Annotated in this window: 19 protein-coding genes (2 of these 19 cut by a window edge); 14 read left to right on the forward strand and 5 right to left on the reverse strand. The window is 61.1% G+C overall.

From position 1 onward, the window contains the following. Positions 1-4415, forward strand: partial view of a DNA repair ATPase gene (locus J3U88_RS24455; RefSeq protein WP_207861624.1) — the 3' portion only. 1141 nt of this gene lie to the left of the window's left edge; the window shows 4415 of its 5556 coding nt (coding positions 1142-5556); its start codon lies off the left edge, out of view; its stop codon occupies positions 4413-4415. A 730-nt stretch (positions 4416-5145) separates the two neighbouring features. Here the strand turns inward: J3U88_RS24455 and J3U88_RS24460 are convergent. Further along, positions 5146-5781, reverse strand: coding sequence for a hypothetical protein (locus tag J3U88_RS24460; RefSeq protein ID WP_207861625.1), 636 nt, complete (start codon positions 5779-5781; stop codon positions 5146-5148). A gap of 174 nt (positions 5782-5955) precedes the next feature. On the opposite strand from J3U88_RS24460, the gene J3U88_RS24465 reads away from it, so the two are divergent. The 5 genes from J3U88_RS24465 to J3U88_RS24485 all read left to right on the forward strand — a co-directional run bounded on the left by J3U88_RS24465 (position 5956) and on the right by J3U88_RS24485 (position 31996). After that, complete coding sequence (locus J3U88_RS24465) at positions 5956-18597, forward strand: non-ribosomal peptide synthetase/type I polyketide synthase (protein WP_341535195.1); 12642 nt, start codon at positions 5956-5958, stop codon at positions 18595-18597. A 223-nt stretch (positions 18598-18820) separates the two neighbouring features. Further along, complete coding sequence (locus J3U88_RS24470) at positions 18821-24169, forward strand: RHS repeat-associated core domain-containing protein (RefSeq protein WP_207861627.1); 5349 nt, start codon at positions 18821-18823, stop codon at positions 24167-24169. Beyond that, a complete protein-coding gene (locus J3U88_RS24475) occupies positions 24166-24870 on the forward strand; it encodes a hypothetical protein (RefSeq protein ID WP_207861628.1) in 705 nt (234 codons plus the stop codon). The genes J3U88_RS24470 and J3U88_RS24475 overlap by 4 nt, the downstream gene beginning before the upstream one ends. A gap of 325 nt (positions 24871-25195) precedes the next feature. Continuing rightward, positions 25196-25894 (forward strand): hypothetical protein, encoded by a 699-nt coding sequence (locus tag J3U88_RS24480; protein WP_207861629.1) that lies wholly within the window; start codon positions 25196-25198, stop codon positions 25892-25894. A gap of 327 nt (positions 25895-26221) precedes the next feature. Beyond that, positions 26222-31996, forward strand: coding sequence for an AAA family ATPase (locus J3U88_RS24485; RefSeq protein WP_207861630.1), 5775 nt, complete (start codon positions 26222-26224; stop codon positions 31994-31996). A 134-nt stretch (positions 31997-32130) separates the two neighbouring features. Here J3U88_RS24485 and J3U88_RS24490 read toward each other — a convergent pair whose 3' ends face one another. The 4 genes from J3U88_RS24490 to J3U88_RS24505 all read right to left on the reverse strand — a co-directional run bounded on the left by J3U88_RS24490 (position 32131) and on the right by J3U88_RS24505 (position 49763). Next, positions 32131-44928, reverse strand: coding sequence for a non-ribosomal peptide synthetase (locus tag J3U88_RS24490; protein WP_207861631.1), 12798 nt, complete (start codon positions 44926-44928; stop codon positions 32131-32133). A gap of 392 nt (positions 44929-45320) precedes the next feature. Beyond that, positions 45321-47522 carry a TonB-dependent receptor gene (locus tag J3U88_RS24495; RefSeq protein WP_207861632.1) on the reverse strand — a complete coding sequence of 734 codons (2202 nt, stop codon included), beginning with the start codon at positions 47520-47522 and terminating at the stop codon, positions 45321-45323. An 82-nt stretch (positions 47523-47604) separates the two neighbouring features. Further along, on the reverse strand, positions 47605-48999 hold the full coding sequence (locus tag J3U88_RS24500; protein ID WP_207861633.1) for a trypsin-like serine peptidase: 1395 nt from the start codon (positions 48997-48999) through the stop codon (positions 47605-47607). After that, the gene (locus J3U88_RS24505; RefSeq protein WP_207861634.1) at positions 48996-49763 is read right to left on the reverse strand and encodes a hypothetical protein; all 768 of its coding nucleotides are present in this window, start codon (positions 49761-49763) and stop codon (positions 48996-48998) included. The genes J3U88_RS24500 and J3U88_RS24505 overlap by 4 nt, the downstream gene beginning before the upstream one ends. Before the next feature lie 273 nt (positions 49764-50036). On the opposite strand from J3U88_RS24505, the gene J3U88_RS24510 reads away from it, so the two are divergent. The 8 genes from J3U88_RS24510 to pcl form a co-directional block, all read left to right on the forward strand. After that, on the forward strand, positions 50037-50654 hold the full coding sequence (locus J3U88_RS24510; protein ID WP_207861635.1) for a MotA/TolQ/ExbB proton channel family protein: 618 nt from the start codon (positions 50037-50039) through the stop codon (positions 50652-50654). Continuing rightward, positions 50638-51048, forward strand: a complete 411-nt coding sequence (locus J3U88_RS24515) for an ExbD/TolR family protein (RefSeq protein WP_207861636.1) — start codon at positions 50638-50640, stop codon at positions 51046-51048. The genes J3U88_RS24510 and J3U88_RS24515 overlap by 17 nt, the downstream gene beginning before the upstream one ends. Positions 51049-51218: 170 nt before the next feature. Beyond that, the gene (locus J3U88_RS24520) at positions 51219-53396 is read left to right on the forward strand and encodes a SpoIID/LytB domain-containing protein (protein WP_207861637.1); all 2178 of its coding nucleotides are present in this window, start codon (positions 51219-51221) and stop codon (positions 53394-53396) included. Continuing rightward, entirely contained in the window at positions 53396-54097 is a 702-nt protein-coding gene (locus J3U88_RS24525; protein WP_207861638.1) for a Rossmann-fold NAD(P)-binding domain-containing protein, read from the forward strand. Before J3U88_RS24520 ends, J3U88_RS24525 begins: the two co-directional genes overlap by 1 nt. A 27-nt stretch (positions 54098-54124) precedes the next feature. Further along, positions 54125-54505 (forward strand): DnaJ family domain-containing protein, encoded by a 381-nt coding sequence (locus tag J3U88_RS24530; protein WP_207861639.1) that lies wholly within the window; start codon positions 54125-54127, stop codon positions 54503-54505. 207 nt (positions 54506-54712) lie between these two features. Further along, on the forward strand, positions 54713-56029 hold the full coding sequence (locus J3U88_RS24535) for a hypothetical protein (RefSeq protein ID WP_207861640.1): 1317 nt from the start codon (positions 54713-54715) through the stop codon (positions 56027-56029). 711 nt (positions 56030-56740) lie between these two features. Then, positions 56741-57118 carry a photoactive yellow protein gene (pyp, locus tag J3U88_RS24540; protein ID WP_423842081.1) on the forward strand — a complete coding sequence of 126 codons (378 nt, stop codon included), beginning with the start codon at positions 56741-56743 and terminating at the stop codon, positions 57116-57118. Positions 57119-57209: 91 nt separating this feature from the next. Further along, positions 57210-57671, forward strand: partial view of a 4-coumarate--CoA ligase gene (pcl, locus tag J3U88_RS24545; RefSeq protein WP_207861642.1) — the beginning only. The gene runs 672 nt beyond the window's last position; only the first 462 of its 1134 coding nucleotides appear in the window; its start codon is at positions 57210-57212; its stop codon lies beyond the right edge, outside the window.

Here is a 57671-nt window from a genome sequence, read left to right on the forward strand (position 1 = left end):
TGTTCGACGACGGCACCCTTGCCTACATGCGTACCGAGGACGAGCCCCAAAAACACCACGCCGTACAGTTGTGGCGCACCGCCTTCCTCGGCCCCAATGTGCAGATGGAAGCCAAGGATGACAGCCCGCTGTTTAAGATCGGCAACAAAGACATCGTGCGTTGCATGGCCGAATGCCACGAAATTCTGACGCTCATTAATAAGGAAGAAGCCTACGACACGTTGTACATCGACCTGGTTAAAAAGGTAACCGACACCAGCGATACCTACTTCTGGCTTTCCCAAGACGCCTGTTTCAATCTGGCCGAGGTGCTGCACACCCTGCGCGAGGCCGCCAAGTCGGCGATTGACGAATTTGAGAAGGTCACGCGCATTCAGAAAGCGACCCGTGAGGAAGTTGCGCGGGTGCAGAAAAAAACCGACACCATCTTGAGGGAAATCCGCGTCGCCCAATTGGAAGACGTCAACGAGTTTGTGCGGCTTTTGGCCGAGGCCCGCTTGCTGCGCGGTGAAATCATTTCCACCCGCGAGCGTCGGTACGTCGATCTCGAACTGATGGACCAATTGGAAGAACAGGTGCGCGAGCAGGTCGACGGCTTGTCGAATAAATGCGTCGAATTCCTGCTGCAACCCGAGGCCTTGCAACCCTACGAGGATCGTGTCGCCAAGCAGCAGGCCGCCGTCGAATCCTTGGTCAAGGTGACCGAGGCCAACGAGATCGAGGCCGAAATCGATCAGACCTCCAAGGATTTGGAGATGCTGATTGAAATCGTGAGCAACCTCAAAATCGACGACGCCACCCAAACCACGCGCATTATTGACGGCATCTCCGCCATCTATGGTTTGGTGAACCGCGCCAAAACCGCGTTGCGCAACAAACGCAAGGATTTGGCGCGCGCCGAGGGCGTGGCCGAATTTGCCGCGCAGATGAAGCTGCTGTCGCAGTCGATTACCAACTACCTCGACGTGTGCGATACCCCGGAAAAATGCGAGGGTTACCTCACCAAGATCATGGTGCAACTGGAAGAACTGGAGAGCCGTTTTAGCGAGTTCGACGCGTTCATTGAGCAAATGACCGAAAAACGCGAGCAAGCCTACAACGCCTTCGAGGCCAAGCGCTTGCAACTTGTCGAGAGCCGCAACCGCCGCGCCGCCGCGCTGGCCAAAGCCGCCGACCGCGTTCTGAAAGGCATCGCTAACCGCGTTGCCGGCATTGAGGACATCAACGAAATTAACGGTTACTTCGCCGGCGACATGATGATCGAGAAAGTGCGCGAGATCGTCAGTCAGTTGCAAGAACTGGAAGACACCGTTAAAGCCGACGACATTCAGAGCCGCCTCAAAACCCTTAAAGAAGACACCGTGCGCCAATTGCGCGACAAACGCGACCTTTTCGGCGAGGGTGGCAACACCATCAAAATGGGCAACCACCAGTTTTCGGTGAACCAGCAGGCTTTGGCGCTGACCATCGTCAAACGCGAGGACGACCAATACCTGCACCTGACCGGTACCGACTTCTTCGAAAAGATTGAGGACGAGGAACTGGCCGCGACCCGCCCCGTTTGGGATCAGGAAGTGATTTCCGAGAACCGCCGCGTCTACCGCGCTGAATATTTGGCTTATTTGATGTTACAGCGTTTGCGCGCCGCCGAGGACGACTTTGGCTTAGATCAATACCGCGCCTTAACCGAGGCGGAACGCCAGGATTGGGTGCGGCAATTCGCCGGGCCGCGTTATGCGGAATCCTATGGGAAAGGGGTTCACGATTACGACGCCTTCCGCCTCCTGGACGAGCTTACCGCCATGGCGCAATCACTCGATTTGCTGGTTTATCCGCCCCAGGTGCGCGCCTGTGCCGCCGTTTTCTGGCACAAGTTCTGCGCCAAAAGCGCGCGCGAGAGCCTGCAACGGGTTTACAAAGGGCTGCAGGCGTTGCTTCACGCGTTCCCCGAACAGGCGCGCGCGGAGCAACAGAGCGAGGAGTTGGAACAACTGCTGAACCGGTTTTTGGAAACCACGCGGCTGTTCCCGGCTGCAACCGCCGCCCCCGCCGCCGCCTTTTTGGCAGCCGTATTGTTGCGCGAGGAAGTTTTTCCCATCTCCCAAGACGCCGGCACCCTGTACCGCAAGCTGACCGCGTTCCTCAAAGAAAAAGGCCACGAGCGCACCTTGCGCGACAGCCTGCGCGATTTGGAGCGCGACCCCGCCAAGGGGTACCAGCTTGTCAAACAATGGGTTGCCGCCTACCTGCAGCGCTTTGGCGATAAAATCGAAGCCGACGGGGCCGCCATCGAAGAAACCGCCGCGCTGTTCTATTGTGAGATGTTCGACCGTCAGCGTATCGTCGATGCGCGCATGACCTTGGAACTGGAGGGTTTACGTGGTGATCACGGCAACATCGAACAAGGCCGTTACCTACTCAACTACCACGCCTTCACCGAGCGGCTCGCCGCTTTTGCCGGCGAGGTCGTGCCCATGTTTACCCGTTACACCGAACTCAAGCAGGAACTCGCCGAAAAAGCGCGTGTCGACCTGCGCCTGGACGAGTTCCAGCCGCGCGTGCTTTCTTCCTTCGTGCGCAACAAGCTGATCGACCAGGTGTACCTGCCGTTGATTGGCGACAACCTCGCCAAACAGATCGGCACCGCCGGCGAATCGAAGCGCACCGACCGCATGGGTTTGCTGCTGCTCGTCTCGCCGCCGGGTTATGGGAAAACCACGCTGATGGAGTACATCGCCAACCGGCTCGGCCTAATTTTTATGAAGATCAACGGCCCCGCCATCGGCCACGATGTGACCGCGCTCGATCCCGCCTCCGCCGCCCATGCGAGCGCCAGGGAGGAATTGAAGAAACTGAACCTCGCCTTGGAAATGGGCGACAACATTATGATTTACCTCGACGACATCCAGCACTGTAACCCCGAGTTCCTGCAAAAGTTCATCTCGCTGTGCGACGGTTCGCGTCGCATTGAGGGTGTCTACAAAGGCCGCACCCGCACCTACGACCTGCGCGGCAAAAAGGTGGCCGTGTGCATGGCGGGTAACCCTTACACCGAAAGCGGCGACCGCTTCCAAATCCCCGACATGCTCGCCAACCGCGCCGATACCTACAACCTCGGCGACATCATCGGCGAAACCGCGACCGCCTTCGAACTGAGTTACATTGAGAACGCGTTGACGTCCAACCCGGTCCTCAACAAGCTGGCCACCAAAAGCCAGCAGGACGTGTACAGCCTGGTCAAAATCGCCGAAACCGGTTCGCGCGAGGGCGTTACCTTCGAGGGTTCCTACGGCGCGGAAGAGGTCAACGAATACGTCAACGTCATGAAAAAGCTGTTGCGCGTGCGCGACATCATCCTCAAAGTCAACCTGGCCTACATCGAGTCGGCGGCCCAAGAGGACGCCTACCGCACCGAACCGCCGTTTAAGTTGCAGGGCTCCTACCGCAACATGAACAAAATCGCGGAAAAGGTACTGCCGGTGATGAACGACAGTGAGTTGGAAGGGTTGATCACCACCCACTACGACAACGAGGCGCAAACCCTGACCTCGGGCGCCGAGGCCAACCTGCTCAAATTCGCCATCTTACAAGGGGCGATGGACGACGAACGCAAAGCGCGCTGGGCAGAAATTATCGGCGTGTTCCGCAAGAAACAATCGATGATGGGCGTCGAGGGCGACGACAAAATGGGTCAAGCCCTGTTGCAATTGATGAACTTCAACGAGGGTTTGAGCGGCATCCGCGATGTGTTGGGCGAAGGCATGAGCCAACTGGCGCAACCACCGGAACCGGTGGAGGAACCGCTTCCCGCGGCGGCGGCCCTCGACGACGAAACCCTGGCCAAACTGGCCGAGGTGATCGGCCCGGCCCTAAACAACATTTCGGGCAGCGGCCAAACCCTGGCCCGCGCCTGGCGCGAAGACGTCCAAAAACAATCGGACCAGCAAGCCAAAAAAGCCAAGTTCCTGATCAAAATGTTGCGCCAACAATTCGAGCTGATGCAGCACTGGATCAAACCCAGCTTCGAAAAGATCAGCGATCAAGACCGCAAGATCGACGCTTTGCAAACCGCGGTCAAAGCCTCACTGGGCACCCACGGCCAAATCATCGAGTACCTCAAACACCTTGCGGGCGAACGTCCCAGCCCCCCGGCGCAACCCGCCCGGCCCACGGCGCAACCCGCCGCGCAACCTGCCGCGCGACCGGCGCAATCCGCGCGGCCCGCCGCGGCGGCCCAAGCCGCACCCAAGCCGCCACCGACCCGTCGCACGGCCCCATCGCCCCAGGCGACGCCCCAGACGGCACCCCAGGCGCCTATCCGACCACCGCAACGTCCAGCCGCGGCCACCCAACCGCCGGCACGTCAGGCCGCCCCGCCCAAACCCCCACCCGTCAAACGACCGGATGAATCCTAATCGGGGAGCGGCCCAAGGAGGGAAGCACCGAGATGGTTCTCAAGGCCTTAGCCGCGGCAATGAATCTGTTGCCATGCCGAGGAACCGGTCAACCGCATTCATTGAGCGCCGTTTCTAGGTAGGCCTGTTGTTGGGTAAAGGTAACTATTGAAGGGGTTTGCCTTTGTAGGGGCGGATGTTTGTCACCAAATACGGTGCAAGGTTGCGGTACTCCTTCAGAGTACCGAGCTGGCCTAATCCAAAACCCATGGTTGGGGGCGGGCCGCGATGCGCCCGCCCCCAACCATGGGCTGAAATCCAGCACGGCCCTGCCGTGCCAACGGTTCGCTGACCAGCGTACCCTGGGAACCTTTTTGTAGTGTGATGGGATGATAAGGAACGAAACGCATGCTCGTAATCCTCGCGGGTACCTTCCCGCGATGCGAACGGCTCACAAAAAAACTGAAACGGGACACAAGTTCGTAAACCTCGCGGGTACCATCCCCGCGATGCGAACAGCTCACAAAAAAACTGAAACGGGACACAAGTTCGTAAACCTCGCGGGTACCATCCCCGCGATGCGAAGGCCTCACCAAAAGGCTGAAACGGGACGCAAGTTCGTAAACCGTTGGCAAGGTGAAGCCTTGCCGGATTTCAGCCCATGGTTGGCGACCGGCGCGAAGCAGCCGGTTGCCAACCATGGGTTAGAAGCCATTTCGAGATGGTACTCTGGAGGAGTACCACAACCGCGTCATTCCAAACCCGGATCGACCAACAACGGAACCTCAAGGAATTGGGCCAATTTCTCGGCTATCTCGTGATTGGTTTTGAAGCGCATCGTGTGGCTTAGGGTGAAACGGTCACCGGTTTGGCTCACGATATTGAGTTGAACATTCGCGGACGGTTGTTTCATGGTTTTTCGATACAACAACTGCAACGCGTATACCTCGTTGACCTTTAAGTGAAAGGCGCGTTTTCCCAAAGCGTTCGGTAAAACCTCAAACGCGGCGTCTCGCCAAACCTCGTCCCGATCTTTGTCGAAAACGGCCGGTTTGCCATAGAGGTTCCAAAGGAAAAAGGCGATTGTATAGGCCAAAGGTAAAAATGCAAGCGACCACTGTACCGGCGGGCCGTCGGCATGAGCTAGCGAGAGCAGCGCGGCAACGATAGGGAACAACAGAAAAAAGAGACAAAAAATTTGGAAGGCGATGCCGGCTCGGATTTCTAGGCGGTGGGGTCCCACCTGAACCAATTTGTGCAAATTGAAGTTGGTAACCGCGTAGGGGAGCGGTTCCCAACTCAAATAAGGTTCCTCGTTCCGCCCACCTTTGTCGGCCGGGTCGACCGTTGTGTCATCATCCGTTTCCCAATTGAAATTGGTTGTCATGACCCATTTCTTTCACCATGTGGTGGCTTATTGTTCCATTGACCGGGCTTCTTGCACAGCGATAGTTCCCGGCCAAGGTACCATCCCCAAGGGCGCGCCCCATGGAAGAAGGGGGACAGCGTTTTCGGCAGTGGCCCCGCCCGCCAAACACCGATAAGTTGGGCTGGTTTACCGGTGCCTCGCTGGGGTAGAATTTTGCGAAATTCCTTCGCAAATAATCCAGTTCCAAGGAGCTGCGCCATCGCGACATCCATTGAAACCTTGATCGCGGCCTGGGCCGCGCGTGGGATTCGTCCGGTTTTGGTTGAGGGTAAGCTGCAAATTCGCGGCCCCAAGGACGCGTTAACCCCCGAACTCATCGCTGAAATGAAAGAACGCAAGCCCGATATTTTGGCTTTTCTGGCGGTGTTACAACCGCCCGTCGCCCAGGATGAACCGCCGCCCGCGCGGGATCCCGACGCACCCATCCCGCTGACGCGCGGTCAGAAAAGCCTGTGGTTCTTGGACCGTTTCGGCGATCGCGGCGGCGCCTACCATGTGCCGCTCGGCCTCCACCTGCGCGGCCCGCTGAACGTGGAAGCCTTGCACGGGGCCCTCAATGCTTTGGTGCGGCGGCACGAGAGCCTGCGCACCTGTTTTCCCGCCGGCGCCGACGGCGAGCCACGGCAGCACATCCTAGAACCCGCCGACGTCCTTTTGGTGCAACGCGACCTGTCCGACGACCCTGATCCCGAAACCCTGTTTGAGGGGCATGCCGCCGCCGAGGCCGCTCTACCCTTTGATTTGGAACAGGGTCCCTTGGTGCGGTTTGAACTGTGTCGCCTCGCGCCGGAACACCAGGTTTTACTGCTAACCCTGCATCACATCGTCGCGGATGAGGCCGCGACCCGTGTGTTTTTTGAGGAACTGGTTGCCGATTACGAACAAGGTTGCCACGGCGCGAAAAGCCGCTGCGACGCGCCCGCCTACCAGATCGCGGACTTCGCCCTATGGCAGGCGCAACAACTGCGCAACCAGGCCTGGCAGAACCAACGGGATTATTGGGCGCGCCAATTGGCCGGGGCTTCTTTGTCCTGTGAATGCCCGCGTGATCGCGGCCGGCCTTACGCGACCACCCCGCGGGCAGATATCTTTGACTTCTCGTTTTCCCCCGCGCGTTTGGCGGCCTTGGATCGGCTCGCCCGCGAGTTCGGCACCACGCGTTTCACCGTTGCCTTAACCTTGTACGCCACCCTGATTTACCGGCTCAGCGGCCAAACCGACCTGGTGATCGCCACGCCTTTTGTTAACCGACCCGCGCCGATCTGGCACAAGGTGCTCGGCTTTTTTACCAACACCCTGCTTCTGCGTTACGATTTTGATCGAAACCCGCGCTTCTCTGACCTGCTCACCCGCGCCGCCTCCACGGTCATCGAAGCCATGGAACACGGCGATTTGCCGTTCGACGAGGTGGTTCGCCTACTGGGACCGACGCGAGACGGCGGCGCCGTGACCACCCTTGGCTTTGTCATGCAGGAACAACGGGACCGCCGTTTGCAAGCCGCCGGGCTTACGTTTGAAACCATGGCGCGCGGCAACCGCCACGCCAAGGAAGAACTCTGTCTGTACCTCAGCATCGGCGACGACGGCATCGCGGGTTCTTTTGAATTTCGGGCCGATCTTTTTACCGAGGTTTCCATCAACCGCTGGATCGGGTGGTTGGGCCGTTTACTCGATACCTTCACCGCCGCGCCGAACCAACAGGTGGATGCGGTTGCCTTGATGTCTGATGAAGAACGCGAAACCTTACTTGAGGAGGGACAGGGCAGCGCTCGGGCCGGGCTCGATAACCTGTGTTTGCACGATCTTCTGGCCGAGGTCGCCGCGCGCCACGCTTCGGCAACCGCGCTGATCGACGGCGAACACAAGCTGTCCTATCGCCAACTCCACCAAGCCGCCGACGCTTGGGCGGTGCTCCTGCGCACGCATGGGGCCGGGCCCGAACAGATCGTCGCCCTGAGTGTGCCGCGCGATCACCGCGCCCTGGTTGCCATGCTGGGTATCCTCAAAGCCGGCGCCGCCTTTCTCAACCTCGATCCCGATCATCCCGACGAACGCAATGCGTGGATGCTCGACGATGCCGGCGTCCAAATCCTGATTACCGACCAAAACGGGGCCGAACGTGGCTTTGCCGCCTCACGCACCTGCCTGCGCATCGAAGCGCCGCCCGTGCCGGGCACGCGTCCGTTGCCGCCCGCGAAGCATCATCCCGAGCAAGCCGCATACATTATATATACATCCGGTACCACCGGCCGTCCCAAGGGCGTGGTGGTGCCCCACCGCGCCATCGTCAACTTTGCCGTTAACGCCGTCAACCACTACGGCATGAGCCTGTCGGACCGCGTCCTCCAGGGCGGCTCCTTGTGCTTCGACCTGTGCATGGAGGAGCTGTTTCCCGTGTGGGTTTGCGGCGGCACCTTGATCATGGGGGAGGGCGTGGGCCGTGTCGACAGCGCCACCTTTCTCGAATTCAACCGCCGCCACGGCATCACCAACTGGAGCATGGTTTCCTCGCAATGGCAGCAGTTGATCGCCGACATCGACGCCGGTGTCGCGCCCATGCCACCCAGCCTGAATGTGGCCTTGGTCGGCGGTGAGGCGATTGATCCTGCTTCCTTGGCCGTCTGGAACCGGGTCACCGGCGGTCGCGCTCTCCTGATCAACGGTTATGGACCCACGGAAACCACCGTGGTTTCCGTGTATTGCTTGTTGCGCAGCCAGGATGGGAGCATGCCCGGCCAACCCTTGCCCATCGGCACACCCTTTGACAATGAACGCGTGTACGTCGTGGACCGCGCCGGTCGACTTGCGCCCCACGGTGTCGCCGGTGAGTTGATGATCGGCGGCGCCGGCGTAACCCGCGGTTACCTCGGCAATCCCGCCGCCACCGCCGCTGTTTTTGTGCCCGACCCCTTCAGCGATATACCTGGCGCGCGGTTGTACCGCACCGGGGACCGCGTGCGTTGGCGCAACAGTGGGCGCTTGCAGTACCTCGGTCGTTTGGACCGCCAGGTGAAGATTCGCGGGGTGCGGGTGGAGCTGGGCGAGGTGGAAAGCCGTTTGAATGGGTTGCCGGGGGTCGCCGCCGCCGTGGTGTTGTTGCGGCGGGAGACCGGTCGGGAACCCCTGTTGGTGGGTTATGTGGCCGCCGCCGAGGCCGACCCACCTGAGCCGGCTACCTTGCGCGCCCAACTCGCCGCCTTGTTGCCGGATGCCATGGTGCCGCGGTTTGTAATCGTCCTACCAAAACTCCCCGCAACCCCCACCGGCAAAGTGGATACGCGGGCTTTGTCCGAAATCCCTTTATCGACCGCCCCAGCCAAGGCCGCTTTCCAACCGCCGCGTTCCCAGGTTGAGCAAGAGGTGGCCGCGATTTGGGCCGATTTGTTGGGACGTGAACAGGTCGGCCGCGACGATAACTTTTTCGACCTTGGCGGCCATTCGCTGTTGATGTTGAAGTTACAGGCGCGTTTGCGTGCGCTGGGCGGCGACATCGCCCTGATCGATTTGTTTGCGGCAACCACCGTTTCCGCGCAAGCCGGATTGGTGTCCGGCGTCCCCGCCGCGGTCGCCGAGGCCCAACCCGAAGCCATGGCCGACCCCGCCGCAAGCGAGGACATCGCCGTCATCGGTTTCGCCTTTCGGTTCCCCGGCGCCACCTCGCCGGAACAATTTTGGGCCAACCTGATCGCCGGCGACGTGGCCGTCAGGCGTTTTTCCGATGCCGAACTGTTGGCAGCCGGGGAGGACCCCGCGCTGCTGGAGGACACGAATTATGTCAAAGCACGGGCCGTTTTGGAGGGCGACCCCGGCCACTTCGATGCTGAATTCTTTGGATTTAACCCGCGCGAAGCGGCCCGTTTCGATCCCCAGCAACGGTTGCTGCTCGAAACCGCGTGGCACGCTCTCGAACACGCCGGCCTGAACCCGGCCGCCGCGCCCGGCCGGGTCGGCGTTTACGCCGGCGCAAGCGTCAACACCTACTACCACCATTGTTTGGCCGCGGCCGAAAGCGGTGCCGCCGACCACTTCCGGGACACCCTCGCCAACCTGCCCGATTTTTTGGCGGCCTGGATCGCCTACAAACTCGACCTTCGCGGCCCCGCCGTCAACGTGCAAACCGCTTGCTCCACCTCGCTCGCCGCCGTCCACACCGCATGCAATGCCTTGCGCGTCGGCGATTGCGACACCGCGCTGGCCGGCGGGGTTTCCCTCACCGTGCCCGGCTTGCGCGGCTACCTTTACCAAGAGGGTATGGTCCATTCGCCCGACGGATCCTGTCGCCCCTACGATGCCGAGGCCGCCGGGACTGTCGGCGGCGACGGTGTCGGTTTGGTGGTGCTCAAACCCCTGGCCCGTGCCCTCGCCGACGGGGATACCGTCCACGCCGTGGTCAAGGGGTCCGCGCTCAACAACGACGGCGCCGGCCGGGTCGGTTTCACCGCGCCCGCCGTCGCCGGCCAAGCCGCCGTCATCCGCGCGGCCTTGCGCAAGGCCTGCGTGGAACCCGCCGACATCCACTACCTCGAAGGCCACGGTACCGCCACGCCCCTGGGTGACCGCATCGAACTCGCCGCGATCAAAGAGGTGTTTGGCGACAGCAACGAACGGGTGCTGGGCGCCCTCAAGGCCAACATCGGGCACCTCGACGCCGCCGCCGGCATCGCCGGTTTCATCAAAACCCTGCTGTGTGTCGCCCACGGTCGCATCCCGCCCCATCCCGCCTTTAACGCGCCCACCGATCCCGCATCTTGGGACAACCAAAGCCCACGGATCAACAGCGAACCCATCGCGTGGCCCGACACCCACGACGGCCCGCGCCGCGCCGGTGTCAGCAGTTTCGGCATCGGCGGTAACAATGTTCACGTCGTTTTGGCGCAAGCGCCGCCACAGGCGCAAACCCCTGTCGCCAACGAACCTCATTTGATGCTGCTCTCCGCCAAAAACCCGGCCGCCTTGGCCAGCCTCGCTGATGCCATGGCGGCGTTCCTGGAACGAGACAAGCTACCACCGTTCGCCGACATCGCCCACACCACCCGGGTGGGTCGGGCCGCGCTGTCGTACCGCCGTTTCGCCGTTTGTCGCACCAAGGCCGAGGCGCGCGCGTTTTTCAAAAAAATTGCCGCCGGCGAGGAGGCACCCCAAACCGAGGCGGCGGGAACCTTGGTGTGGTTGTTTTCCGGCGAATTGCCCGAGGTCTTTCCCGATCTGCCCGCCATGGCCAAGGTGTTGCCGCTGCAGCCAGGCACCCTCGCCGCCGTCGAAGCCCAATTGCAACATCACCTGGGTCTTTCGCTGGATGACTACCGCGGCAAAACCCGCGACCGCAATGGGGACAACCTCGCTTGGCTGCGCGACCACGTGGTTTGGGTCGCGATGCAAGTCGTCCTCGCCCGAGGATTTACCGCCTTGGGTCTGCGTCCTCAAACCCTCATCGCACGTGGTTTTGGCGAATGGGTCGCCGGTTGTTTCACCGGCGCGCTCAAACTGGAACACTTTTTGGCGCAAAGCGCGGTTTGGCTGCAAGCCGCGGCGCGGGGTGCACCGCCGCAACAAATGATGGTTTCGATGGTGCGGGACGATCTGCTGGGACTTTTTGCCGAACAGGGATTGGCGCGGCTCCAGATCCGCAATGAAGGGGACGAGGGGCGGCACTTGGTGGTGGGTTCCTCCGAGCAGCTGCAACAATTGCGCGCTTTGTCGGCCGAACGGGGTTTCGCCCCGCCCGAGCCCACGCTCAGTTCTTTACCCGCCTGGGAGGGCGACCTTGCCGCTTTGGATGCCGCCTTCCCGCCCGCCACGCGTTCCGAACCCCGATTGGATGGGGATTGCGAATGGCTTTCAACTCGCTTTCCCCAAAGCCCGGTTACCGCGCCCGATGCCACCTTCTGGCGTGATCTCTGGTCGGCCCGCCACCAGGACGCCGCCTGGTTTGCCGCGCTCGGTGACGGCGATCAGCTTTTATTTACTGATTTTTCACCCACCGGTGGCTTGCTCGAAATTGCCCGGCAGCAATGTCCTCGCGCCGTCGTCGCGACCCTGCTGCCGCCTGCCGGCACGCCTCCCGACGGTGCCTTGCTCGGCCTGCTCGGCCGCATTTGGGCCCAAGGCATCCTTCCGAATTGGTCCGCGCTTCCCGGTCCCCGACGCCGCGTGCCCCTGCCGCTTTATCCCTTTGCCAAAACCCGATGCTGGGTTGATCCCGCGCCGCCCCAACCTGAACGCGCCGCCGTCGGCCTGTACAGCCGCGGCATGGTGGCCGTTGAACCCATCGAAACCGCGCGCGCCGGCGGGCGCTGGTTGGTGTTCCTCGATCAGGGTGACCGGGGTGGTGTGACGCGCTGGTTTGAAACCGACGCGGTTCCGGTTTTGGTTTTCCCCGGCACCCATTTCATCGCCCAGGATCCGGCGCGGTTCACGATTAACCCGGGGGAACCGGAACACTACCACCGTTTGCTCGCCGAGGTCGGCCACCTGCCCCAGCGCGTTCTGTACGCTTGGAACCTTCACAACCCCGACGGGCAAGCCCACCAACTTTTTTCGCTGCTTGCACCGCTGTATCTTGCGCGAGCCTTGTGCCGGGGCAACAAGCCCGCCCACGTCGATTTCCTGCGGCGTGGTTTGGCGCGCGTCGAACCAAACGAGATCATCGTGCCCGGCGCTTCTTTGATGATGGGGCCGCTGTGTGTGCTGCCCTTGGAACAGCCAGACCTCCATCTCCGGTGTATCGACCTCCCGCTCAACCAACCGCTTGCCCAAACATCGCCCTTACCCGCGGCCCCACCGCAAAACGGGGTTACGCCCGCCTTGGTCGCCCTCCGAAACCATACCTGGTTTGGTACGTGCGTCCAGCCCGTACGGCCCCGTGCCGCGCGGCGCGGCTTTAAACGCGGCGGGGTTTACCTGATAACCGGCGGGAGCCGCGGCATTGGCTTTCACCTCGCCACCCATCTCATCAGCCGTTGGGACGCACGGGTCATTCTGCTGAGCCGGGATCCCGAGGGGGTTGATCCCGCGCGCCGCGCGACCCTCGATGAATGGACCCAGACCGGTTTGGCCGAGCTGTTTGCCGCCGATGTCACCGATGCGCGTGCCCTTGCCGCCGCCGTGCGCCAAAGCCGCACCCGCTTTGGTCGTATCGACGGCGTGATCCACGCCGCCGGGCTGCCGGGGGGTTGCGACGCCGGGCAGCTTGATGCCGCCGAAATTCGCGGTGACCTGGCGCCCAAGGTTGCCGGCACCGAAACCTTGTTCCAAGCCTTGCGCGGGCTAAAACTCGACTTCGTGTTGCTCTGCTCCTCGCTCTCCAGTTTCCTCGGCGGTGCGGGCCATTTCAGCTACACGGCCGCCAACGCCTACCTCGACGGGGTTGCCGCGGCGGGGAACCACCCCTGGCCGGTGACGGCGATTAATTGGGATTCCTGGCAACAACTCGGCATGACCGCCGCCGTTGACAACCCAGGCGCGCGCATCCCGCCCGAGGCCGGCGTGCGCGTTTTCGAACAGGCCGCCGCGATGGATGTCCCCCTGCTCGCCGTGTCCGTCGCCGATCTGCTCACCCGCATCGCGCGGCGCGACACCTATCTGGCCGCCGCCGGCGCTTCCCCGGTAGGCCGACCGCATACGACGCGGGACAGCCGTTCCCTGGAAGCCGAACTGCTGCGATTGTGGCGCGATTTCTTCGGCGGACACCCCATCGCGCCATCCGATAACTTTTTCCAAATCGGCGGCGATTCCTTGGCCGCCGTCCAGTTGGTGCAGCGCATGAACAGCCAACTGGCCATGCAACTGCGCGTGGTCGATTTGTTTGATCGACCCACCGTGCGTGATCTGGTCACCGCCCAACCTGACAAGGTCACACCGCCGCCTGTCGCCGCGGCCGTGCCCGCCCCGCAACCCGCGCTTGTCGCCGCGGCTGACACCGACATCGCCGTTGTCGGCATGGCCTGCCGCTTCCCCCATGCGCCCGACACCGACACCTTTTGGCGCCGGCTCAAGGAAGGCGCCTGTTCACTGCAACCCGTTGCCGACCTCCCGCCAGACCTCGCCGACGACCCGTCCTGGGTCGCCGTCGCCTCCGTGCTGGAACAGGCCGACGCCTTCGACCCCGCCTTCTTCGGCATGACCCCCGGCGTCGCCAAAAACATGTCCGTCCAGCGCCGTGTCTTTCTGGAAACCGCGTTCCAAGCCTTGGAACACGCCGGTTACGATCCCGCCCGTCACCCGGGTGCCGTGGGTGTCTATGCCGGCGCAACCCCCAGCCGGGAGGGCGGGGCCGAACCCACCGCCGCCGGCGAGCAGGTCCAACAGGATTTCGTGGCCACCGTTGTGTCCTACCTGCTGAACCTGCGCGGGCCGAGCATGGACCTTTACACCCATTGTTCCACCTCGCTTGTCGCCGTCCACAACGCCTGCCGCGCCTTGCAAAGCGGCGATTGCGACATGGCACTCGCCGGCGGCGTGTGCGTGGAGCAGGGCATGCGTGCCGGGTACCGCACCCAACCCGCGGGCATCGAGGCCCGTGACGGCCGCGTGCGCGCCTTTGACGCCGAGGCGACCGGCACCGTGTTCGGCGAAGGCGCCGGCGCCGTGGTGCTCAAGCGCCTGAGCGACGCCCTTGCCGACGGCGATACCGTCCACGCCGTCATCAAAGCCACCGCGCTCAACAACGACGGTGCCCAAAAAGCAAGCTTCATGGCGCCCGCCGTCGCCGGTCAGGCCGCCGTTATTCAACAGTGTTTGCAGCGTGCCGGCCTTTCGCCCGACCAAGTCGACTACGTGGAAACCCACGGCACCGGCACCCCCATCGGCGATCCCATCGAGTTTGCCGCCTTGCGCCGTGCCTTTGGTGATCAACCGCAACAGCATTGCGCCCTCGGCACCGTCAAAAACAACATCGGCCATACCATCGCCGCCGCCGGGGTGGCCGGGCTGATCAAAACCGTGTTGTGCCTCAAACACCGAACCTTGGTGCCCCACATCGGCTTCACGCGGCCCAATCCGCGCCTGGAACTGGAAGGCGGCGCGTTCACCTTCTGCACCGAATTGCGTGAGGGCGGCGGGCCGACCGTCGCCGCCGTCAGCGCCTTCGGCATGGGCGGCACCAACGCCCACGCCTTGCTGACCACCGCGCCGGGGGAACCTGGAAATTCCGGTAGCCACGAATGCCATGTTCTGCCGCTTTCCGCCCACACCGAATCCGCGTTCGGGCTCGCCGCCGAACGCGTCGCTGAATTCTTAGAACAACCCGCGGCTCCCGCCTTGGCCGACATTGCCTTCACCTTGCAAGTCGGCCGCAAGCCGGGCGCCCACCGCGGTTTTGTGGTGGGTCGGGACCGCCAAAGCTGCGTGGCCGCCTTGCGCGCCGCCGGCTTCCTGCCACGCCGACAGACCACCGCGACCAATAAAGCGACAAGCGCGTCCGAGGCGCCGCCCGTGATCGCCCTGTTTCCGGGGCAGGGCGGCGCCATGGCCGGCCTGGCCGGGGACCTTTACCGCGCCGAGCCACGCTTCCGCGACGTCCTCGACCATTGCCTTGAGCGGGTGCGCCAAGCATTGGACGTCGATTTGCGGCCCGCCCTGATCGGCGAAGATTCCGGCCCCCAGGTCGATACACTCCTGGGCCAAACCTTGTTCGCGCAACCCGCGCTTTTCGCCTTCGCCTACGCGCTGGCCGAACTGTGGCAATCCTGGGGCGTTCGGCCCAATGCCTTTTTCGGCCACAGCCTCGGCGAATGGGTTGCCGCCTGTCGCGCCGGCGTTATGGATCTGGACGACGCCTTGCGTTTGGTGTGCTGCCGCGCCAGCCTGATGGACGAGACGTCGCCCGGCGCCATGGCCGCTGTCGCCCTTTCACCGCCCGCGTTGCAACCCTACTTGGAACCCGATGTCGTGGTTGCCGCCTATAACGCCCCGCAACGCCAGGTGATTTCCGGCCCGCCCGAGGCCGTCAACGCCCTGTGCACGCGGTTGCGCGAGGACGGCGTGGTGGTGCGACCGCTCGCCGTCAACCGCGCTTTCCATTCACCCGCCATGAACGGCGCCGCCGGAAAATTGGCCGAGGCTTTGGCCGACATTCGCTTACGACCACCTGGCGAACGCTTTATCGCCAATCTTACCGGCGATTGGGTGCGCCCCGAGGCCGTGGTTGATCCTGCCTACTGGGCCGACCAGGTGCGCCGGCCCGTGTGGTTCGCGCGCGGTATCGAAACCTTACAACGCGATTTACCCAACGCCGTTTGGCTGGAACTGGGACCCGCGCCCAGTTTGTCGCGCTTGGTTCGGGCGAGCTTGCCGGCTGAGGCGACCTTGTGTGACGCCTTACCTACCCGAGGGGAGAATCTTCGCGAACACCTCGCCGCAACCCTCGGTTGCCTCTGGGTCGCCGGTGTGCCCGTCGACTGGACCGCCTACCACGCGCCCCACCGGCGCCGGCGCGTGCCCGTGCCGGGCAGCGTCATGGAACCCCGTTCCTTGGGGTGGGGAAGTCGCGTGCGCGCGCCACGCCCGATCCCAACCCCCGTCCCCAGCGTTTCCACCCAACAGCTCGCCGCACGCGTCGCGCCGATGGTCGCCCGCCTGCGCGCCGAACACGCGGCAACCCAAAGCGAATACGCGGTGGTGCTCGCGGCTTTGGACCAACATTGCATCGCCTACCTCGGCGCCGCCTTGTCTCGGCTCGGCATGGACCTTGGCCTCGGTCAAAAGCTGGTACCCGCCGCCGTCGCCGCGCAAATCGGCGTAACCGGACAATTGCGCGAATGGTTGATGATGATGCTGGACAGCCTGGTGCGAACCGGTTACCTGCGGCGCGAGGACGATCAGCTTGTGGTCGTGCAAAGCCCGCCGCAAAGCGAACCCACCGCCGCCGAACTAACCGCCGCCGTCGCCGGTCAAGATCAACTCATCCCGTACCGCGATCTCCTGCACGCCGCCGGCCCCGAACTCGACGCGATTCTGACCGGGCGCCGCAACGCCGTCGAACTGTTGTTCCCCGAGGGCAACCTGGCGGGCATGACCGGCATCTACAGCGACGCCGAGGCCGCGGACGGCATCCACGCCTTGCTCGGCGACCTCTTCGCCGCCTTCCTGGCTCAATCCGGCAAAAGGTCGTTGAACATCCTCGAAATCGGCGGCGGGACAGGTTCAGCCGCCGCCGCGTTGCTACCGTTCCTCGCCGAACACCAGGCCGTCGCCCCTTGTCGTTACCGTTTCACCGACGTCTCACCCTACTTCCTGCGCCGCGGTCGCGAACGCTGGCCCGACTACCCGTTCATCGATTACCAAACCCTCGACCTCAACCGCGATTTCGGCGAGCAGGGTTTGCCCGCCCAACACTTCGACCTCATCGTCGCCGCCAACGTCTTGCATGTCGCCGACGACCTGCCCGACGCCTTGCGCCGCGTCGCCGCCTTGCTTACCGAGGACGGCCTGTTGTTGGCCCAGGAAAACACGCACCGCTCGATCTTTTCCGACGTCGTTTTTGGCAGCCTCAAGGGCTGGCACGCCGGCGGGGGAACAGCAGCCGCCCCCGACAACGCCGCCGGCTGGTGCAGCCTGCTCGGTGATCTGGGTTTTCGCGATCTGGTGAGCGTGCCCGCCCCCGACCAGGACGACCTCGGCCAGGCCGTGTTGGTCGCCGTTGCACCCAAGCAACGGGTGCCGGTGCAAGCAGCGACGCAACCAAAACCAACCCAACCCGGCCCGGGTGCGGCCGTTTCGACGCCGCTCGCCGGCACCGCCACTGAAACCGCGCTGCAAGCCATTTGGGAAACCAACTTAGAAGTGACGCTCGGCAGTGTCGCGGACGACTTCTTCGCCTTGGGCGGTGATTCGCTTGTCGCGCTTCAGGTCGCCGCCGACATTGAAAGCGCGCTCGGCGTGCGCCTCCACGGTGGCGATTTCAACGCCGCGCCCACCCTCCAGGCCTTGGCCAAATTAATTGACGACAAACGGGCGCCCGCGGAGCCCTGGATCGCCGCCGATTTGCCATCCGAGTTCATCGCGCTCACCCCGGACGACGGCCGCAAACCCTTGTTGGTTTTGGTCCATCCCTTGTTTGGCTGGGTCGACGTGTTCCAAACATTGGCCGCCGGATTGGCGGCACGCTACGCTGTTTACGGCTACGAGTCGATGGTGTTCAACCACCCGGAAACCCCAGCCGACATCGGTGCCTTATCGACCGCGCTTTGTGTCGGCCTGCGCATGCTCGCCCCAGGGCGCTCCTGGCTGCTGGGTGGTTACTCCTACGGCGCCGCCCCCGCTTTGCACGCCGCCTGCCGCCTCGACCAAGAGGGTGCCGGCCCCAACCGGCTGGTCCTGCTCGACGCACCCCATCCCAGCCAACTGCCCGCCAACTTTGGCAACCCCAACGCCGCCTTTGCCGAATTTTTCGGGATAACAAGTCTGGACGAATCCACCGCCGATGTGTTGGAAACCGCGCCCCAAGCCTGGCCCGCCCAATTGCGCCAACGCGCTGAACTGCTGGGTCATCCCCTAGCGCGACTGAGCGAAGCGCGCATCGCCGCCTGCCTCCAGGTATACCGAACCCATTGCACCGCGCTCAAGGCCTTCCAGCCGCCGCGTTACCGGGGTCGCGCCCTTTTGCTGGACGCCGCCGACCACGAAACCCGCTTCTTCGCCCGCCAATCCGAGGCCTGGGCGCCCCATTTCCTCGGCGTCACCATGCGCCACACCGTGCCCGGCAATCACTTCTCGATGTTGAACCCACCCCAGGTTTCCGCCCTCATCGAATTGTTCCGACAATTGAAGGACTGATCCTGCGACTTTTGGGGTAGGGCCGCCGATTAGGGCGAGCTAATGAGATCCGTTGTTGTCGCTGAAACCTTGCTGGTTCGATTTTAAAAAATATCGGTTGTGCGACAAGGGCTGTCTTAGGGTTTTGGTAGGGTTCTCTTATACGAATCAGCGCTCACCTTGACATGTCCTGTCCGCTTGTCCTCCGTCTTTGGTTTTCTACTATTTTTGAGAGAGACATCCGATGCAACGAAACATCCTGTTTGTTACCTGCTTTTTAACGCTTGCTCTTTTCTCTTTTCTTCCTGTTCATGCATTCCAATCGGGGACCCTTACACGGATTGCGCCCCGTGAGTTGCCCACTCAGCGGGAGGAGATCGAGCCGCTTTCTTCCGATGCCGACCAAATCGGGTTGCGTACCGAGATCCCCTACACCCACATCAACGAATTCACCGGCAAACTCAACATCACCCTGGAAGCGGTCGGCGTTCCCGGCCTGAGCCTGACCCCGATCTACAAAACACCGGAGGAACCTTACTGCCGCAACAGCTCCGACTTTCAGCTTTGCCAACTCTCCGGTACGCCCGACAGCCATAACCTCGGCCTCGGTTGGAGTTTTAATCTGGGGTACATCGTGGCCCGTAACCGTGTGATCAGCAGCGCTTTTGCCGATTGGGAACGGGTTCGTTTTGTCGACTCGGCCGGCAATGCTTCGGTATTTGGTCGCGACGCCTTGTTCCAAAAGGGGCCTTTCGACGGTGGCCCACGGGACGCCTGCGACACTTTTGGCTGTCTACCTGAGCAAGCCGACGTGCATTTCATTGACCGGAGCCTTCGCCGCATCACCCGGCAATGGCATGACGACGGCACTTTGCTCCAGGGTTTTTCCCAAAATAATTATTACCTCAAAGAACCCAACGGTCAGGTCACCGAGTTTTTGGCGCAACGGCGCGTTACCGATGAAGCCAATCGTTCGGCCGTGCGCTTTTACCCGATTCGCATTACCCAACCCAACGGCCGTTTCCTGACCGTGACTTATGTCGGTGGGTTGGATGCCGACGGGACGGTTCCAGAGCCGGCGCGCATCGCCTCGTTGGTCGACCAAGACGGGCGCCGCCTCGTTATTGATTACCACGGACCCGAAAGCGTCCACCAAGGCCTGCCGGAAAAAGTCGAGCTCCGTTACGGTTCGCAAACCAAGCTGATGGCCCGGTTTGGGTATCAAACGGTTGTTGCGGGAACTCGCCGCACCCAAAGCCTGCACACCGTGACCACCGCCGCGGGCCGCACTTTTACCATCACCACCGGGCTCGAGGGACGGGACAAACCCGTTGTGACCGATTTACAACTCCCCGGCGGCGGTGTCATCGCGTTCAACTGGGCCGTGCAATCATTTAAATATGTCCAGGCGGAATACAGCGATTGTCGTCCCAGTCGTGCCGACGATGATTGCATTGAACTTGAGACTCGCGAGCGCGACTACTTGCGGCTTTCCTCCGTGAGTCACGGCCAATCTTGGTTGGCGCTTTCCTACCGCCAGGGTTCGCCCGATGAAGAATGGGAATTCGACGGCCGCGGCTTTATCGAGGTCACCGTTTTTGAAGAGATGATGGAAACCTTCAATGAACGGAAAACGCGGTACATCAACACCCCGATTCACCACACCCTCTACCAAATCTTCGAATTCGATTACCTGGTGGGCCTGCCCGCGACCCAACGCACCCTGTTCGGTTCTGAGGTGGCGCGAGAATCTTGGGACTACACGCCGGTTCTTTCGATTGGCGGCCATGCCGGCGGCGACGCGGTGCGCATTCACGCCGTAAAAAAACACGGCCGTTTGATCGACAACGTTTGGCTGGATCGCCACTATAGCTACGCATGGTACGGCGCCGACACTGGTCTCGACGCATCCCGCATCCACGAAGGCTACCTGGCCCCGCTCAGGATCCGCGAGCAAGCCCGTGACAGCGCGTACTACCGCGAGCAGGTTTTCGAATACGACCACCGTGTCGTTGCGGATTTTGCCGGCACGGACGACACCCGTTTCGATGCCTATGCGCTCAGCTTGCCGACTTTGCTGGAAGAACGCGGGCTGACCCGTGACGGACCCGGTACGCTCAAACGCACCATCCTGAAATACGAAGATCCGCGCTTTCCGCTGCCGACCACCAAGATTTACCACCGCAACGCCACCGAAACCGAGGTGGAGACCCTGAGCTACCATCCCAGCGGAAGGGATCGCGGCTACCTCGCCACGCGCACCTCCGGCGGTGTCAGCACCATCCACACCCAGGATTACCAGTTCGGTGTCCCACGCTATGAAGTTCAGCCGGAAAGCACGCCCATCATCCGTTACTTGAACTTCGACGGAACACTTGAATCGGAAACCAAAAACGGCATCACGACTGAATACCGCTACGACAACGACCGGCGCGTGACACGTATTTTGCGGCCGGGTCGTCCCGACGAGGTCACCCGCTACCGCGACGACCACCTAGGTTCTTCCCGTTTCTGGGAATTCACCGAGGGCGTTGCCAACAGCGATGTGATCCAATTCGATTTTCCCACCCCGGCGGTGGGGGTTGGTTCCGGCACCCCCACCGTTCCCATTGGAACCATCACCCTCGACAGCATGGGCCGGGTCAGCAATCAGTTACAGGGCGTTTGGTCCTATGCAGACTACGAGACCACGACCCATTACGACGCTTTCGGCCGCGTCGCCTACGAAACCGATTCGCGGGCGCGCGGCATTGCCTACCGTTACGATGTGGTCGGGCGTGTCGTGAAAAAGTGGTTGTTTCCCCTTGGCGGCAACGTCGGCCTCGATCAGGCGCCGACCAGCGAATTTGTGTACAGCCGCACGCCGGATGGAAACCTGATCACCGTCGAAACAGCCCGAGCCCATCGCGACGGACCCGCAAAAATCAAACGGGTGGAACACGACATTTTGGGGCGCCTGGTGCGGGCCTCAACCAACGGGCACGAAACGGCTTTCACCCATACCGCCCACGCGCTCGGAACCGAAACCGTCACCACGCCTTATCACAACCCGGCTTATGCGCGGCGTCAGGTCATCAGTTGGTTGGGCCAATTGATGGAGGAACGCCATCCCGAAATGGATGAAACCATGGGTTACGCCTACGATGGTCGCGGCTTGCGGGTGCATCAATTCGCCGGCGATTTGCCACAGCCGGCCTGGGAGATGTGGAACAGCTACGACGGCTTGGGCAGGCTGGTGTTGCAGGAGGGACGCAACCACCTGGAACTCGGTCAGGATATGCGCCGCCCGATAAAGCAGTTTGAATACGACGGTTTGAACCGATTAATCCGGGCCACCGCCTTTAATGACGACGGCTACGCGGCGCCGGTTATCACGCGCTACCGCGACTTCAACGAGCAGCACCAGCCCCGTGTGATCGACATCCACCTGCCCAGGCTCGAGCAGGGTGCTTTGGGGGAAAACGGTCGTTTGACGCGGGATGTTTCGGGTTCACGGACGTACCAGATCCGGCAGGCCTACGATCATTTGGGCCGCGTTCGCGAGGTGCAGCATCCTAACGGCGGCGTGGCCGCGCGCAACCATAGCTTCCACCACAAGGAATTGCAGGTTTTCTACGGACGCGGTCCCGAACATCCCGCCGGCCCCGATTTCCACCAAGTGGTGCGTGCGACGCACTTTTGGACACCTGATGCGGCGCCCTGGTGGCGCAAGCTGGACGGCGGGCGGTGTCAAAGCAGCGATTGCCTGCCGACTTACCCAAGTTTGGTCGGCGGCGATCCTACCCTGCAAGGGTTGATCGAGGATGTGGTGGCGCGGGTCGCGCAAACACCGATTTCACCGGAGGCGACGCGGTCCGGGCACAATGCGACCGATGCCCCGGAGCATCAAGCTTTGGCCGAGTACCTCGCCCAAGAAACGGGGACGCATCGCGCCTTGTCCGCGGCGAAAACGTTCACCCACCTCAATACCTTCGATGCAGCCCATCGCGCTGTCGGTTCCCGAATCAGCGCGGCCGGCGAGCCCCTGGCTTTCGTGGCAATCGACAACATCCGCTACAACGAATTTGGTACCATCACCGGTTACGACCGCCGAGACGCGCTGTTCCCCGACGGCATCCACATCGGCCACGGCTACGACGCCCTCGGCCGTCTGGCCCGTTTCAGCCTCGGCGCCCAAACCAACACCTATGGCTACGACGAAACCGGCAACTTCTTAACCCGATCCGGCCTGGATCTGTTCCTTGGCAAAACGCGTTTCCACTTGCCGGCGTTTGAGACAAGCGTCGCGGGGCGCAACCCCTATCAGGTCGGTAGCGACAATGACTACGACCGCCTGGGTCGCCTGTCGGTAAGCGCCGGAACGCATTACCGCTACCGACGCAACGGCCGGCTCGACGGCGTTTTTGTAGGCTCAAAGCGTTACCCGGGCTTCTTGCATTCCAGCGTGGAAGCCAAACATTTCTACGACGCCTTTGGCCAACGGGTGGTGTCGATCCGCCCCAACGAAAACCGGATCACTTATTCGATTCGCGACCAAAACCACACCGTCATCACCGAGGAGGAGGTGGCCGTCAATGGGCTGAGTGACGGCAACACCATGGTGGCGCGCCGTCAGTTCGTCACCCACCAGGGCCAGGCCGTGTTTGTGGAGACGCAACAGTTCATCGCGGGCGGCCTGGCATCAACGCGGTACCAATACCGCCTGACGGACCGCACCGGCAACCCGATTCTGAGCTGGGAACCGCAAGCGGCACCCAATGCGCGGCAACAGTTCTATTCGCCTTACGGTGTGCAGATGGTGATGGGGAACGCGTTCAAAGGGCCACACGGGTTCACCGGCCATGAAGAAGACCCGGACGGTTTGATTTATATGCGGGCCCGTTACTACAACCCGGGGGCGGGTTGTTTCACGCAACCGGATCCGGGTCGCGACTTTGATGCAACGATTCCGACCAGCTATAATCTGTACGCATACGCGCGATCCAACCCAATGGCGGGTTACGACCCAAGCGGCGAAGTCGTCGAGACCTTGTGGGACGTGGCCAACATCGGCATGGGCGTGGTCTCGGCGGTGGACAACATCAGCCAGGGCAACTGGGGCGCGGCGGCCATCGACGCGGGCGGTGTCGCACTGGACATCGGCGCCACCTTGATTCCGGGCGTGCCGGGCGGCGCGGGAACGGCAATCAAAGCGGCGGGCGGCGCAAGCGAAGCCGGCGCAATGTTGGCAAAACACGGCACCGAAATGCTGACCATGGCCTCAGCGGCAGCCACCCGACTCCAACAAAACGTCCGAAAGGGTTTGGCATTTGAAAAAAAGATCGGTTTGCCTAAGAACACCAAGCGAATCCAGGTTGCGTCATCTAAGGTTCAATTCAGAATTCCAGATTTCTTGAATAGAGAAGGGAGAGCGATTGGAGAGGCGAAAAATGTTAAAAAGGTGAGTTTCTCAGGACAACTAAGAGATTATTATCAGTTCGCAAAAAGTAAAGGGTTCACTTTTACGCTCTACCTTCCCGAAGGTGTGAGAATTAGTAAACCTCTTCAAAAGCTAATAGATTCAGGCGAAATTCTTGTGGAGCGTATTCAATGAACGAAATGGATTTGTACCAAAAACATATGGCTCGTTTGGAAAAAGGTGAAAACCTGTCTACACAAGATAAAAGACTTAAAGCTCACATTGATCGGAGTCGAGCCAAGTATCAAGCAGCGGCGAAAGATCTTTTGAAGGATCTAGAGGACATCGGCTTTTCTGTCACTTCGGTTGCCGCTCTGGGGGACGGTGGCAGGAAATACGCCGATGCGATACCCATATTAATGAAATGGCTGCCACTCGTAAAGTATGATGCGTTGCGAGACGACATTGTTCGTACCATGTCGGTACCCTGGGGTAAACCCGCGGCAGATTTACTTATCAGAGAATTTAAGCGGGCTTCTCCAGGCGAGGGTGTGGATTACAGGTGGGTCATTGGCAATGCGCTAGCGACCATTGCTCAAAAGAGGCACTTTCCTGAGTTGGCTAATATTGTGCGTGACCGAAAAAATGGAAGTGATCGCCAGATGGTGTTTCTTGCTCTAGCAAAAACGAAACACCCTGAAGCCGCTCCAGTTCTTGTAGCGATGATTCCCCATGGTGAAGAGATTGGCCATATTTTTTCTGCTTTAAGACGGCTTAAAGCAAGGGTTCCCCGTGAGCTAGTGGAACCCTATTTAAACCATGAATTCCCTCTTTACCGAAAACAAGCTAAAAAGCTGTTGGCACTTCAAGACAAACTCGACGCTGCTGAATCATAAACCCAATCAACGTCAGGGACCGTGGCGTCCCTGAAGGTGTTTGATTTTGGCAAAAGTGGCCGGTACAAACCTTGGCATCATAAAACGTAAAAACAAGCTGATTCCGAGTGTGTCGCGTGGCCCGGGAACGGCGATCAAAGCTGCGCGGCTGCGCAATTCCCACAAAATACGTCATCGAATTGCTGACCATGGCCACGGCTGGGGCCACCAGGCTTAAAGGACAACTCCAAAAAGAAATGACCTTTTAATACTTGGAGCACACTAAGCTAAGCGCACCATTAAGAGAGCTAATTGATACAGACCGAATTGTTCTGGAGCGAATTAAATGAATGTGAAGGATCCTTATCAACAGCAACTAGAGCGTCTAGAAAGAGGCGTTAATCTTTCTCCTCAGGATAAGAAGTTAAAGGCTCATATAGATCGAAGTATGGCAAAATACCTTGCCGCGGGGAGAGAACTGCTAGTGGAACTCAGAGAGGCAGGCTTTGACATCATAGCTGTTCAAGATTTGAGAGCTAGCGGATCTAAGTATCCCGAGGCCATTCCTATCTTGATGAAATGGCTGCCCAAGATAAAATATGATGCTCTTCGGGACGATATTGTTCGCACAATGTCTGTTCCTTGGGGAAAGCCGGCCGCCGATCTCCTTATTGAAGAATTTAAGCGGGCTTCTCCAGGCGAGGGTGTGGATTACAGGTGGGTCATTGGCAATGCGCTAGCGACCATTGCTCAAAAGAGGCACTTTCCTGAGTTGGCTAATATCGTTCGTAACCGAAAGAATGGAAGTGATCGCCAGATGGTGTTCCTTGCTTTAGCAAAAACGAAACACCCAGAAGCCGCTTCGGTTCTTGTTGAGATGATTCCCCATGGTGAAGAGATAGGCCATCTTTTCTCTGCCTTAAGACGCCTTAAAGCAAGGATTCCCCGAGAGCTGGTGGAACCGTATGTACACCATGAATTCCCCTTTTACCGAAAAGAAGCGAAGAAGTTACTCGAGCTTCAAGGCAAGCTCTCCAAAATTTAGCTGATGCCGGTGCCGTCGTTTTGGCTAAAATCACCGCGAGTTATCGCGCTTCTTAGGTGTGATCCTTGGTCTCGCTTGGCAAAAACAAGCCGCCTCGTGCCCCGCCACCACCCGTTGCCACGTGGGTAATTTGCCATTGCTCTGGAAAAGAGCATGTCCGATAAACGTTAATCTTTTTGGGAAAGCGGCTTTGCTTGCCTACTTACAACTTGTGCAGAGCTACGCGCTTGTGGCGATTGCCTCCAACTTTGTCCGTGACAGAAGGTCTTGGGAAATGGAATAATCGGCCTTAACAAATCAGCCCGTTCTGTTCTGGAGTTGTCCTTCATGCGTGAGGTCCTGAAGCGGTACCAGAAGTCCTCCGAACTTTTGCGATCCAACCATTTTGCGCTGTATCGCGCATGGGAAAAGGTTGGGCGTGAATCCGTCCTGCTCAAAATCCCCCTTTCACCCCGGCCCGGCAGCCACGAAATCGCACTCCTGGAACAAGAATATGAGATGACCCGCAATTTGGACGTCGACGGCGTCCTGCGTGCCCGCGAACTCCTGCGATTTTCGCCCGCCTTCGCCCTGGTCTTTGACGACCCCGGCGGCATGCCCCTCAAAAATGTCATCGCCGACCACCGCTTTGACCTCGCCCGGTTTTTACCGTTCTCCGGTTCACTCGCGCAAACCATCGGGGCATTGCACCAGCGCGGTGTCATCCACAAAAACATTTCACCCGAAACCATTTGGTACGACAGTCGTTCCGGGCGCGGTTACCTGATGGGTTTTCAAATCGCCTCCACCTTCACAACCGAGGCCAAGGAAGGTTGGGCCGCCAACTGGTTTGAAGACAGTTTGCCCTACATTTCGCCCGAACAAACCGGGCGCATGAACCGTCTGCTCGACTACCGCACCGATTTTTATTCGCTTGGGGTTTCTTTTTACGAGGCGCTCTGTGGTCGCCCCCCGTTCCAGCAACGCGACGCCATGGAACTGATCCACAGCCATCTCGCCAAGGTGCCGCCGCCGCTCGAACAACAGAATCAAGAGGTGCCCGGCCCTGTTGCGCAAATTATTCACAAGCTGATGGCCAAAGCCGCCGAGGATCGCTATCAAAGTGGTGCCGGTCTCCTTTTCGACCTCACCGATTGTGCCGCCCGTTTACAGCACCAAAAGGGGCGGCCCACCGATTTTACCCTCGGTCGCAAAGACGTTTCCGAATGGTTGTACCTGCCGCAAAAACTCTACGGGCGTACCCCGGAATTGGATGAACTGCTGCATTGGTTCGACACCATGGACCAGTTCCGCAATCCGCTATTGCTCGTCACCGGCTACGCGGGTATCGGTAAATCCGCTTTGATCCGCGAGTTGTACAAACCCATTACCCTGCGCCAGGGCTTTTTTGCCGCCGGTAAATTCGATCAGCTTAATAAGAACGAACCCTATTCGGCCATTCTCCAAGCCTTGGGACGATTGCTGAAACAGTTCCTCACCCTCGCCGATGCCGAACTGAACCATTGGCGCGACAAAATCAACGCCGCGCTCGGGGGCGAAGGCGGCGTTTTAACCCCGGTCCTCCCCGAGCTGAGCCTGGTGATCGGCGAACAGGCCGAAGTGCCTGAACTGGCGCCGGCCGAGGCCAAGTTCCGGTTTGCGACGGTCTGCGTCAAACTCCTCGGTGCGCTGGCCCAAGCGGCGCACCCGCTGGTCCTGTTCCTCGACGATTTGCAGTGGGCCGATTCTGCCTCACTCGACCTTTTGGCCCATTTCACCACCGCGGAGGAGGTTTCCTGGCTGATGGTGATCGGTGCCTATCGCGACAATGAGGTTCCGCCGGCACACCCACTCAACACCACCCTTGAGCAAATCACCGACGTCAGCGGCCAAGCCCCGCGCCACATTCGCCTGCAGCCGTTAAGCGCGGATAGTGTGAACCAATTGGTGGCCGACACCTTGCGCCGGGACCCTTTTGAAACCCGCGACTTGAGTGCCTTCGTGCGCCAAAAAACCGGCGGTAACCCCTTCTTCGTACGTCAACTTCTGTTGGCTGTCCATCGCCGCCGCTTCCTGCGTCTCGACACCCAGCGCACCTGGGTCTGGGACTTGGAACAGATCCGCCAAATGGCCATCACCGACAACGTGGTGGACTTGATGATCGCCAAGATCACCAACCTGGCGCCGGAGGCGGCGCGTACGCTGCAATTGGCCGCGTTCTTCGGCAACCAATTTAGCCTGGAACTGCTCGCCGATCTGCGTGACAAGGACTTGCGCGCCGTCGCCAAGGATTTGATGTCACCCGTGCGCGACGGTTTGCTGGTGGTGCTTAACGATCAGTACGACACACTTATGAAAAGCCAGTTGCCGCTCTGCGGTGCTACGGTTGAAAACCTCGGCGCCGTCGACTTTCGTTTTGTGCACGACCGCGTGCAGCAAGCCGCCTATTTTTCCATCGACCCGGACGAATCGACCGTACTCCATTACCGCATCGGCCGGTTGTTTTTGGCACGGCACCAACAGGGAACCCACGCCGGCACCCTTTTCGAAATCGTCACCCATCTCAACATCGGCCAGGCTTTTTTGGCCGCTGATCAGAAACGTCGGCTTTTGGACCTTAACGTGGAAGCCGGCGTGAAAGCCAAAGCTTCCGGCGCCTACGATACCGCCCTGGAACTGTTGGAAACCGCCGAGTCCCTGTTGCCGCCCGATGCCTGGGAAACGCGCTTCGCGTTCACCTTCGATCTTTCCTACAACCTTGCCGAAACCCTGTTCCTGCTGTCGCAACTGGAACAGGCGGACGTGCTTCTGAAGAATTTGCTGACCCGTGCCCATGACCCCATCGCGCGTGCCAAAATCTACCAACAACGCAACTTGATCGACCTGGCCGGCGCCAACTTTCAAGGGATTGAAGACCAAACCCTGGCGAGCCTGATCGACCTGGGCATTGATTTTCCGACCGACCGCGCGCTGATCACAACCCGCATCGAGGCGGAGTTTCAGCTGCTCCAGGAGGATTTGACCCGATGGTCCCTGGACGATTGGGTTACCCGTCCCCTTAATGAAGACATGAAGGTTCACTACCAAATCGCCGGTTTCTGCAGCCTTGCCAATGTCGCGGCCTGGATTTTTGTGGACCATGATCGCGCGACCCTGGCTGTTTTGATGGGGTGCCGCCTCGCGGTAAAACACGGACCGGACGAACCTGCCTCGTTGATCATGGCTCTGGCCGTGCTTTGCCTCGGCCCGCGCTTCGGCGATTACGCGCTCGGTCATCGCTTCCTTCAGGCCGCTTACGAGACCACCGCCCACCACGATTTGGCCGGGGCACGCTCCCGTGTCTGCGAACTCTTCGGTGGGTTCGGCCATTTGGGATTGCCGCTGCAGGCCTGCATTCCGATTATGGTCGAGGGGTTCCGCCGCGGCTTGGAAGGCGGCGACATTAACTACACCATCTACAACTGCAAAGGCAAAATGCCGCTGCGTTTTTACCACGGCGATCCGCTGGGCGATATTCAGGAAAAGTGCCGTCACTACCACGAGCATTTCGCCAAGCTGGGTTTCTCCGAACAACTGATGGCCTTTACCGCCTACGCCTACGCGGTTCAATTACTCAGCGAACCGGAAACGGTGGCAACTTGGCTGAGCGAGACGGGTTTGACGGAGGAAGGCATCATCCACGGGTTGGAGATGACCGAAATTGGTTTTAGTGTTCACGCCTGTTTGGTGATGATCGCCTTTGCCCACTTTCTGATGGGCCGCGCCGACCAGGCGCAGGCGGTGCTGGCCCGTTATGGCGAACCCGATGTCTGGGTAAAAGATTCTTTTTACTACGCGGAGCGGCTGATTCTCGAGGCGTTGATCGCCGCGGACCTAGCCGGTCCCGGTTGTGAAGCCACGCTCACCCGGTTGGCCGAAATCTTGGAAACGCTGGATGGGTATGTGGCATTGGCACCCGAAAATTACCGCATCAAACGCGCCTTGATCGCGGGTGAGCGCCACCGACTCGCCGGTGATTTGATCGCGGCCGAGGATGCGTTTCAGGATGCCGTCGCCGAGGCACGTGAGGCCGGCCGACCGTACCTGGTCGCCATGGGCAACGAACTGACCGCCAACCTGTTCCGCCGCCGCGGGCGCGACAAGGTGGCGGCGGTGTTTGCGGGTGACGCCTTGATCGCTTACCGTGCCTGGGGCGCCCACGGAAAAGCCGCCCAACTGGAAGCCGCGCATAACGATGGTTTGGTGCCGGCCGGTTATGGGGCGCGTGAACGGCGCGAGGCGGAACTGGACTGGGAGAGCTTCATCAAAGCCGGCCAAGCCGTTTCCGATGAAATCATGTTGCCCGTGTTGATGGAAAAGTTGATGACGTACGTGATGGAAAACGCCGGTGCCGAACGCTGCTTGCTGCTGCGTTACCGTGACCGCCAACTTCTGCTGGAAGCGGAAGCCTTGGGCGACGCGGGCACGGTCAACCTGCTGTCGGCCGCACCGGTCCGTTACGGTCAGGACGTGCCCGAGTCGGTGGTGCGTTACGTGGCGCGCACGCGCAACAGCGTGGTTATGGCCGACGCGGCGGAGGACGAACAATTCGCCTTCGATCCCTATATTGCCGAACGCCGATCCAAGTCAATGTTGTGCATGCCGCTGCTGCACCAAACCGATTTGGTGGGGATGTTGTTTCTGGAGAACAACCTGTCGCGTGCGGTGTTTACCCGCGAGCGCTTGAAGGTGTTGCGCATTCTGACCGCTCAAGCGGCGATTTCCCTGGAAAACGCCCGTTTGTATTCGGAATTGGAGAACTACAGCAAAACCCTGGAGCAGAAAGTGGCCGCGCGTACCGAGGTTTTGCACCAGCAAAACCTCGATTTGGAGATGTTGGACCGCATTGTCGGCGCCATTAACCGCGAGGTCGAGGTGGGTGCGATGCTCAACGCCCTGCTGCAGCAGGGCATGAACCTGTTCCCCCGCGCGGATTGGGCGGTGGTTTACATGCGCGCATTCGGCCGCGAGGACTTTGTGTTCCAGACCGGCTTTCGCGTCGATGAGGAAACCTTTCGCAAGCATCGTTTTACCTACAGCGATTTGGTGGCCTGTTTCCAAAGCAACGCGACGCGTTTGGATCACGGCGTGTTCCTGACCCGCGCGGGTGTGGCCGGCGCAGAAACCACGACCATCGCCATTTTCATTAACCTCGATGAGGAGCTGCCCGCGGTGGCCCTGTGGCAAAGCGACCAGGGCGCCGATGCGTTCGATGCGGTCGGCGTCGACCGCATCAGTCGTTTCCGCCAGCACGTGATTTCGGCGATCATCCGTTCGATGGACCGCCGCCAGTTAAAACGAAACAACGAAAACATCCTCAGCAGCATGCGGTACGCGCGCCACATCCAATCGTCGATGCTGGTGGCGCGGGAAGAACTTACCCGCTTATTGCCGCGCCACTTCCTGCTGTTCCAACCACGGGAAATGGTGTCGGGTGATTTTTATTGGTTGCACGAAACGCCGCGCTACCTGTTTGTGGTGGTGGCCGACTGTACGGGACACGGGGTTCCCGGCGCGTTGATGACCATGATCGGCGTGACCCAGTTGAACCGCATCATCGTGGAAATGGGTGGGGAGGAACCGGCGCACATTTTGACCGAACTGAGCGAAGGCGTGCGCCGTTCCTTGCGGCAAGATAGCGAATCCTTGGCGGCGGACGACGGCATGGAACTGGGTTTGTGTCGCTTCGAGCCGGCCACCCGCGAATTGGTATTCGCCGGCGCGCGCCGTCCCCTGCTGTGGCAAGCGGCGGGTGGCGGAGAAGCGGGCGGCGCGCTGCAAACCATCCGCGGCGACCGCAAGGGGATCGGCGGCCGACGCCGTCGCAGCGCGGCGGTGTACCACAACCACCGCGTGCAGCTGGCGACGGGGGATCGCGTGTTCATGACCACGGACGGCTTCGTGGACCAAGTCAACGAGGCGGGCAAAAAGTTCGGCAACCCGGCGCTGCGCGAACGACTCGCCAACCTCCCGAACATCGACCAAAACAGCGGCGACAGCCACCTACTCGAACCGCTACGCGCCTTCCAAGGCCGCGCCCCGCAACGCGACGACATGACGATCCTGGGTTTTGAGGTTCCTTAAGCTATTCGACATGGATTGTGTGTTGATCCGATTTGGTAGCTTGTTTTTGGGAACTGAGGTGGCTGAGAGGAATCTTTTTTTTTGCTTGTGTCAACTTTATGTTTTTTGTCGCTTTTGGGCGGATGATCGGTTATTTAGAGATCTATGGAAATTTCATTCAGGGTTTGGGGTTGATGGGATAACCCGCTGCTTGCCCTGTGAATTTGTTGAATGCGTTGCGCCAAGCCAGCGACCGTGGGTTCTTGGAAGATGAGGCGGAGGGGTAGGTTTAGACCGTAGTGGTGGCGGAGTTTGGCCATGAGCTGGGTGGCCAGTAGGGAGTGGCCGCCCAAGTGGAAGAAGTGGTCGGTTGCGTCGACCTCGGCGAGGCCGAGTGTTTCCGCGAACAGGGTTGCGATTTGTTTCTCTTCCGGGGTGCTTGACCTTGCTGTCGGGTTGGTTTTTGCGGATTTGGGTAGCGCGGCTCGGTTGATTTTGCCCGAAGCGGTGCGTGGGATTTCGGTTACTTCGATGATCGGGTTGGGGATCAGGTAGGGCGGGAGTTTTTGGCGTAGGCTTTGGCGGATGGTTTCCGCGTTGATACCCATGGTTTTTGGGCGTAGCCAGGCGGTGAGGCGGGTGTCGTCCGGGCCGTGTTGGACGGTGGCGACGACCGCTTCCTCGATCCCTTGGATTTCATTTAGGTAGCCTTCGATCTGGGCCGGCTCGATGCGGTAACCGCGTAGTTTGAATTGGCGGTCGATTCTGCCCAGGAACAGGAATGGGTCCGGGTTGTCCGTTTTGGTGCGGACGCGGTCGCCGCTTCGGTAGGCGCGAGCGCCCGGCGCTTCTGCTTCTGGGTCAGGGACGAATTGGGTAGCGGTTTGTGCCGGGTTTTGGTGGTAGCCCCGTGCGAGCTGCTTGCCCGCGATCCAAAGTTCGCCCGCGAAACCACGGGGTTGTCGGTAGCCGTGGCGGTCGCGCACGCTGAGCCGGCTGCCCGAGACGGCGCTGCCGATGGGGAGCGGGGCGGTTGGCGTGGTGACGCGGTGGGTGGTGCAGGCGATGGTGGCTTCGCTGGGGCCGTATTGGTTGAAGATGCGGATGTTGGTGGGGTCGAGGCCCGCGAGGTGGCGCGGTTCGAGCGGTTCGCCGCCGCAGACGAGGGTGTCGACGGGGAGATGGGCCCAGGTTTGCGGGGGCAGTTCTTTTTGCAGCAAGGTCAGTAAGGCGGGCGAGGTTTTTAGCATGCTGTAGTGCTTGCTTCGGTCCGGCGGGAAAAGCGCGGCTAGGTCTTGGCCCGAGGGGTGGATCGCGATGGGCGTGCCGGCGAGGAGTGGGGCGATCAGGGTGAGCAGGGTGGCGTCGAAGGCCGGTGAGCCGAAATAGGGGATCGGGTGCTCGCTGGTTAGCGCGTAGGTCGCAATGGCCCATTCCATATAATGCGCCAAGGCGGCTTGGGGGACGGCCACGTTTTTTGGTGTTCCGGTTGAGCCGGAGGTGGCGATGAGGTAGGCGAGCCGGCTGGGTTCCGGGACGACCGGTGGTTGTTGTTCGGTTTGGGTTTGCCACCATGGGTCCGTGGTCTCCGGCAGGTTGATGTGGGGCATATCCGGCGCGGTATGTGTTGCGGTGCTTTGGGTGTTTGGCTCGGTGAGCAAAAGTTGGACGTCGGCGCTTTGGATCAGGGTTTGCTGTCGCGCCGGTGGTTGGTCCGGGTCGAGAAAGAGAAAAGGCACGCCGTGGAGCAGCGCGGCGGTGAGTGCGATGATTTGGGCGGGGCCGCGTTGCATCCAGATGGCGACGACCTGTTCGCCGCGTAACCGTGAGAAGGCCGGGTCGTTTCGCAGACGATTGGCGTGTTGTTCGAGTTCGGCGCGGCTGAGTTGGCTGTCGCCCATTTGGACGGCGATTGCCGTGGGTTGTTCGCGGAGGCGTTTGGCCAGGATGGTTGCGACAGGTGGTGCTTGGCTTGTTGGGATCGGTTTCGGCTGGGGTTGGGGTTGGCCGAGGCGGTGGATGGGTTGGTGCCATGCCTCGGGATCGGCCAAAACCGCCGCGTAGTGATTGGCCAGGAGCAGGGCCGTCTCCGCGTCGTACCAGTCGGCGTTGTAGCCGAGTTGGAGGAGGTAGCGATCATCGTGGTGGAGCACTTCCATGGTCAGTGGGAGCTTGGCGGTGTCGTTGTTGTTGGCCGCCGCGGTGAGCCGGCAATCGCCCAATGTGAGTTGGGTATCCGCGACCTGGTGGTAATTGAACAAGACTTGGAACAAGGGGTGATGGTCGAGGGTGCGTTCCGGTTGGAGGCGGGCGACGACCTGTTCGAAGGGGATGTCCTGGTGGTCGAGCGCGGTGAGCACGGTTTGGTGGACCTGTTCGAGCAGGGTGGCGGCATAACGCGCGGGATGCGGGACGCGGATGTGCAGGGGCAGCGGGTTGAGGAACAGGCCGATGACGGGTTCGAAGGCGGGGTGGTGGCGGAACCCGGTCGGGGTACCGATGACGATGTCGTCCTGGTCACTGAATCGGGAGAGGACCAGCGCCCAGCCGGCGAGAAACAAGGTGAACGGGGTGACGCCGTGTTGTTGGGCGACCTTGCGCCAGGCGGCGGTGTTGGCTTGGGCGAGCGGGACGGTGAGGGTGCCGCCGCGGTAACCCGCGGCGCTTCCGCCGGGACGGTCCGCGGGTGGCGCTGGGACGGCTAAGGCGGGTCGGAGTCGGTCGCACCAGCTTTGCAGGCGCCCGCGGGCGGTGGGAGTGGCGCGTTGGCGGCGCTGCCAGGTGGCGAAATCGCGGTAGGGGTGTTTTGGTTTGGTCGTGGGGGCCGCCGCGGCTTGGGTCAGGCCGTGCAGGAAAAGGTCCAGTGAACGGCCGTCGCAAATGAGGTGGTGCAGGGTGATCAAGAGGGTGGCATGGCGGGGGTCCCGTTGGATGAGGTGACAGCGCCACGGCGGGGTTTGGGCCGGGTCGAAGACGGTGGCGCTTTCTTTGGCGGCCAATGTCTCGATTTTGTTGTTGCGATCAGTTTCTTCGAATGCGCTTAAGTCGGAGAACGCGAGGATGGGCTCGTGGTGGTGAAGCACGTGTTGGCGGGGGCCGTCCTCGGTTTCAATGAATCGCGTGCGCAGGCTTTCCTGTTGATCGCAGAGGCGTTGCAGCGCGGTGCGCAGGAGGCTGATGTCGAGCGGGCCGACGGCTTCCAGGCGGAACGACATGTTCAAGGCGGTGCGAGCGCGGTCATTGTCGGCCAGTTGGTGGTGGAACCAAAAGCGCTGTTGTTCGAACGAAAGCGGCGCGGATTCGGGATCGCTGACGATCTTGGCGAGGCTTGCGGTTTTGTCTTCTTGGCGTTGGTTGTCCAGTGAGGTCGCCAAACGTCGCACGCTCGGGGCGGCGAAGAAGTCGCGTAAAGAGAGGGTGACACGGCCGATGGTACGCAGTCGGGTCACGGCGCGCATCGCGGCGAGGGAATCGCCGCCGGCGGCGAAAAAGTCCAGGTCGATGTCGGTAACGGCTCGGCCCAACACCTCGCTGAACAAATCGGCCAAAAGGCGTTCCCGTGGGGTTTGCGGCGGCCTGCTCGCGTTGTTGTTGGTTTCGGTTGGTGATGCTAAACGCGGCAAGGCAAGGCGGTTGCGTTTGCCGCTGGTTGTTTTGGGAAGCGTCGGCAGGACGGCGAACCGGCGCGGCACCACGGCGGCGGGGACCTGCTCGGCCAGCCTTGCGCGAATGTCGTCCAAGGCGGGATGGGCGAGGTTGGGGGCGGCGTCCACGTCGGCGTCGTCCATGCCGTCGTTGAGGGACACGAAGGCTTCGAGATGGGCACGGTCAGCATTGCGCACGACCCTGACGGCGGATTCGGCGACGCGTGGATCCCTGGCCAGCATCGCTTCGAGGGCGTCGGGCTCCACTCGGAACCCGTTGATTTTGACCTGGCGATCCAAGCGGCCCAGCATTTGGATGTTCCCGTTGGGCAATCGTTTGGCGCGGTCACCGGTGCGGTAGAGACGCGTGCCGGGTGTGGTGCTGAAGGGATTGGGTACAAAACGCGCGGCGGTGGCGGCGGGGTTGCCGGCGTAACCACCACCGGTGGCGGTGACGCAGAGCTCGCCGGCGACGCCGTAAGGCACGGGGCGCAAGCGTTCATCGAGGATGAGGGCCTGAATGCCGTTGATGGGGTGACCGATGGGCGGCATGGCGGGCCATTGGGCCGGCTCGGCGGGGAGGGCGTGGGCGGTGACGACGTGGGTTTCGGAGGGGCCGTAGAAGTTGAACAGGCGTGCCTTGGGTCGCGCGTTGAACCAACGTCGCAGGCGTTCGTTGATGCGCAGCGGTTCGCCGGTGGAAATGATTTCGGCCAAAACGTCGTCCGCGTGGGGTTGCTCCGGCGCGGCCAGGATCAGTTGTTCCAACATGACAAAAGGCAACATCACCCGTGCGACCCGGTGCCGCAGGATGAGGTCGTAAAGCAAGGTGGGGGTTTGGTGTTGGCGTGGGTTGGGAATCACCAGGGCCGCGCCCCCGTGCCAGGCCGTGAACATCTCCTCGAAGGAGACGTCGAAACTCAGCGGGGAGAAGAGGAGCGTGTTTTTGGGGCCGTTGCTTAGGCGCCCATGCCAAGCGATGAGGTTGGCGAGCAGGCGGCGGCTGACGGCGACGCCTTTGGGTTGGCCGGTGGAGCCGGAGGTGAATACCAGGTAGGCGGGCAGGTCGCCGTGGATCAGTGGGGAGCGGCGCGGTGGTGGGGTTGGTTGGGCGGAGCAACGGCCGAGGTGGTCCAGTTCGAGGCTGGGCCCGTCGAAGCCGGGGTCGGTATCGGCGTGGCGAAGTGCAAGCACCACGCGGGCCTCGGCGGCGATCAAACGGCGGCGGGGGAGCGGGTAAACCGGATCGAGGCCGACGTAGGCGGCACCGACCTTGAGGACCGCCAGCACGGCCACGGCGGTGGCGGGTGAGGGTTGCAGACACAAACCAACGACCTGGCCGGCGCGCACGCCTTGGTGGTCGAGGTGGTCGGCCAGGGCTTCCGCGTGTTGTTCTAGGGCGCGGTAGGAAAGACGGTGTTCGTTCCAGATGACGGCGGCTTGTTCCGAGCCGGCGTGGCGCTGGATGGGGACGAGGAGGTCGCCTGGTTCGGCGGGGACGGGTTGGGCGGGTTGTTGGAACAGAAGCGTGTGTTCGCGTTTGGCGGGGCCGATCAGCGCGGCGGGCACGCGTTCCGGCGTGTCGATGATCGCGTTAAGCATGTCGCGCCAGTGGTCGAACAAGCGCACGACGGCATCGTGACCGTAGCGGTCGCGATGGTAGAGGAAACGCGCCTCCAGGCGGCTGTTTTGTTCGGCGACGACCAGGGTCAGCGGGTAATGGGTGGCCTCATGGAGTAGGAGACTGTCGGCTTGGAAACCCAGGTCGTCGAGGTCGTTGGTGACGGGGTAATTTTCAAACACCAGCAGGCTTTCGAACAAGGGTTTACCGGGTGCCACGCCGGCCCAGCTTTTTAGGGTGGCGAGCGGTACGTTGCCGAAGGTTTCGCGTTGATCCTGTTGCGCGGGGAGGCTTTGCAACCACGCAACAAGATCGCCCTCACCGGGAATGTCGAAGCAGGCGGGCACGGATTGGATCAGCGTACCGACGATCCGGTCGATGTCGCGGAGGGGGGCGCGGCGCCCGGAAAGGGTGACGCCGAAGCAGACGCGGTCCCCGGTGTAGGCGGCGTTAACCAGGGCCCAGGCTGCTTGCACCAGGGTGTTCAGCGGGATGTGGGCGCGGCGGGCGAAATCGTGTAACGCGCGGGTTTCGGCGCCGGTGAGCGCGAAGGTGGCGGCTCCATGCCCGGCGCCTTGGCTTTCGAATCCGGCGGTGGGGGCGTCGTGTTCGGCGGCGGGGGCGATGGTGGTTTCGGCCAACCCGGAAAGTTGGTTTTGCCAATACCTTCGCGCGGCTTCGCCGGGGGGTTGGTTGATCCAGGCGACGTAGTCCGACCAGGACGGCGCCGCCGGCAGGTTGGGCGCGCGGTTCTGTTGCAGGGCGCGGTAGCTTTGACCCACCTCGTCGAGCACCTGTTGGCCGGACCAACCGTCGAGCACGAGGTGGTGGCTGCTCCAGACGAACCAACGCCGTGCACCGTGGAGGATGGTGCAGCGCATGAGGGGCGCGGTGTCGAAGGCGAACCCGCTTTGCCGGTCGGCGGCGAGGGCTGCTTCAAGCGCGCCGGGTGTGTTCTCGGGAAGCCGTTGTTCCCGCCAAGGCAGGGCGACCTCGGGTGGGATTACCTGTTGGAAGGTACCGGTTTCATCGGCGACGAAGGCGGCGCGCAGGGCGGGGTGACGGTTGGTGACCTGGGACCAAGCTCGGCGGAACAGGTCGGTGTCGACGGAGTCGTGAAGCGCGAGGCACACCTGTTCGAAGTAGGGTTCCGGGTTTTCGGAACGGCGGGTTTCGAATAAAAGGCCGCGCTGAAGCGGGGTGGTGGGCAGGATTTCGGGTGCTGTCTCGCCGGCAAGTTCCGTGTCGTTGAGCAGCCGGCGCAGTTGGTTTTGGAAGCGGTCGCTAAGGTCGCGGATCGCGGTGTTGTGGTCGGTTCCGCGCGGATAGGTCCAATTCACTTGAAGGTTGCCGGCGACGATGACGGCGTCGATCTCGAGGAGGTGCGCGCGCGGATTGTTCGGCCCGATCAGGTCCAGATCATGGTGGACCTCGAGGGCGATAAAGGGCGCGGGCAGGGCGGCGTCGAGGACGCCGAGAAAGTTAAACAACAGCGGGGTTTTTGGAAGGTCGAGCTTGGGCGCATTGAGGCCGAGGTCACGACCTTGGTTGGGGACGGCGCGGCGGCTTTGTCGGACCGCCGCCAAGGTGTCGCGACGCCGTTGGCGGCCTTCCCCGGCCGCGACGGGCAACAACAGGGGAAAAACGTTGGTGAACCAGCCGGCGGTGGCGGCGACGTCGGGTGCGCTTTCATCACCACGACGCCCGTGGTCCTCATAATCGACAAGCAGGTTAAACGCTGAACCTTGGGGGACTAAGGCCAAGGCCAGCGCGGTGAGCAAGCGGTCGTTGATGCGGGGCGCGTCTTGGAGAAGCACGTGGGTGGTTTCGCCATCGAACCGGCACCGCAACCGTTGCGCGTCGCCGCTGCAACCGGGATGGTGACCGAGCAAACCTTCGACGGGATGGTGTTCCGGCGCGGCTTGCACCAAACGCCGTGCGGTGCTTTGGGCGGGTTCGCCGATGTCCTCGGCGCGAGTGGCGATGTGGTGGGACCAATGGTTAAAGGCATCGCCGGTAGCCTCGAGTTGCGGCGGGCGACCGGCCGCGATGTCGCGGTAGACGGCGGCCCATTCCGCCAACAACAACCGCAAGGTAACGGCGTCGATGATCAGATGATGGGCGACCAGCAACAGGGTGTCGGGACCCTTGTCGTTTGCAAACAAACGGACGCGCAACAGGGGTGGTTGCCCGATGTCCATGGCCGCGGCAAGTTCGCGGGCAACGGTGGCGAGGGTTTCTTTTCCCTGGTGAAGGGCAAAGAGGGTGTCGCCATGGGCCGCGAGATCGAGCGGCACGGATGCCACGGTGGGTGCTTCGGTGAAGCGGTGCTGAAAGACGTCGTGGTTTTGCAGCACGCGGAACAAGGCGCGGCGCAGCATGCCGACATCGCAATCATCGGCGATTTGGACCGCAAGGCCCATGGCGTAATGCTTGGGTTCTGGGAAGTGTTGGGCGAAAAACCAGTTTTGAATGGGCGTGAGTCGCGGCGCGACCTCGGGCAAGGCCGGCCTTTGCGGCTGCACGCTGCCGCAAAGGCCGGCAACGGCGCCCAGCGCCGCCAAGGTTTGGTTGGCGAGCATCTGTGACGGCGTGATGTCGATGCCGCGGCGGGCGGCGAGGGTGGTGACCTGGAGCATCATGATCGAATCGCCCCCGGCCGCGAAGAAGTTGTCGTGGGGGTCGATGCGTTCTTTTTGTAACAGGTCACACCAAATCTCGTGTAGCACGGCAAAACGCGGATCTTGGGAAATCACCGCTGTCTCGTGGTTGCTAGGCGCCTCGGCGGCAAGCAAGGCGAGGAGCGCGCGATGATCGCGTTTGCCGGCGACGGTGGTGGGTAGCGCGTCCAACAACAGAAACCGGTTGGGCACCATAAAGGGTGGTAACGCGGCGGCGAGCGCGGCGCGCAGGGCTTCGCGAAACGGGTCGGGGTCGGCGGGTGTCTGGCGCGGGACCACGAAGGCGATGAGTTGCGGGGGTTCCTCATCGCTTCCGAGAATGACCTCGGCGGTGGCGACGCTCGGGAGGCGACCTAACGCGGCAGCCACGGCCGTACCCTCGATGCGGAAACCGCGCAGCTTGAACTGTTGGTCGTCGCGGCCGAGGAAATCAAGCGTCAACCGCCCGTCGGGTTCAAGCCGGTAGGCGGCGCGGTCGCCGGTTCGGTAAAGCCGGGCGCCGGCTTGGCCGGAGAAGGGATCGGGTCGGAAGGCGTCGGCGGTACGTGCCGGTCGCCGCTGGTAGCCACGTGCCAAGCCATGCCCGCCCAACCAGAGTTCGCCGGGGACGCCGGGCGCACGGGGTTCGCCGGCGGCGTCGAGCACCACGGCAAATCGGCCCGGCAGGGGGCGGCCGATGGGCACGACGGCGCGGGCGGCGTCGCCGGGCACGACGCGGTGCAGGGTGGCGGCGATGGTGGCCTCGGTTGGGCCGTAACCGTTGTACAAAGCGGCATGGGGTGGGGCGTGGCGGAACCAGGCCGCGACCCAGGCGGGGGTCATGGTTTCGCCGCCGACATTCACGGCACGGAAGCGACACGCGCGGTCTTCTTGCGCTGAAGCGTTTTCCAGATAACGCACCAGCTCCTGCCAATAACTGGTGGTCAGGTTGCCGATAATCGTGATCTGTTGGGCGCGGCACACGGCGAAAAAGTCGCTGGGTCGCCACAAATCCTCGCCGCGCAGGACCAGGGTGGCGCCGGCCGTCAGGGCGGGGAAGATTTCTTCCAAAACAGCGTCGTAGGCGAAGGACGCAAAACACAAACAGCGGTCATCGGGTGTCAGCCGGTAGGTTTCAATGGGGTAGGTGCTGTGGTGGGCGAGGGCGGCGTGGTCGGTGACCACATTTTTGGGTTTTCCCCGCGAGCCGGAGGTGCTGATGATGTACGCGGCGGCGGCTGGGTTGGGTGTGGCGGGAAGGTTGTCGCACGAGCTCGAGGACACATCGGCGACATCAAAAACGGGAAAGCCCGCGGGAAGCGATCCGGCGAGGTTTGCGGTGGTCAAAATACAGGCGACCGGCCCGTTGTTAAGGATGTCGGCGCGGTAATCGAGGGGCGCGGCCAAGTCCAGCGATAAAAAGGCGGCACCCGCCTTGTGGACGGCCAAGATCGCGACAATCATCCCTGGGTCGCGTGGCAAGGCCAGGGCGACGACCTGTTCTTGACCGACGCCCCGCGCGTTTAAAGCGTGGGCAAGCCGGTTGGCCGCTTGGTTGAGATGTGCGTAGGTCCAAACCACGGCGTGCTCGGGTCGGCCGCCGTCCGCGACAAAACGCAACGCCTCGGCCTGGGGACGACGGGCGGCCCAGGCCTCAATCCGCCGGTAGGCGGGCGCATCGCTTATGGGCGGTGGGGCGGCCGAGCCGCCAAAGCGGAAACGCGGATCGGCCGCGGGCCACAAGGGCAACGCGGTGACGGCGGTGCGTCCGTCATCGTCGCAGGCGGCGCGCAGCAGTTGGACCAGGCAAGGCGCGGCGGCGCGCGGGAAGGCGTCGTCGAAGCGGGTACGGTCGTATTCCAACCGGCCGTGGTAGCCGTCCCCGTTGCGTTCGAATTCAAGGCTCAACGGGAAGGGGGTGGCCGCGGGCGGATGGTCCTGTTCGCGCACGGCGATACCTGGCAATCGCAAGGCGCTGGGCTCGAATTCGCGCAGGGAAAACATGATTTGGAACAGCGGGTGACGTCCCGGCAGGCGTTCGACAGCGGCGGCTTGCAAGACGGCGTCGAAAGGGATCCTGTTGTGCGCGGTCGCTTCAAGCACGGTGTCGCGCAGACGGGACAGCACGTCGGCAAAACTGGGCCGACCGCTTAAATCACAGCGCAAGACCAGGGTATTCACCACGCAGCCGACCAGATCCGGCGGGGCCGCCGTTGGTGCGGCCGGACTACCGATCAAAATCGTTTGATCATCGCTCAAACGATGAAGCCACAGGGCAAACCCGGTGAGCAACACCATAAAAGGCGTGGCCTTGTTGCGGCGGCCGAGGTCGTGCAGGGCGGCCGATAAATGGGCGTCGAGGTGGATGTCTAGGCGGCCGGGCCGTCCCGAGACGGGCTCGTGGGGTTTGACAGGCAGGTTGTGTTCGGCAGGCGCGTCCGCCAACTGCCGGCGCCAATAGGCCAGGCCCTGTTGATAGGCGGCAGTTTCGCTTTGCTCCAGTTCCCAAGCTGCATAGGCGGCGGCATGGGTTGCGGCGGGTTTGTCGGGAAAAGTGCCCGCGGCGGTGAGGCTTTCGTAGGCCTCGGCCCAATCGTTTAACAACACCCTCACGGCGGTGCCGTCGGCGACGATGTGGTGCATCGCGAGCAGTAGCAGCCGGCGTCGGGTTGCGAGGGTGATCAAATCGAGGCGGATCAGTGGATCGCGGCTCAGATCAAACGGCGTGGACCATCGTTTTTCACGCAAGGCGGCGATGTGGTAGGTGCGCTCCGGCTCACCCAAGGAGCGCAGGTCGTGGCGGTGCAAACGGCAGCGGGATTCCTTGCGCACGACTTGCATGGGCTGACCCGCGATGGTAGGAAAATGGGTGCGTGTGCCCGGGTGCCGTTGACAAACCCAATCCCAGGCACGGGCGAGGGCGTCGCCGTCCAGATCGCCTTCGAGTTCCAAAACGGTGTGGAGGTGGTAGGGCGAGGGATCGCCGCCGTTGTCGCGGGCGAAGGCTTGCTCTTGGAACCACAGCCTTCGTTGGGCGGCGGTAGGCGGCGCGGGCCGGTCTTGGTCCCATGTTCTCATGGGTGGCTTGGGTGCCTGAAGCGGACTTGGTTTTTGGTTTTTTAGAAAAACGGCACATTCGGCGATGGTCGGCGTTTGAAAAAACTGCGCCGGGGAAAGGGTGATGCCAAAGTGTTGGCCGACGGCTTCGCTTAGGGTCGCCGCGCGCAAGGAATCACCACCCAAGTCCAGGAAGTTGTCGTCACGACCGATGGGGGCATGGTCCAACACCTGTTCCCACAAGGCGGCGAGGCCTTGTTCGCCGTTGCCGCGCGGTGCCGCGTAGGGCGCCGGCGGCGGGGTGATCGCGCCCGGGTTTGCAAGGCGGTCGCCGAGCCGGTTTTGCGCAAATTCCCGGCGCAGAAATCCCCGACGCAATTTTCCGCTACTGGTCAGCGGCATGCCGCCCGGTCGCAACAACAGCACGGCGGCCAACGGGATCTCCAGGGTCGTCAGGGTTCGGCTTACCGCCCGCACCGTGGTCGCCCAATCGGCGCGACGGTAGGCGGCCCGTGTCAGTTCGGCGGCGACGACCAAGCGGTCGGCGTCCTTGTGTCGGCTTGCAAAAGCGACGATGCGGTTGGCGACCAGATCGGGTAAGGCGGCGACCCGCTGTTCCACATCCTGGGGATACAGGTTGCGACCGCGCACAATGAGCATGTCCTTGAGGCGCCCGGTCACAAACAGCCGGCCGTCGCGAACAAAACCCAGGTCGCCGCTGTGCAGGGCGCCGGCGATGGGGCCCAAATGGGGTAAACCCCAATAACCCGCGCACAGGGATTCGCCGCGAATTCGGATTTCACCGATGTGGTTGTCCGGCAGCAAGGCACCGGATTCGGGGTCGTGGATGCTCACGGGGCAGGCGGGATCGATGTGACCGCAGGCGACCAGCGCCGCGGATTCCCGACCGGGTTGCGCCGGCAAGGCGCGCCCCTGTTCTAGCGCGGCGGCGTCGAATGAGGGCATGAACGGCTGGGTGTCGGCGTGGGCGGCACTCACTTTCAGCGTGGCCTCGGCTAGGCCGTACCCGGGGCACATGGCCTCGGCGCGGAAGCCATGGGGCGCATAGGTTTCGCAAAAGCGGGTGACGGTTGACGCGCGCACGGGTTCGGCGCCGTTAAAGGTCATCTGCCAGCTGCTCAGGTCGAGGCCGGCGCGGTCTTCGGGGCTGATGCGGTCGACACAGAAGTCGTAGGCGAAGTTGGGCGCGGCCGAGTGGGTGCCGCGGTAGTCGGAAAGCGCCCGCAACCAGCGAAGTGGCTTGGCTAGAAATGCGGCGGGCGCCATTTGGTAGCAGGTCCAGCCGGCGTAAACGGGAAAAAGCACGCCGAAGATCAAACCCATGTCGTGGAAAGTTGGCAGCCAAGAGACGATGCGACTGGATTCTGCCGGCATTTGCCAACCCCGTGCGAGCAGGGCGAAGTTGGCGGCCAGATTGGCATGGCTGACGATCACGCCCTTGGGTGCGGCCGTCGAACCCGAGGTGTATTGGAGCAATGCGGTATCTCCAGGGCGGCATCCGCCAAAACGCGGCCTGGCGCCAAGCGCCCATTCACCATTCACGGCCAAGACACGGGTCGCCAAGCCGGCGGAACGGTTGCGTAGCCGCGGCACCAGATGGTGTTGGGTTAGGACCAGGGTCGCGGCGCAATCGCGCACGATCCCGCTAAAAAAATCGTCGCGGCCGGCACGGCGCGGCGGTTGTACCGGGACGGCGACGAGGCCGGACAAACAACAGGCAAAAAAGGCGACCACAAAATCGAGCGAGGGTTCCAAGGCCAAGAGGGCGCGGTCGCCGGGTTGGGCGTGTGCCTCGAGTTTGGCGGCCAAGGTCGCCGCACGTGCGTGTAACGCCGCGTAGGTGAGGCTGAGTCCGGGTCGTTCGCCGCCCTCGAGAAACTGAAACGCGGTTTGCTCAGGGTGGGCGGTGCAGCGGCTTTCGAGGATATGGTCCAAGGTGGAACGGTTCATGGTTCCCTTTCCTAACATTTATAAATGAACCCCAAGTTTAGCCCGCATTTCTCACAAGGATTCGTCGCGAGAAGCTGAAAGCCTTGTGCGTACGAAGATTACGACCAAGAGACGGCACAGGGGGCCGACCATTCGCGGGGCCGACCATTCGGGGTCCGACCTATCGGGGTCCGACCATTCGGGGTCCGACCATTCGGGGTTCGACCATTCGGGGTCCGACCTATCGGGGTTCGACCATTCGGGGTCCGACCATTCGGGGTCCGACCATTCGGCGTAGCAGCTGAGGCGAAGGCGGCTCGACCGAGTAATGCGGATGGCCGCCCCCTCGTAATCGCATGGTTTTCGGTTTCGTAGCAGAATTCCTTGTGAGAAATGCGGGTTAGGGGCATGACCTAGAAACGGGCGCTGAATTCCGCGCCGTAGGTCAGCGGTTCACCGTAAATGACCTCGTGGAATCCAAAGGCGGACAGGTCGACGATGTCGCGGATGTATAGCTCATCGGTCAGGTTTTTGGCAACCAGGGCGATGCCGAACTTACCGCCGGCCGACGTGTAGGCGACGGCGGCATTCAGGAGCCAATAGTCGTCGGCGGTTAGGCCGCTGCTGTTGGCTGAATCGAAAAAGACGGCGTCCATGAAGACGGCGTCGGCGCGTACGGAAAACAGACCCCGTTGTTGGGTTTGGAACCAGTAAGTGATTTGGCTGTTGAAGGTGGTTTCCGGTGACATGATCAATTGGTTGCCGCTGAAATCTTCACCGGTGCCCAGCACAAAATCGCGGTATTCGGTGTCGAGCAACCCGAGTCCGAAACGCAGGTCCCAGCCGACGGTGGGTCGCATGGCCAGCTCGGCTTCCAGGCCGTAGATGCGCGCGTCGGAGGCGTTGTCGAGTACTTGGGTGGGGATGCTGCCGACGTTGACGGTGTTAAAGACCTGCAAATCTTGGTAGTCGTAAACAAAAGCGGAAGCATTTAAGCCGATGCTGCGCCCGGGGTTTGTGGTTTTGACGCCGATCTCCAAGGCGTTGAGGGTTTCCGGGTTCACGGGTTCCACTTCCTCGGGAAGGAAGGCGGCGCCGCCTTTGAATCCGCCGCCGCGGAACCCGCGACTGAGGGTGAGGTAGGCGTTGGTGCGGGCGTTGGGTTTGAACACCAGCCCGGCCTTGCCGGAGAATTCGTCGTCGGAAATGGCGCGGAACTCGTTGTCGATGAGCGGGATGATCAGGTCGTCTTCGAAAATGAAGGTGTTGGAGAGGAACTCTTTTTCATCGCGGGTCAAACGCAAGCCAAGGGTCCACGACCAGCGTGGGTTGAGGGTGCCGGTCGCTTCGCCGAAAACGGCGTAACTGGTTGAATCTTGGCGAAATACCTGAGCCAGGTTGAAGGGGCCGTTGACGGGGTCGAAGGGGAGGCCTTGCTCGCGCAGGATGCCGAGCAAATCGTTGCGAATGTCGTTGTCGAGTGTTTCGTCGAAGAAATACACCCCCGCGATCCAAGTGGTGCCGCCGTTGCCGTCCGATTGAATGCGAAACTCTTGAGATACCTGGTCGGCCTCGGCATCCCAGGTGGTTTCCAGCAGGCGGTTGGGACTGGCGTCGACGTCTTCCAGCCAAAAGCGCTCGGCATTGCCGAGGGCGGTGATCGACACGAACTGCCAACCGTCGCCGTGGTGGGTGAGTTTGAGGGAGGTGGTCAGGGTGTCGACTTCCTCGCCGGTGGGGAAGTTCCAGGCGCCGGAGAAGGGATCGGGTGATTCCACGTAACCCAGGATGTCGGCACCGTCGATGAGGCCGCGGCTTTCGTAGCGAATCGAATCGGCGCGGTTGCGAAATAGATTCACGCCCAGCAGCACATCCCAGTTTTCACCGGCGTTGATGTCGAGGAAGAGACGGGCGGAAAAATCATCCAGTGCGTTTTCATCCTCGCCGTTAAAGGTGTTTTCGACATAGCCGTCGCTCTGGTTGCCGGCGACGGCCACGCGCAGGGCGGCGCGATCCTCGCCGATGGGGGTTTCGTAGGCGCCCTCAAAACGCAGGTGGTCATAACGACCGAGGCGCAAGCGCGCGTAGCCACCGCGTTGGTAGCTCGGTTTGCGGCTGACAAAATTGATCGCGCCGCCGGTGGTGTTTTTGCCGTAGAGCGTGCCTTGGGGACCGCGCAAGACCTCAACGCGTTCCAGGTCGAACAGCTGAAATCCTTGGGAGATGGGAGAGTTGAGAAATACCTCGTCGGCGTACATGCTGACGGAACCGTTGGCGTTGACGTTGAAGTCGCTGTTGCCCACGCCGCGGATGTAAATAGCGGGCAGTGTGTTGGAAAACGCTTGTTTGAATTGCAGGTTGGGGACCTGTTGGGCGATTTCGGCGCTGCCCAAGAATTGACGATCAACCAGATCGTCGCCGCTTAGGACCGTGGCTGAAATGGGGATTTCGCTGAGTTTTTGCTCGGTTTTTCGGGCGGTCACCACGACTTCTTCGAGGATGTAGCCGTTGTCTTCGTCCTCGGTTGCCGAGGGGGATTGGGCTTGAAGGGCGGCGGTGGGGAGGATCAGCAGGCAGCCAAGGAGGCATGGCAACCGGAGGAAATAATGTGGCATGGAATACCCCTTTCATGGATGGAACGTTCATAAAATCAGAAAGAGAAATTGCTGAAAACGGCTGAGTTTAGGGGAGGACGTTTTAGCGACGGGGCCAGAAACTAACCCGTCCCTTGGGGACAATGACCTGAAGGCCGGGGCTGAAGCTCAAGGAGCCGTTGAGGGTTTCGTAGCCGTAATCACCGGGGGTGACAACCAGGGTTGCGTGAACAACGGAGTTGATCCACCAACCGGTTAAATTGGCGAATGGTTTGAAATAGGTGCCGTCCGAATCGGCACCGGCCAGGGTGCCGCCGTCCAAATAGGCGATGGTCCGCGTCGGTTGGTTGCGAATCGGCTGTTGGTTAATCGCCGTCGCGAGCGCCGCCAGGTTGAAACTGGTACCCACGTTAAACCCTTGGGTTTGGCACAAGCCGTCGGTGTGGATGGCGATGGTGTGGTCGGTGCCGTTGACAATCACCGGTGAACCGGAGTTGCCGCCCTCGGTATCGACGATGTAGCGAATTTGGTTGTTTAGCGCGGATGTTGCCAGTTGGGTTAAGAAGAAACCAGTTGCGACCTGGAGGCTCTGGCTGCGGGCGTTGAAGGCGCCACTGCTGCCCGGCGGCTGGTTATCCGAGCCGAAACCGGTGATGTTGATGCGGGCATCGCTGGAAAGTTCGCCGATTTGACGGCCGCGAAAGAAGTTACCGGCTTGGATGGGGGTTAGCCCGGTGTTCGAGTTGGGACCGCAATCGTAAACCAACCAATCGTGCCCGGGTACCGGGGGACCGGATTGGGTGTTGATGCTCGCTTGTAGGACGGGGAACTGGTATTCGGGGGGGGGATGGCGCGGTTGGCCGTTGGGATAGGAGAAGGGGACGTTGAGCTGCATGATTTGCATCCAGTTCCCGGTTTGCGAGCCGACGACGGGGTAATTGCAATGGCCCGCGGTGAGGTAGGTCCCGTTTGACATGATGAACCCGGTGCAGCCCACGGGCATCAGCCGGCCCATGCGGTCGTCCCGGGTGGGAATGCGGCGATCCGTCAAGCTACAGGCGTCTTTGTCGGTGTACCGCGATTTTTCAAGGTCCAAAAATTGGGCGTAAATTTCACTGGTGTAAACATTGGCAATCGCAATCTGGGGCGCGACCTCATGGTTAAACCAATGCAAATCAACTTTGACGCTGTTGCCGTTGAACCAAGCCGTCAAGCGATCCCAAACCACCAGATCGTCGACATCCATACGTTGGGAGGCGTTGTTGTCATCCTCGGCGGTGATCACCAAGAAGTCGTCGGGTTTGAGGTCCATCACGCCAAAGCGAAGTTGCAAGGAGACAATGTCGTCCCGTTCGACGGTGGTGGAAACCACCCCGGATTTTTTGACGGGTTTGGTCATGGGCGCAAAGGTTTGGCTCCAGGCGAAACCGGGCATCATCAGCAGGGCGATCCAACAAGACGAAAGGCGGGGACGGGGACCGGTCGCGCGGCGGCTCATGGCGTCGGCTCCGGTTGTTCGGCGGTGGGCCGCTCGCGGTAACTGCGGTAGGGGCCGAAACTGATGATGTCGATGCTGTCGCGCGCCGGTTCCACCTTCAGGGGCGGACCGTCGGCGCGAACCGCTTTGACTTCCCAATCAAATTCCTGTTGGGATTGGGGGTTTTCCGAAATGACCAAAAAGGAACCGTTGCGAATTTTTAGACCGTGGCGGCGTTTGACGGCGAGCCGGTCGAAGCCGTCGACATTGGTCAGGATGATGGTGCGGCCTTCTTGTCGGGTCAAGGCCTCGAAATAATCGGGCAGTTCAATTTCCGCGCGCCCGTCGCGCAGCTTGGCCGAGCCACGGTAAAAAACGGCGGCCTCGGGACCTTCTAAATTGGCGTGGACCAGGAAGCGTTCTTTTGCCACGGGGTGATTGATAATGAAATTTTTATACGCAAAAGCTTCGCCCTGAAGACCCCACCAGGTGCCGTCGGTCGCATTGCGAAAGGCAATCCGGCCTTCATCGTCGGTTACGAGGTTGGTAATTAAAAAATCGGCGCCTTCGTCGTTGCCCAGGGTCGGACTTTTGCCCTGATTGCTCGCGAGTTTGCCGACACGTGTTTCCCCGTTCACTTCCAAGGGCGCTTGCGGGGTGGTGGTGCGTACACCGACTTTGGCATCGTCGGTAAGGGTTAAAGCGGGCTCGGTAAGGCTGCTCTGCGCGGTTACCGTCAATGACAGAACGGACACCAAACACAGACCTATCCAAAAAATGCGCATAGGACACTCCAGGACTTGTGAAAGTTAATTTAAGTGGGAAAGATGGTCGTATATTAGCAAAAATTGTTGGGAAATGACAGGTTTCGGTCAAATGGGCAATATTCGGCGTCCGATGCCAAGACGCTGGTTTTGGCGAATTTTTGCCGTGTTCTCGTTTCGCGGATTCGGCAGCCGCGGCTTTTGCATCCCGTGCTTTTGGCCCACACTTTGCTGTGATAAGGTACGGGCTTGGTCTACCGTTCCGGCTCAAACCATTGATAAAGGTAAAATTCTATGTGGGAATTCTTGGAAAAAGGCGGCTGGCTCATGATCCCCATCGGGGTCTGTCTGTTGCTGGTCATCACAATCACCGTCGAACGTCTTGTGAATTTGCGCTATGCGCGTTTCGTCGATAACGAATTGCTCGACAAAATTCGTGGTTACCTCGGCCGCGCCGAATATGACGGCGCCCTGCAAGTTTGTCGCTCCAAAAACATCATGTTCAACCGTTTGATGGAAACCGCCATCAATTACCGTAACCTTGAATCCGGCGAATTGCGCCAGTTACTCGAGGACCAGTCGCGCCAGGAAGCGGATGTCCTGGAACGCTTTTTGACCATTTTGCGCACCATCGCCACCATTGCCCCCCTGTTGGGTCTGCTCGGCACCGTGGCGGGCATGATTAAAGTCTTCCAAACGCTGAGCATTGCGGGCATGACCCAGGCGCACAATCTCTCCGGCGGTATTTCCGAAGCCCTGATCACCACCGCCGCCGGCATGACCGTCGCCATTCCCACCATCGTCGTCCACTCCTACTTCGAACGCCGCGCCGATTCCATCCTGCTGCGCATGGAAAAACGCTTAATTGAACTCTTGCTGCTGTTGAGGACCAACGATGCTGTATCGGCGTGATCGTAAAAAACAGTCGATCCTGGTTGACCTTTCGCCCCTCATCGACGTGGTGTTCCTGCTGCTCATCTTCTTTATGGTGAGCACGCGGTTCCGCGACGACCACGGCCTGGATCTCAACTTGCCCCAAAGCGAAAGCCGCCAGGCCTCCCAGGAGCAGAGCTTGACCATTGTTGTCGGCGCCGACAGCAGCATTCGCGTCGACGGTGAAACCGTGGCCCGCGATCAGTTGGAACCCACCCTCAAAGCCAAATTGGAAAGCCGCGAAAAGAAAATGGTGGTGATGCGCATTGACCAATCGGTGGCCCATGGTACGGTAGTTGAGGTAATGGATGCGGCCAAAAAAGCCGGGGCAAGCGGACTAAGTTACGCGACCTCGGGACCTGGCAAGCGCTGACGCGTTTGAAATTTTGGTTGCAAGAAGAGGTCCCCGCGTAACTCTTCCGGGGATAGGCTTTGTTCAGGGCCTTTTGTCCCGCCCTTTCGTATACATCTTAAGGACCGTCGAACAGCTTGGGTCGGCGGCGCAGCCCCCGCGTGGTGATTATTTTTGGTTAGGCTGGTTTCATGACAGTTCGCCGTTTTTTGCCGGTTTTGTTTTGCTGGGTCGCCGTCGCGACACCCCTTTTTGCCGCTCAATCCCAATACGACGCCTGGCGGGGTCAGTCGGTGACCTGGATCCGCGTCGGCATCAAAGATCCCGACACGGTGCAAACGCTGCGCAGTGACAGCCCCTTGTTGGTTTTGGAAGGGGACCGGGTGGTGCAAACCATTAAACCGGGTGGTTTGTTCCGCGTAACCTCGGCGCGCATTCAGCGCAAGGGTTACCGTTATTGGGTGCATATTCACGCCGCGCCCAAGCGTCAGGATGTGGAAGTGCTGCAAACCAAGCTCGAGGGTTTGCATCCCGAATCCGCGTTTAAGGTGGTCAAACAAAAAGACGGTTACGCCTTGCGCGGGGGTCCCTACGTCAAGAAACAAGACGCGGCCGCCGCCCGCGACGCCTTGGTCGGCGAAGGTTATGCCAAGGCCGAGGTGGTCACCAGCAAAACCCGTTACCCGCTGCAGTGGGTCAACCGGTTTTATGACAAGTTTGATTTGCGCGCCGAAAAAGAAGTCGGTTTGGTCCACGCGGACCCCAACCAACCGATTCGCTACGCGGGCACCGCCTACCGCGGCGTTTTGCGTTTCCGCGTGAGCGGCGGCAAAATTCGCATCATCAACGAATTACCGATGGAAGTGTACCTGCGCGGGGTGGTGCCCACCGAACTGGGCCCCAACGTATTTCCCGAGCTGGAAGCCCTGAAGGCGCAGGCTGTTGCCGCGCGTACCTACGCCCTGAAGAACATGGGCCGTTTTAACCGACGCGGTTACGATATTTGCGATACCCCCGCCTGCCAGGCATACGAAGGGACGCTTAACGAACATCCCTTGAGCGATCAGGCCGTGGCCGAAACCGAAGGCGTCGTGATGTACCACGGTGACACCTTGATTGACGCGCTTTACACCTCGACCTGCGGTGGTTTGACCGACGATGTCGGCAACGTGTTTCCCGGCCGCAACGAGCCTTACCTCAAAAGCAAATCCAGCTATGTGGCTGCTTATCCCAGTTGGACCTTGCCCAAAAAGGACCCGCCCAAAGCCGTCGCCGCCTTGGGCGGTCATCTCGCCGCGGAGGCGCTGTTGTACCGGCTCCAACCCATTGACAGCGACGCCGCGCTCGGCGCGAAACAGTTTCAGAAATACCTGGAACAATTGCGATGGATTTACGGCGATGTGCCTACCTATCGCGGCCCGGAACACGTGACTGTACGCGCCTTTTGGGAAACCTTGGCCCAATTGCCCGCGGTGGTTTCCGTCATGAAACACCAATTCCATCCGGCCGACTCCGTGCGCCCTTTGTTGGGGCGGGATTTGGATCCCGGCTTGCAGCCCCTGGCCGCCTTTTTACTTCGCTTCGAGTTCGTTAATAACGACGAGGTGGCGCGTCTCGACAGCGAAGCCCCGCTGCTGCACAATCAGGCCGTCGCTCTGCTGCTGCAACTGGCCCACGCCTGGGGACCGGAACCCGAGTGGGATCGCTACACCGTGACCGATGTCAAAAACGGGGTACTTTACTTACAGCGGGGCACGCGCAGCAAAACCTTGGCGCTGGCCAATGTGCGGTATTACCTGTCCGAACACGCGGAAGAGTGGCGGTTCCAGTCGCAGCCGAAACTCGAAAAGTTGGATCGCGTATACCTGATCGACGGGCCCTTCCCGCAAAACATCCTGCGCATTCAGGAGAATTACAAAGTGGCCAGTGTCGACCGTTTTTCGGCCTACGATGTGTGGGTCGACAAAAAGTCGGTTGAGGCGCTTGAAAAACGCGCGCGCCGTTATGTGCGCGGTTTGCGTGGGATTCGTGATGTAAAGGTTTTGAGCCGGTCCGCCGCGGGCCGGGTGACCGAGCTGGAATTTGTCGCCGACAGCGGCAACCGCCGCGTGAAAGGCCTGAACATTCGTTGGTCCTTGGGTGTACGCGACAACTTGATCGATTTAGTGCCCAGTTATCGCAACGGCCGCTTGGTGCATTTAACCGTCATGGGCCGAGGCTGGGGCCACGGGGTCGGCATGAGTCAGGTCGGCGCGTACGGGATGGCCGCGCAGGGTTGGCGGTTCGACCAAATTTTGACCCACTACTACGACGGGGTAGAGGTAGCGGCCTATGTTGGCAAAACCAAACCGGATTCGGGTTCCCCTTAATGGCTGAGCGCACGCCACAAGATCCCGCCACCGGCGACGTCTTGTTGTTGGGCGCGAGTGGTTTGGTGGGTGGTTATTGCCTGAGTGCCTTGGCGGCGCGGCCCGAGGTTCGCCGCATCTATGTGCCGCTGCGTGAGGGCAGTCAGGTGGACGGGCCGAAAGTCCACGCCATTCCTTTTGATTTTGACGATCCCGATTGTTATCGCGACTTGCCCGCCGTGGAAGCCGTTTTTTGTTGTCTGGGTCTGCCGCTCGACCGCTTAAAAGACCGCGATGCCCTGTACCGCGTCGATTATGCCTATCCCATTGCCGTGGCGCGACGCTACAAAGATGCCGTCTCGCTTTTTTCCGTGGTGACCTCCGTCGGCATCAGCCGTTGGTCGCCGCTGTATTATTGCCGCATCAAGGCCCGGTTAGAGGCGGAACTTGTCGCATTAAGGTTTCCCGCGCTGCACCTGTTCCAGCCGTCGTTGTTGCTGGGTTTGCGAACCGGGATCCATCCTTGGCAGCAGTGGTTTCAAGCAGCTTTGGGACCACGGCGCGGTTGGTTTTTCGGACCGCTTTCCCGTTTTCGGCCGGTCGCCGCGGAAACCTTGGCCCAAGCGATGGTGGCCCATTGGCCGGCGGCGGCTCAGGGAACAAGCCGCCTGTATGCGCCCCAAATCGAACGGCTCGCCTCGGCCGCCGCGCCCGAATCGTGATAACCTTTTTCGCGGTGGGGGTGGCGCATGTTGTTTATGGACCGCATCGTGGAACGCAAGATTCAGGAAGCCATGCAGGACGGGGCCTTTGAGGGTTTACCCGGGGCGGGAAAACCCCTGCCTCTGGACGAGGACGCCGCCGTTCCCGAGGATGTGCGCCTCACGTACAAGGTGCTTAAAAACGCCGGCTTCGTGCCGCCCGAGTTGGAATGGCGCAAGGAAATGGTGCGGTTGCAGGATCTTGTCGCCGGTGCGGTCGACGCCCTTTCCCGTGAGGCGTATCGCAAGCAATTGGCGATCAAACAGTTGCAATTTGATGAAGCCATGCAGCGGATGGGGCGCGGCGTGCCCGCGGCGTACCGCCAGGCCCTGTACGCTAAGCTCGAGAAGCAGGGCGACCCGAATTGAGACGGATCGCCCGCGCTCGTGTTGAAGCGCTCCCATAATATGCGCGGATCTGGTACTCTTTGAACAACTTACTATGTGTCGCGTGTCGCTTCACCGGCCTGCCGAATACCCCGCCCCTTTCTCCTTGGGCCGGTCCCTTGCACGAACTTTTTCTGTTGCTCGGGTAGGTCGCGGCATCCCGGTCCGCGTGACGCCGTGGTGGCTTAGATGGAACCCAAGATGGACGGCGCCTCCTCGTCGGAAGCCGTGATTAAACGTCAAATCAGCGAATGTGCCCACCGCTATGAGGCGCGGCGGCGCGAAATGAGCGAACCGCGCGGGGACCGCGCCTTGCAAGCGCGCGAAGAAGCACAAATCGAAATTCTGGTGCATCAGTTGGTACAGAGCGACGGCCCCGTCTTGCGCGTGGTGCGTCGGTTGGAGAGTGCCGACGATGCCGGCACCCTATTTGTTGTGTTGCGGGTTCTGGCGGAGCGCGGCTTTTTCGAGGAAGTCATGGGTTTGGCGGTGTCGCTTTCGGCAACCCCGCTGGCCGGCGCCATCGCCGATGCGCTGGTGCTGTCCTGGCCCAAGGAAGAAACCGCCTACGTTCGTTCGCTGTTGCGCCACCGCAACGGTCTGGTGATTGCCGTGATCGCCCAGCTCATCGGCACCAAACGCCTGCCCCTCGGGGAAGCCATGCAGCATGCTTTGGAAAAAGAACACCGTGAGCCGGCCCATGCCTGGCTGGGCTGGGCCTTGGGTCGGGTACCCCATCCACCCGCGCTGCCGCTGCTGTTCGATAAACTGAAACGCGAGCAGGATCCCCAGGCCGCGACCCTGATTGCCACGGCCCTGTTACGCAATGGCCACCAACCCACCTTAGACCATTGCCGTGAACGCCTGGAACACGAATCCTGGCCGAGACAACTTTGTGCCATTGCCGGCGATGCGGCCGACGCGACACGGCTGGTCGCTGCTTTGAAAACCGTGACTGTCGGACCCGACGATGTGTTGGCCGCCGGCTTGGCCGGCGATCGCGCCGCGGTACCTTTCCTGCTGGATCATTTGGACACCGACTCGGGCGCGTCCTACCGCGACTCTGGCGCGTCTCATCGCGTCTCGGGCGCGTCCCACCGCACGCTGGTTACCACCGCGTTGTACCTCCTCACCGGTGCGCCGCTTTTCCACGCCGATTCACCCAAACCGAAAACCGCCTGGGCTGAGGATGCCACGGCCTGGCGGCAGTGGTGGCAACAACAGGGCTCGGAATTCCGCGCCGGAACCCGTTACCGTTTGGGGCGGGCCGTGGACCCGGCGGTGTTGCTGGACCAAATGGCGTCGGAATGGTTGCCGCGCGCCTTGCGCCAAGTCGCTTACGAAGAATACGTCATTCGCTATCAATTGGATGGGCCGTTTGAGGCCCACCTTTATGTGGCGCGGCAACAGGAAACCTTGTCGGCGATGCGCGCGGCCCTTGCCGAACGGGAAACCCCATTCACCCCCGGCGCCTTTTATTTCAAGGGCGCACTGCTGCCGGCGTAACCACGGTCGCGGACAAAAAAAGAGGCCGATCATCGATATGACCGGCCTGAGATATTCCCACGCGCTCCCTGTTGTCGCCCCGCAACGTACCTTTGTTTGAGGGAAGCGGCTCCCTCAAAAGGGCTCCGGCCCGCGATGGTGTCCAATCATCGCCGGCCGGCGCTTGGCAGCAGATCCGCGACGGTTCACAGCGGGAAGCGCTAGCCCGCATCTCTTTCGGCTTCGTAGCAGAATGCCTTGTGAGAAATGTGGGCTTGGGACAGAGCCGAAGCGTGTCGCTTTGCTCTGCTTCCGTTCCTTTGTCTCGCCGACCCGCCTCACTGTTCAGCGGGTCGTTATCAGAGTAGGCAGCAAACCGACTGAAAACCGATAAACCTAATTTGAAAAAATCGCGGGTTAGGGGTTTGTCCATGAAAGGAACGGGGGCGGGGAACCATGGCGGGCATCACCAGATGCCTTGATTGGGCCTGGGTTAGCCCGGAAAAAGGCCGATGGCTTCTCGTTTTTTTAACCATGGCGCCCCTTGTTCTCGGACGTCAAAAAATTTAAGAAGTCCGTCCGTCTTTACCGACAAACAAATCGTGATACGATTTCAACATTCCAAGCCAAACACAACCGCCGACCCAAGGTACAGCTTCCGAGTTAACAGCCCGGCAGTACCGCGTGGTGGGCACATCATGACAAGACATTTTTTGGAGAGAAACCATGGGAATGGAACGCGTTAAATTCGATGAGAGTGATCTCAACAATGCTCTGGCGAACATGAACCCCAACGAAATTGATTCGCTTTCCTTTGGGGCTGTTGAATTGGATGGTTCTGGAAAAATTGTCCGCTACAACGCCGCGGAAGGGGACATTACCGGTCGGGATCCCAAATCGGTTGTCGGGAAAAACTTCTTTACCGATGTGGCCCCCTGCACCAACAGCCCGGAGTTTTACGGCAAGTTCAAGGAAGGCGTGGCTTCAGGTTCGTTAAACACCTTGTTTGAGTACCGCTTCGATTACGAAATGACCCCAACCAAAGTAAAGGTCCACATGAAAAACGCCATGGCCGGCGATACTTTTTGGATCTTCGTCAAACGTGTCTGAGGATAATTTGAAGGAACCATCGTGGCCACCGACACAACGGCAAACGGCCCGCCTACTTCACGCCCAGATCCATGCGTTCCTCGGGGAGGTTATGGATTTTTCCACCTTCCTGGATGCGCGCGGATTTCCGTTGCCTGAAACCACCTTGGGTGGCGACGGTTATCCGCTCGATTCCCTGTCTTTGATGGAATTGGCCGGGCACATTGCCCGCACCTTTCACCTCACGGAACTCGGCGTGGAAGACTACCTTCTGCGCCGGCGTACCTTACAGGGTTGGGTCGACCTGGTGCATGAAGGCTGGCGCGAAGGCCTCAACAAGATTACCTTCTCTACTTCCGGTAGCACCGGCAGACCCCAGCCGGTCACGCACGCGCGGGAAACCCTGTTGCAGGAAACAGCGCATCTCGCGACGCTGTTCCCCCGCACCCAACGCGTGGTGGCGGCTGTTCCCGCCCACCATATCTATGGATTTCTGTTCACGGTGCTCCTGCCGCAACAGATGGGGGTTCCGCTTTTGGAAGCGCGTGCGCTGGGAGCCCGCGCCCTGTACGAT

The organism is Acanthopleuribacter pedis (genome assembly GCF_017377855.1).
Taxonomy (GTDB): domain Bacteria; phylum Acidobacteriota; class Holophagae; order Acanthopleuribacterales; family Acanthopleuribacteraceae; genus Acanthopleuribacter; species Acanthopleuribacter pedis.

Bases quoted from the DNA above. Each gene is read 5' to 3' on its own strand.
- J3U88_RS24470 (WP_207861627.1), top strand. From the start codon at position 18,821: ATGCAACGAAACATCCTGTTTGTTACCTGCTTTTTAACGCTTGCTCTT.
- J3U88_RS24500 (WP_207861633.1), bottom strand. From the start codon at position 48,999: ATGAGCCGCCGCGCGACCGGTCCCCGTCCCCGCCTTTCGTCTTGTTGG.
- J3U88_RS24495 (WP_207861632.1), bottom strand. From the start codon at position 47,522: ATGCCACATTATTTCCTCCGGTTGCCATGCCTCCTTGGCTGCCTGCTG.
- J3U88_RS24460 (WP_207861625.1), bottom strand. From the start codon at position 5,781: ATGACAACCAATTTCAATTGGGAAACGGATGATGACACAACGGTCGAC.
- J3U88_RS24525 (WP_207861638.1), top strand. From the start codon at position 53,396: ATGGCTGAGCGCACGCCACAAGATCCCGCCACCGGCGACGTCTTGTTG.
- J3U88_RS24530 (WP_207861639.1), top strand. From the start codon at position 54,125: ATGTTGTTTATGGACCGCATCGTGGAACGCAAGATTCAGGAAGCCATG.
- pyp (WP_423842081.1), top strand. From the start codon at position 56,741: ATGGAACGCGTTAAATTCGATGAGAGTGATCTCAACAATGCTCTGGCG.
- J3U88_RS24505 (WP_207861634.1), bottom strand. From the start codon at position 49,763: ATGCGCATTTTTTGGATAGGTCTGTGTTTGGTGTCCGTTCTGTCATTG.
- J3U88_RS24480 (WP_207861629.1), top strand. From the start codon at position 25,196: ATGAATGTGAAGGATCCTTATCAACAGCAACTAGAGCGTCTAGAAAGA.
- J3U88_RS24490 (WP_207861631.1), bottom strand. From the start codon at position 44,928: ATGAACCGTTCCACCTTGGACCATATCCTCGAAAGCCGCTGCACCGCC.
- J3U88_RS24510 (WP_207861635.1), top strand. From the start codon at position 50,037: ATGTGGGAATTCTTGGAAAAAGGCGGCTGGCTCATGATCCCCATCGGG.
- J3U88_RS24535 (WP_207861640.1), top strand. From the start codon at position 54,713: ATGGAACCCAAGATGGACGGCGCCTCCTCGTCGGAAGCCGTGATTAAA.
- J3U88_RS24520 (WP_207861637.1), top strand. From the start codon at position 51,219: ATGACAGTTCGCCGTTTTTTGCCGGTTTTGTTTTGCTGGGTCGCCGTC.
- J3U88_RS24515 (WP_207861636.1), top strand. From the start codon at position 50,638: ATGCTGTATCGGCGTGATCGTAAAAAACAGTCGATCCTGGTTGACCTT.
- J3U88_RS24475 (WP_207861628.1), top strand. From the start codon at position 24,166: ATGAACGAAATGGATTTGTACCAAAAACATATGGCTCGTTTGGAAAAA.
- J3U88_RS24485 (WP_207861630.1), top strand. From the start codon at position 26,222: ATGCGTGAGGTCCTGAAGCGGTACCAGAAGTCCTCCGAACTTTTGCGA.